We start from the raw sequence: 57,671 nt of genomic DNA, 5'->3' as shown, positions 1-57,671 counted from the left end.
AGGCATATGTTGTTAGTAAGGAGGCTTTAAAGACTGCGCCGGCAATGTATAGCATTGGGGGCGCCGGAGGAGATATCACCGCTCTGGAGAAAATACTTCTGAAAGAAGCTAATACCCTTCATATTTATGCGCAAGGCAATACCTTATATATTGAAACCGACAAACCTCGCCTAATCTCAATCTATGGAGCGGATGGAATCCGGGTTCGTTTGGTTAGTGCTCAGGAAGGTAAAAACGCAGTCAACAACCTTCCTACTGGTATCTATTTCCTTGAAGGCAAAAAAGTGATTATAGGCAATTAACTGGTAAATTTATGTTTGTTTTTTAATATCCTTGCCACCGTTTGGGAAAACATGTGGCAAGGAGTTTTTTTTATTATACAGCAACTTTGTTTCAGTGCATGAATTTACTTTTTGAGTTTAATATGTATACTGGAAAATTCACTCGCAGCTGTCCCCTTCCGTTCACTTCAAAATGATCCCCTAAAAACTTTTAAGAGGAAAATTTAAACAGACTTTTTAATTAGGTAAGTTCTTTCAAATGAAACCTTTCCATCGGTATTATTCTATATTTTATATAGTTTTACCGTAGAGGAAAGGTTTTTTCTTTTTTCTCGTCCTCCATTCATATTCTTCAATCCGATTCTGGCAAATACACTTTGCCGGTCCATATTAAGCCATTCTTATGATAGAAGCACATTGCTTATGAATGAGATTCTACAAAAAAACTTGTATTCTTTTTGTTTTTATAGAGAATATCCAACTTGTACGATGTTCCTATCCTTAGCAATATGCCTTTATATATATAAGCAATAGCTTCGATATGAGAATAACTCAAAGATAAAGAAACCACAACACCCGGATGTTGTTATAGAAAACATCCGGGTGTTGTGTATTAAAACATCCGGGTGTTTTTGGTAACAACATCCGGATGTTGTGAATATAAGGAAGGTGTATTGTCACTTGTATGATCTTGGCATTTAACGTGTTATATATGTATATTCATAGATAGTATAATATACTACTTATTTGCTGTAATTTACAGAGTGTATTTCTAAGTTAAGTTTTGTGCATATGAAAGCGGGGCTTAGCTACTTTGGACTTCTGAATTATCGGAGACGGGAGGTTCTAAATCGATGCCATTTAAAATAGATTGTTAGAGAATAATGCAAAAAGAGTATGCATTATTATTGAAAGGGTGATGCCTGTTCTCATTGGGATTTGCCATGCGTGAATATGTATTTGCTAATTTATTGCCCCTGGTATACGTACGCGCGTATATATTATAATGTGCCTCCTTTTTCCCTTCCTTTTTCTTCCTTTCATTTTTATGTTTTACAACACCTTTGCAAATCAGCGTCTTACAAAAAAGTTTCCTTTTTATTCCAAAATAATTCCTGATATATTTTGCTTATATTGTAAAAAGGTCTACTTTTGCATCCGCTTAGCCAGAGGAGCTAAGTTATTAAGCTTGACATGATTGAAAGCGCGGATTGCCGGCTAAGTTATTAAACAAAAAAACTTCCAAAAAGATTTGGTTTCAATGTTTAAAAGTTCTTATCTTTGCAGTCCGATTCGCAAATAAAAGGCGTTTTTTTCTTTGCAGGTTTTTTCTCCTTTCGCAAGAGAGCTGTTAGATAATCCTCGGAAAAAAAAAACTAAAAAAAACTTCCAGAAACATTTGGTAGTTATAAAAAAGTCCCTTACCTTTGCACCCGCTTTTGAAACGAAGCGATTTAAAAAACGAAGCGTTCTTTGAAAAATTGATAAACAATACAAGTAGTACAAGTCCAAGACAGTAAAATGTTTTGAGAAATTAGAACCGTCAATACTTATATATATAGGTATTTGAAATAAGGTCAATAAATAACGGTATCCTGAACAGAGCAACGACTTTGCTATTGTCTTTTGGTAATTTCAGTTGTAAATTGTCAATCGTCTAATAGTAAATCAACAATACTTTTACAATGAAGAGTTTGATCCTGGCTCAGGATGAACGCTAGCTACAGGCTTAACACATGCAAGTCGAGGGGCATCAGGATGTAGCAATACATTGCTGGCGACCGGCGCACGGGTGAGTAACACGTATCCAACCTGCCTTTTACTCGGGGATAGGCTTTCGAAAGAAAGATTAATACCCGATGGTATAATATTTCCGCATGGGATTATTATTAAAGAATTTCGGTAAAAGATGGGGATGCGTTCCATTAGGCAGTTGGCGGGGTAACGGCCCACCAAACCTTCGATGGATAGGGGTTCTGAGAGGAAGGTCCCCCACATTGGAACTGAGACACGGTCCAAACTCCTACGGGAGGCAGCAGTGAGGAATATTGGTCAATGGGCGAAAGCCTGAACCAGCCAAGTAGCGTGAAGGATGACTGCCCTATGGGTTGTAAACTTCTTTTATAGGGGAATAAAATGAGCCACGTGTGGCTTTTTGTATGTACCCTATGAATAAGGATCGGCTAACTCCGTGCCAGCAGCCGCGGTAATACGGAGGATCCGAGCGTTATCCGGATTTATTGGGTTTAAAGGGAGCGTAGGTGGACATGTAAGTCAGTTGTGAAAGTTTGCGGCTCAACCGTAAAATTGCAGTTGATACTGTGTGTCTTGAGTACAGTAGAGGTGGGCGGAATTCGTGGTGTAGCGGTGAAATGCTTAGATATCACGAAGAACTCCGATTGCGAAGGCAGCTCACTGGACTGTTACTGACACTGAGGCTCGAAAGTGTGGGTATCAAACAGGATTAGATACCCTGGTAGTCCACACAGTAAACGATGAATACTCGCTGTTTGCGATATACGGCAAGCGGCCAAGCGAAAGCATTAAGTATTCCACCTGGGGAGTACGCCGGCAACGGTGAAACTCAAAGGAATTGACGGGGGCCCGCACAAGCGGAGGAACATGTGGTTTAATTCGATGATACGCGAGGAACCTTACCCGGGCTTAAATTGCATTTGAATGTTGGGGAAACCCAACAGCCGTAAGGCAAATGTGAAGGTGCTGCATGGTTGTCGTCAGCTCGTGCCGTGAGGTGTCGGCTTAAGTGCCATAACGAGCGCAACCCTTATCTTTAGTTACTAACAGGTTATGCTGAGGACTCTAGAGAGACTGCCGTCGTAAGATGTGAGGAAGGTGGGGATGACGTCAAATCAGCACGGCCCTTACGTCCGGGGCTACACACGTGTTACAATGGGGGGTACAGAAGGCAGCTACCTGGTGACAGGATGCTAATCCCAAAAGCCTCTCTCAGTTCGGATCGAAGTCTGCAACCCGACTTCGTGAAGCTGGATTCGCTAGTAATCGCGCATCAGCCACGGCGCGGTGAATACGTTCCCGGGCCTTGTACACACCGCCCGTCAAGCCATGGGAGCCGGGGGTACCTGAAGTACGTAACCGCAAGGAGCGTCCTAGGGTAAAACTGGTGACTGGGGCTAAGTCGTAACAAGGTAGCCGTACCGGAAGGTGCGGCTGGAACACCTCCTTTCTGGAGCGATACCGCGATTTTAATTGACAGTTGACAATTGACAGTTGACAATTCAACTCTGATTGTTCATACAATTAAAGACATATGACTTTATTAAGGTTCTAACTGTACTACTGGTACTTGTTTATTTATAGATATAGATCAACCATCTATAGAAGTATAGATAGAGATAAACAAGAGAAAACAGAAGCCGGGTCTAATAATAGGCTCAGTTTGAACTAGTCCTATAGCTCAGTTGGTTAGAGCGCTACACTGATAATGTAGAGGTCGGCAGTTCAACTCTGCCTGGGACTACTTCTCGAATTGAAAGTTGAAAGTTGAAAATGATAAATCTTTGTGATTAAGTCGTTCTTGATTCTTTCTTCTCAATTCTTCGAAGGGGGATTAGCTCAGCTGGCTAGAGCATCTGCCTTGCACGCAGAGGGTCAACGGTTCGAATCCGTTATTCTCCACTCCGATCTTGATTTTTGGTTTGTAATTTCACTTGTAAATTGTAAACCTTCCAATCGTAGATCCCACGATCTTTGACATGTTGTACATAAAAAAAGTAAATTTAGTAAAGAGCTAAAAGTATATATCGAACCGTACGCTGTTGTTTTAACAGTATAAAGGCAAGATAATGAAAGTAAGAAAGGGCGCATGGCGGATGCCTTGGCTCTCGGAGGCGATGAAGGACGTGATAAGCTGCGATAAGCTGCGGGTAGGTGCAAATGACCTTTGATCCGCGGATTTCCGAATGGGACAACCCAATTGGTTGAAGACCAATTATACTGCACTGCAGTAGGCTAACGCAGGGAACTGAAACATCTTAGTACCTGCAGGAAAAGAAAATAAATAATGATTCCCCTAGTAGTGGCGAGCGAACGGGGAATAGCCCAAACCAATTATGTTACGGCATAATTGGGGTTGTAGGACCACGTTTTGGGACGAAAGTTGGTGAGTGGAATGATCTGGAAAGTTCAGTCATAGACGGTGATAACCCTGTACACGAAGCCATCTGAACCCTAGTGGTATCCTGAGTAGCGCGGAGCACGAGGAATTCTGCGTGAATCTGCCGGGACCATCCGGTAAGGCTAAATACTCCCGAGAGACCGATAGCGAACCAGTACTGTGAAGGAAAGGTGAAAAGCACTTCGAATAGAAGAGTGAAATAGTCCCTGAAACCGTGCGCCTACAAGCGGTCGGAGCAGCTTTTTGTTGTGACGGCGTGCCTTTTGCATAATGAACCTACGAGTTACTTTTTCCGGCAAGGTTAAGCGTCTGAAGACGTGCAGCCGAAGCGAAAGCGAGTCTGAACAGGGCGTTATAGTCGGAAGGAGTAGACGCGAAACCAAGTGATCTACCCTTGGGCAGGTTGAAGGTTAGGTAACACTAACTGGAGGACCGAACCGATAAGCGTTGAAAAGCTTCCGGATGACCTGAGGGTGGGGGTGAAAGGCTAATCAAACTTGGAGATAGCTCGTACTCCCCGAAATGCATTTAGGTGCAGCCTTGTGAATTACTAATGTGAGGTAGAGCGACTGATAAGATGCGAGGGCTTCGCCGCCTATCAAGTCTTGATAAACTCCGAATGCGCATTAGTTCAATCACAGGAGTGAGGGCATGGGTGCTAAGGTCCATGTCCGAAAGGAGAAGAATCCAGACCATCAGCTAAGGTCCCCAAATAAACACTAAGTTGAACTAACGAAGTCAGATTGCTAAGACAGCTAGGATGTTGGCTTGGAAGCAGCCATTCATTTAAAGAGTGCGTAACAGCTCACTAGTCGAGGAGTTTGGCGTGGATAATAATCGGGCATCAAGTGTTTTACCGAAGCTATGGGATCAGTAATGATCGGTAGGGGAGCATTCCACTCTGCGTTGAAGGTGTACCGTCAGGTATGCTGGAGCGTGTGGAAAAGCAAATGTAGGTATAAGTAACGATAAAGGGGGTGAGAAACCCCCTCGCCGAAAGACTAAGGTTTCCTGATCAACGCTAATCGGATCAGGGTTAGTCGGGTCCTAAGGCTCAGCCGAACGGTGATGCCGATGGCAGAACAGGTTAATATTCCTGTACTACCTTTAGGAGTGACGTGGAGACGGAGGCGTGACAGCGCCGCGAACTGACGGAATAGTTCGTTAAAGGGTGTAGATGTTGATTGCGGCAGGCAAATCCACCGCAAGAGTCGAACCTGATAGTATGGAGCGTTCTTCTGAACAATCCAATAGTGCGTGTAAACATACTCCCAAGAAAATCCGCTAAACTTAATCTTAAAGGTACCCGTACCGTAAACGGACACACGTAGTCGGGTTGAATATACTAAGGCGCTTGAGTGAATCACGGTTAAGGAACTAGGCAAATTGACCCTGTAACTTCGGGATAAAGGGTCCCCGTCAGTGATGGCGGGGCGCAGAGAATAGGTCCAGGCAACTGTTTAACAAAAACACAGGGCTGTGCAAAATTGAAAGATCACGTATACAGCCTGACACCTGCCCGGTGCTGGAAGGTTAAGAGGAGATGTCATCGCAAGAGAAGCATTGAATTGAAGCCCCAGTAAACGGCGGCCGTAACTATAACGGTCCTAAGGTAGCGAAATTCCTTGTCGGGTAAGTTCCGACCTGCACGAATGGTGTAATGATCTGGACACTGTCTCAACCGTGAGCTCAGTGAAATTGTAGTATCGGTGAAGATGCCGATTACCCGCGATGGGACGAAAAGACCCCGTGAACCTTTACTATAGCTTAACATTGAATTTGGGTAATTGATGTGTAGGATAGGCCGGAGACTTTGAAGCAGGTACGCCAGTATTTGTGGAGTCGCTGTTGAAATACGGCCCTTTGATTATTTGAGTTCTAACTCGTTGTTACGAGGACACTGTTTGGTGGGTAGTTTGACTGGGGTGGTCGCCTCCAAAAGTGTAACGGAGGCTTCTAAAGGTGCCCTCACGCCGATTGGTAACCGGCGGTAGAGTGTAATGGCATAAGGGCGCTTGACTGGGAGACTCACAAGTCGATCAGGTAGGAAACTAGAGCATAGTGATCCGGTGTTTCCGCATGGAAGGGACATCGCTCAAAGGATAAAAGGTACTCCGGGGATAACAGGCTGATCCCTCCCAAGAGCTCATATCGACGGAGGGGTTTGGCACCTCGATGTCGGCTCGTCACATCCTGGGGCTGGAGAAGGTCCCAAGGGTTGGGCTGTTCGCCCATTAAAGTGGCACGCGAGCTGGGTTCAGAACGTCGTGAGACAGTTCGGTCTCTATCTATCGTGGGCGTATGAAATTTGCGTGGCTCTGACACTAGTACGAGAGGACCGTGTTGGACTGACCGCTGGTTTACCAGTTGTGCCGCCAGGTGCATTGCTGGGTATCTAAGTCGGGATTGGATAAGTGCTGAAAGCATCTAAGTACGAAGCCAGCCACAAGATTAGATTTCTTAGGGTCGTCATAGACGATGACGTTGATAGGAGGCAGGTGTAAAGGTAGTAATATCATAGCCGAGCCTTACTAATTGCCCGTTGACTTTTGTTTTCTTTCCTTTTTGTATGGTTTATATATACGTTTAGTTCTTTTTGACTGAATTGCTTTTTGTACACATGTCTACCTTCTTCAGGTGACTATAGCATCAGGGTTCCACCTCTTCCCATTCCGAACAGAGAAGTTAAGCCTGATCACGCCGATGGTACTGCGTAACAGTGGGAGAGTAGGTAGTCGCCGTTTTTTGAATCCCCCTTTCGTCAAGATGATTGATGGAAGGGGGATTCTTTTGTTTTATTCACCGCTGAGTTTCACAGAGGAATAAGCCGTATTCTTATTTATCCTGTTTATGAAGGATAATCAATACTCTGTGTTTCTCTGTGAAACTCGGTGGTGAAAGTTTCTGTGCCCCTGTGAAACTCGGTGCCAATCTGTGGGGAACCAACGTAAACACAGCCTGGAGAACTTCCCAGTGCGGGAAATACAAGGAATCAATGGTTTTAATATGCATTAATCTGTGTTTATCTGCATTTTGTTGATAATGGTATCACAAGATATTAAATTATCGCTTGAATCAATTTAAGGCGTTTTCTGGTGTTTATGTTCTATTTGTGATACTATAAAGAAAACACTGAAAACAATTCACAGAAATTCTGAAAATCAAGAAGTAATATTGTATAAAACTCTATATTGAAACGCTATTAACTATTTATTATATCCTCCCTAAACGAGCTACTTTTAGAAGGAAACTTGATATATAATCAAGCTCTTTTTCGTGTAGATCACATATTTATTTAAAAGAAAGATTCTTTTAGTTAAAACAAAATTAAACTGAATTATGTTATTACTGTAGAGTTGGAATTCTTGATAATTAAAAGATGTAAATTATAGGCTTTATATCTGATTAGTTATTATTTTTGCGGCATATTTCAATTCATGATTTGAAACCTTTTTATAAAGTGTACAATGAAAACGTCTGTTAAATATCTACTAATGTTTATTCTGCTGCTATCATTTAGCATGCGGGGTAATGCATTGAATATAGACGATTCTTCTGTTGCTACCTGTCAGGTTTCAGAATCTGCAATGAATGCTGTTTCCGCTTCTTTAGACAGTGATGATGTCGCTTTCTACAATAGACTACATGCATTATCGATTTCGGATGTAGAGTTGGGTTTTAAACCAATTTCCGAGTCACATACTTCCTCCCATAATCAGCGTATGCGTCACAGCATGGAAATCTTCGATTCTTTGAAGGATATTATGCATAAGCTGTGTCTAAGAGAGAATTTATTAGTACTTGACAAAAGTAAATCCTACCATTCTGATAAGGATCCTTATTACGCTCAATCCAGCAGCGAATATTACATCTTCGCGCTAAGACGCATCCTTATTTAATTCCTTTTTATTTATTCTGCACGTTTGCTATGCGGCTTAGAATGTGATTCTTTGTCGTAGAGCCCGGGTGCGTTGCGCTCAATTGTACCTCTGAATTTTAAATTCAATCAAATTAATAAATTCTTTAAAACAAAAAAACTGATTATGGAAACTACTCAAAAAAAATCCTCGTTTAAAGGTATCAAATCTGCTGGATGGGTTATTGTATGCTGTTTTATACTGGCTATCTGCATTTATGAATTCTTGCTCGGAAACCCTGGAAACTTTGTGAACAACGACCCCAACAATCATCCATTGCCTGGAAACTTCTTAGGAACAATTTACAAAGGTGGTATTATCGTACCGGTTATTCAAACTTTATTACTGACAGTGCTTGCTCTTAGTGTAGAACGTTATTTTGCACTTCGTTCGGCTTTCGGTAAAGGAACTCTGGTGAAATTTGTAGAAAACATTAAAGGAGCACTTTCTGCAGGTGATTTGCAAAAGGCACAGGAAATCTGTGACAAACAACGTGGTTCTGTAGCTAACGTAGTTACTGCTACTCTGAAAAAGTATGATGAAATGGAAAAAGACAATACATTGTCTAAAGACCAGAAGTTGTTGGCTATTCAGAAAGAATTGGAAGAAGCTACTGCTCTCGAATTGCCTATGATGGAACAAAATCTTCCGATTATCGGTACTATTACTACCTTAGGTACTTTGATGGGACTACTCGGTACAGTTATCGGTATGATCCGTTCATTTGCTGCTTTGGCTGCTGGTGGTAGTGCTGACTCTATGGCTTTGTCACAAGGTATTTCTGAGGCTTTGATCAATACAGCTTTTGGTATTCTTACTGGTGCATTGGCTGTTATTTCTTACAACTACTACACTAATAAGATTGATAAACTGACTTATAGCCTTGACGAAGTCGGATTTTCTATTGTGCAGACATTTGCTGCAACTCATAAATAAGCGTGCGAACCCTTTAAAAAATAAAAATCATGGGTAGAGCAAAAATTAAAAAGAAAAGTACGTTCATTGATATGACGGCGATGAGTGACGTTACTGTGTTGCTGCTTACTTTTTTTATGTTGACATCTACATTCGTAAAAAAGGAGCCGGTACAAGTAACAACTCCAGCCTCAGTTTCCGAAATTAAAATTCCGGAAAGCAATATCCTTTCGATATTGGTCGATCCGAACGGAAAGATATTTATGAGTCTGGACAAACAATCGGATATGAGAGAAGTCCTGGAAAATATGGGAAAGGAGTATGGAGTAACATTTACACCGGAGCAGGAACAGAAGTTTGCTATCTCTTCTACCTTTGGTGTACCAATGAAAAGTATGAAAACTTTCCTGGATTTACCAGCGGATCAACAAGATGCTGTATTGAAGAATGAAGGAATTCCTTGTGATAGTATCGATAATCAGTTTAAGGCATGGGTACGTAATGCACGTGCAGTGAATTCAGATTTGCGTATTGCTATTAAGGCAGACCAGAATACTCCATATGCTGTGATTAAGAATGTTATGAACTCGCTTCAGGATCTCAGAGAAAACAGATACAATCTGATAACTTCTCTGAAAACTACTTCTGAAAACTAAAAACGAATAAAACTATGAGTGCTGAAGTACAAGAAAGCGGTAAAAAGAAAAAAGGCAGCAAACAGAAAAAGATGGCTGTGCGCGTAGACTTTACGCCGATGGTCGATATGAATATGCTGCTGATTACGTTCTTTATGCTTTGTACCTCTCTGAGCAAACCTCAGACGATGGAGATAAGCATGCCGAGCAATGATAAAAATATCACAGAAGAGCAACAGAGTAAGGTGAAGGCTTCACAGGCTATTACATTGTTGCTGGGAAGTGATAATAAATTATACTATTATGAAGGTGAACCTAACTATAAGGACTATACATCGTTGAAAGAGACGAGTTATAAGCCGGATGGACTAAGGGCCATACTTCTGAAAAAGAATGCGGCTGCTGTGCGTAAAGTGAATGAACTGAAACAACAGAAGCTTGAACTAAAGATATCAGAGGACGAATTTACAAAGCAACTTTCTGAGATAAAAGGTGGAAAGGATACTCCGACAGTGATTATTAAAGCTACGGATGATGCTTCGTATATGAATCTGATTGACGCTCTCGATGAAATGCAAATTTGCAATATTGGTAAGTATGTGATAACGAACATTGCCGAAGCAGACGAATTCCTGATTAAGAATTACGACTCTAAAGGTGAGCTCTCACAAAATATTGCCGAATAATTAAGTAACACCTAAAAGAAAAAGAACAATGGCAAAAATAGATTTGACCTCTTCAGCATGGTGTGATCTGATATTTAATGGCAAGAACAAGGCATATGGTGCCTATAAGATGCGTGAAGATTCACCCAAAAGACACAATATAGCGATGCTGTTTGTAGTAGTCGTTGCATTGATTGGATTTAGCATTCCGGCACTTATCAAGCTTGCTACGCCTAAACAAAAAGAGGTAATGACTGAGGTAACTACCCTGTCACAACTGGAAGAACCGGAAGTGAAACAGGATGAAATGAAGAAAGTGGAGCCGGTAGCTCCTCCGCCTCCTGCTTTAAAGAGCTCTATCAAATTTACGGCACCTGTCATCAAGAAAGATGAAGAGGTACACGAGGATGATGAGATTAAGAGCCAGCAGGAATTGACGGAAACAAAAGTTGCTATCTCCATTGCCGATGTAAAGGGTAACGATGAAGCAAATGGTAAAGATATTGCTGACTTGAAGCAGGTGGTAACACAGGCTGAACCAGAACCCGAAAAAATCTTTGATATGGTGGAACAGATGCCTACATTCCCTGGAGGAAATGCAGAGCTGATGTCTTTCCTTGCAAAGAATATTAAATATCCTACCATTGCACAGGAGAATGGAACACAGGGACGTGTAATAGTACAGTTTGTTGTAGAGAAAGATGGTTCTATTGCAGATGCACGCGTGGCACGTGGAGTAGACCCTTATCTGGACAAAGAGGCACTCCGTGTGATAAAATCCATGCCTCATTGGATTCCCGGAAAGCAAAATGGTAAGCCGGTGAGGGTGAAATATACTGTTCCGGTTATGTTTAAATTACAATAATGTGATGATGAAGAGACAATTCTGGTTAATTAGTTTTTGTGTTTTGGTTGCATTGACTTCATGTAACCGTAAACCTAAGGACGGATTTACAGATACATATACGTCAGGTGTTATCTCTATTGCTGCAGATGAAAGTTTTCAGCCTATTGTGCAGGAAGAGATAGATGTGTTTGAGGGAATATATCCTTTGGCCGGAATTGTCCCTCGTTATACTACTGAGGTTGATGCTGTCAATCTTCTTCTGAAAGATAGTGTGCGTCTGGCGATAACCACCCGTACATTGACCAAAGAAGAGATGAACTCATTTCATAGCCGTAAGTTTTTCCCTAGGGAGATTAAACTGGCTACGGATGGACTGGCTCTGATTGTAAATCGGCAAAATCGGGATTCACTGATTAGTGTACGGGATATTCGTCGGATACTAACCGGTGAGGTAACAAGTTGGAAGGATATTTATCCGGATTCACGTTTGAAGGATATCAGTGTGGTATTTGATAATCCTAATTCAAGTACAGTGCGTTTCGCAACTGATTCTATTTGTGGTGGAAAATCGCTTTCTACGACGAATGTAAAAGCTTTGCGAACCAATCGGCAAGTTATCAATTATGTGGCTCAAACACCGGATGCTATTGGAGTAATTGGTGTGAACTGGTTAGGTAACCGAAGCGATACAACTAATCTTTCTTTCCGTGATGAAGTCAGGGTGATGTCTGTCAGTGCTGAGGATATAGCTACACCGGAAAATAGTTACAAGCCTTATCAGGCCTATTTATATTATGGAGACTATCCATTGGCACGACCGATTTATATTTTATTGAACGATCCTCGTAGTACTTTGCCCTGGGGATTTGCTTCATTTTTGACTTCCGACAGAGGGCAGCGGATTATATTAAAGTCCGGATTGGTTCCGGCCACTCAACCAGTACGTATAGTGAGTGTAAAAGACGAATAATAACTAAAATTGATTACAATGAAACGATTTCAATTATTTTTAGCAGGGGCATTTATAGCAACCGGTTCTCTTTTTGCACAATCGGGAGATGCCGAATGGCAAGCTGGATTTGTCAAAATGAAAACTCTTATTCAGACCGATCTGAACCAGGCTTCGGAACAGGCTGATCAATTATTGAAAGGAAAAAATAAAAAGAATCCGGAATTAGTGATAGCTGTGGCACATGCATTTCTGGATGCTGGAAAACTGCCTGAAGCAGAAGAATATCTGACTTTGGCAAAGAAAATAGATAGAAAATCTGCTGATGTTTCTGTTCTGGAGGGAGACATTGCTTTTGCCCGGAAAGATGCCGGTACTGCTTGCCAGATGTATGAACAAGCTATCTATTTTAATCCGAAGAGTGAACAGGCCTACCTGAAACTGGCCGATATATACAAAGGAGCTAATCCACAACAGGCTATTGAGAAATTGGAACAGCTGAAAGCGGTTGATCCTTCAAGTGTACAGGCTGACAAAAAGCTGGCAGAAGTATACTATATGAACAATCGCTTTGATAAGGCTGCTGAAGCATATGCCCGTTTTATAGATACTCCTGAAGCCACGGAGAATGATTTAGTGAAATATGCATTTGCTCTTTTCCTGAATCATAAATTTGATAAGTCTTTGGAGATAGCCAATAAGGGATTGCAACGGAATGCCCGTCATGCTGCTTTCAATCGCTTGGCGATGTATAATTACACGGATATGAAACGTTATGACGAAGCTAAGAAAGCAGCCGATGCTTTTTTCGGTGCTTCTGATAATGCTGATTATTCTTATTTGGATTATATGTATTACGGACATCTGCTCAATGCTATAAAAATGTATGATGAAGCTATCATACAGTATCAGAAAGCTATTGAACTGGATGCAACGAAAACAGATTTATGGCGTGAGATTTCTAACGTTTATGAGCAGAAGAACGATTATACGAAGGCTATTGATGCCTATCAGAAGTACTATAAGTCATTGTCCGCTGATAAACAGACTTCTGACTTGCAGTTTCAGATAGGAAAACTTTATTACGGAAAAGGTACACAAGGCGATACCTTGACCGTTAGTCTTGATGAACGCAAGGCTGCTCTTGCTTCAGCTGATTCTGTTTTTGCAGTGATAGCACAGACTGCTCCGGATAGTTATTTGGGTAACTTCTGGCGTGCACGTGCTAATTCTGCGTTAGACCCGGAAACAACGCAAGGTCTAGCTAAACCTTATTATGAAGAGGTGGCTACATTGCTGGAAAGCAAAAATGACTCGCATTACAATTCCGCGCTTATCGAGTGTTACAGTTATCTGGGGTATTATTATCTGGTGGCTAATAAGCTGCCTGAATCCAAAGATTACTGGAACAAAATTCTGGCTATAGACCCCGCTAATGCTACTGCAAAAAGGGCATTGGATGGCATCAAATAGTAATAATTTTAGTTGTTTGTCGTGTGGGAGGAGTGGAGAGTGATCTTAGCTCCTCTCTTTTATTAACTACATCCTGTTTGTAAATGTAGTTGATGTTATTTTTAGTGAGTTTGTTTTATATTGGTCAAAAACAATCTCTATATCGACTTTTCGTTCAATCAATCTATCAATGAATTAATTTTTTTCTCTCTATCTATTGCAATATTAAAAAGAATATCTACTTTTGCAGTGTACTATTATACTAATACACTTATACATTATATTAAAAGACAAAAGGTATGATTGCAGTAGAACATCTTTCATTCGTTTACCGTAAGTCAAAGCGTGCCGTGTTGCACGACTTCTCCCTTTCGCTGAAGCAGGGGAGAGTTTACGGATTGCTTGGTAAAAATGGTGCGGGTAAATCCACACTTCTCTATTTGATGACTGGTCTGCTTACTCCTAAAAGCGGACGGGTTTTATATCATGATACAGACGTTCGCCGCCGTCTGCCGGTGACTTTACAAGATATGTTTCTTGTTCCCGAAGAGTTTGAATTACCGGCAGTCTCTTTGGTTAGTTATGTTGAACTGAACAGTCCGTTTTACCCTTGTTTCAGTAAGGAGGATATGGTGAAATACCTTCATTACTTTGACATGGACATGGATATCAATCTGGGGGCTCTTTCTATGGGGCAGAAAAAGAAAGTGTTCATGAGCTTTGCTCTTGCTACAAATACCTCTTTATTACTGATGGATGAACCGACCAATGGACTCGATATTCCGGGGAAGAGCCAGTTCCGTAAATTTATAGCTTCAGGTATGACGGATGATAAAACAATTATTATTTCCACACATCAGGTACGCGACATTGATAAAATTCTCGATCATGTTTTGATTATGGATAATAGCCGTGTATTGCTTGATGAGTCTACGGCAAACATCTGCGAGAAATTGTTATTTCTGGAGAGCGATAATCGTGAGTTGGCAGAAATGGCTCTATTTGCTTCACCCTCCATACAGGGCAATGTGATGATATTGCCTAACACAGAGGGAGAAGAGTCTGATATAAATCTCGAGTTGCTTTTTAATGCTACTTTATCTGTGCCACAGGAGATTGCAAAATTGTTTCATACAAAAACGAATGAGTTATGATAAAAGATACTTTTTTCAGTATGCCCCGCTTTGTGAATCTTTGCCGTAAAGATATGGTAGAGAATTGGAGATCAAATGTGCTTCGTATTGTGTTGATGTACGGAGTGATGGCGCTTATTATGATTTGGAACGGTTACTTTCAGTATCGGGGTGGAGGCTATGGAGACACTGATCCTGCCTGGAGATTTCTTCTGCCTCTTTTGATGTGGGGACTTTGGACGTTTGGCTGCCTGAGCGCTTCCTTTACCATGGAAAAGATGAAAACAAAGACAAGCCGCCTTTCTGTATTGATGACTCCTGCCACTCCTTTTGAAAAGTATATTTCACGTTGGCTGGTTTCTACTGTTGTCTTTTTGGTTGTCTTTCTTATTGCTTATAAATTGGCCGATTATACCAGAGTATTGGTTTACACACTGAAATATCCGGATATAGATACTATTGCACCGGTTCCGTTGTCACATTGTGTCGGAGGAAACGTTCCCTATTATACATTGACCCGTACGTTGAAAGATTTTATGTTGGTTATTGGAGGATATTTCTTTTTCCAGTCCTGTTTTGTGTTGGGTAGTTCTATCTGGCCCAAGAATGCTTTCTTAAAAACCTTTGTAGCCGGAGTGATCATAACCATTTTCTATGTATTAGTCACTATGGGAGTGGCCAATCTAATTCTTGAAAAGGATGGCGATTACTCTGGTATTTACAGAACGGAACGTACAGAGTATTTCATATTATCAGCTATAATAGTCTTCTTTACACTGATGAACTGGACACTTGCCTATTTCCGTTTTAAAGAGGCTGAAATTATTAATAGAATGTAACAAACTCCTAACTTATGAATTTTAAAGAAGCTAAAGCAATTTATCTACAGATAGCAGATAGAATCTGTGACGAGATACTTCTCGGACAGTACAAAGAGGAGGAACGTATTCCTTCCGTCAGAGAATATGCCGCTATTGTGGAGGTAAATGCCAATACGGCCATGCGTTCATTTGATTATCTCCAGTCACAGGAGGTGATTTACAATAAACGTGGTATTGGCTATTTTGTCTCTGTAGGTGCAAAGAAGAAGATTCTCTCTCTTCGGCGAAAAACATTTTTGAAAGAGGAGCTGGATTATTTCTTCAAACAACTTTATACACTTGGTATTTCGGCAGATGAGATAGCAGAAATGTACCGGGAGTACAGTAAACAACAATAAAAATAAAATCTGATTTATGAAACGTACAACTTATATACTTATAGGAATATTAGTATTGGGGCTGCTGGTATTATTAGCCTTTGTCTTTTATGCCTCAGTAGCCGGCAATAAGCCAAAGGAGGACAAAGAACTTTTCCCGGAATCCGTGTCGATGGATGCGACAGGCGTTCACACCGTAAAGTTTAGACTCGATAAGGAGAATGTGTACATCCCATTGTTGGGCAGATTGTGGGTAAAACCTGGACAGGGGGAGACTAAGACGTTCTCTTATCCCAAAGGAGCTTCCAAATACTTTACGGTTGAACGTGAAAAGGACACCTTGTTCGTCTCTTTCCGTTACGATGAAAAACTGTTTTCAGATAAAAAGGGCGAATATGAATTGCCCACCCGTGGATTGAAATTTAATCTGGAAGCAGATTCAACCTTGAAACTCATTTACAATCATGTGGGCGGATTGGGCGTTGCCCTCTCCAATTTAACATTGGACAGCCTTTCTGTCCGGACCATGTTTCAATCATTTTTAGTTGATTCCTGTAGATTTCGTGCATTGAATACAGAGGTCTTTTCAGGCTCCTTCGATGTATACCGGAGTACAATTCGGGATCTGCACATTAATCTAAATGGGATGAAAAATTGGAGAGTAGAGAAGAGTGATATTGATACGGAATACCTGAGCGGCGACTATAAGCATCGGTGTGAACTTCCCCGGGGAGAGTGTCGTCAGATGTTTTGGATTCCCCGAAATAAAGATGCAGAATTGAGAGTCACTTTAAAAACTGGAGCCCGTGTCTTGCTTCAGGAGTAATGAGGATAACATTGTATTTATTTTCTGAAAAGATGAGGCTGGTCCGAAAAAAAACGGATCAGCCTCATCTTTATATCGCTTCCGGGAAGTGATTCTCGGGTATAAAAAAAGAGAAGCAATTGCTTCTCTTTCTGTAAGTTGCGGAGATCCGACTCGAACGAATGACCTTTGGGTTATGAGCCCAACGAGCTACCAACTGCTCCACTCCGCGATGTTTTCTGAGTGCAAAGGTACGGCTTTTGATTGAATAAGCAAATTATTTCTGAATTATTTTTCTAAAAAAAATCCAATACACGTTTATTGTATTGATAATGAACAAGGTATATGAGAGATTTTTTCTTGGCATATATTAATATACAAATGTTAATAATCTCGTATTTTTCTTGTAGGGTAGAAAGAAAAGAATTACTTTTGCTCAAATTATTCAGCAATGTGCAATTATAACCTATGACCGTATCAAAAACGAAAGCCAGATTAGTAGACGTCGCCCGTCAGCTTTTTGCGAAGATGGGAGTGGAGAATACCACAATGAATGATATTGCCCTCGCTTCAAAAAAAGGCAGGAGAACCCTCTATACCTATTTTAAAAGTAAGGATGAAATTTATTTGGCTGTTGTTGAGTCTGAGTTGGATATACTCTCGGATATGATGAAACGTGTGGCAGAGAAGAATATTTCACCTGACAAGAAAATTATTGAGATGATTTATACACGGTTGGATGCGGTAAAAGAGGTGGTATATCGTAATGGAACACTGCGTGCAAACTTCTTTCGGGATATATGGAGAGTTGAAAAAGTGCGTAAGAAGTTTGATACAAAGGAGATGGTACTTTTCAAGGGGGTATTGCAGGAAGGTAAAGATAAAGGAGTTTTTCATATCGATGATGTTGATATGACTGCTTCATTGGTGCATTATTGTGTGAAAGGGATAGAAGTCCCTTATATCCGTGGGCATATAGGAGCCAATCTGGATATGGAAACCCGGAAAAAATACGTAGCCAACATTGTGTTTGGCGCACTTCATAGAACAGAAATTTAATTAAAATCAATTTAGTATGGGATTATTAGATGGAAAGACAGCCATTGTAACGGGTGCTGCTCGTGGTATTGGTAAGGCTATCGCTTTAAAATTCGCTTCAGAAGGAGCAAATATTGCATTCACTGATCTTGTGATTGACGAAAATGCTGAAAATACGGCCAAAGAAATAGAAGCAATGGGTGTGAAAGTTAAAGGATATGCTTCAAATGCTGCTAATTTTGAAGATACCGCCAAGGTAGTAGCAGATATTCATAAGGATTTCGGACGTATTGATATTCTGGTAAATAATGCAGGTATCACACGTGACGGTTTGATGATGCGTATGAGCGAACAGCAGTGGGATATGGTTATTAATGTCAATTTGAAATCTGCATTCAACTTTATCCATGCCTGTACACCGATTATGATGCGTCAGAAAGCTGGTAGCATTATCAATATGGCTTCTGTAGTGGGTGTTCACGGAAATGCAGGACAGGCTAACTATTCTGCTTCAAAAGCAGGTATGATTGGTTTGGCTAAGTCTATTGCACAGGAATTGGGCTCTCGCGGTATCCGTGCCAATGCCATTGCTCCGGGCTTTATTATTACAGACATGACTGCTGCTTTGTCTGAAGAGGTAAAGACAGAATGGGCAAAGAAGATTCCTTTGCGCCGTGGTGGTACGCCTGAAGATGTGGCTAACATTGCTACATTCCTGGCTTCTGATATGTCTGCTTATGTATCTGGTCAGGTGATCCAGGTAGATGGTGGTATGAATATGTAATTCTTCGGTATGACCGTCATATACGAAGACAATCACATTATAGTAGTCAATAAGGCCGCTTCCGAGATCGTTCAGGGAGATAAAACGGGTGATACGCCTCTTTCCGAAACTGTAAAGCAGTATTTGAAAGAGAAATATGCAAAGCCTGGCAATGTCTTCATCGGTGTTACTCACCGGCTGGACCGCCCCGTAAGCGGTCTTGTTATTTTCGCCAAGACCAGTAAGGCACTTCCCCGTTTGAATGAAATGTTCAAAAACAGTGAAGTGAAGAAAACTTATTGGGCTATTGTGAAAGATGCTCCGAAGGAAGCGGAAGGCGAATTAGTTCATTACCTGGTGCGTAATGAGAAGCAGAATAAGAGCTACGCCTATGAGAAGGAAGTACCTAATAGTAAGAAGGCGATTCTTCACTATCGGCTTATAGGCCGGTCACAGAATTATTTCCTTCTGGAGGTTGATCTTAAAACCGGACGTCATCATCAGATTCGTTGCCAGCTTGCTAAGATGGGGTGCCCCATAAAGGGGGATTTGAAATATGGTTCGCCACGTTCCAATCCCGATGGTAGTATTTGTCTGCATGCACGGCATGTGCAATTTATACATCCTGTGTCTAAGGAATTGATAGAGTTGGATGCTCCTGTTCCTGCAGGAAGTTTGTGGAATGGGTTTGAGATGTTCTGATAATCGTTTGTACGAATCCCTTCAATAGATTGCTACCTTTATCTTATTATTAACAGTACACTTTCGGGTAGCAAAGTAATAGCTTTCAACCAGAGATAATTCAAGGGTTTAATAGTAAAAACATCCCCATGTTCTTGCTGAAAACACCCGGGTGTTTTGATGTAGAACATCCGGGTGTTTTCTGTCAGAACATCCGGGTGTTTTTGTAGCAGATATAGGGCTTTATGATGTGTATAATGATGATATACAGTATCCTAAGCAAGTATACTTTGGTGTATAAAGAGTGTATACTTTGGGTATACAAAAAAGCCACCCCCGGAATAGACGAAGCAGGGATGGCTTTTTATGGTAGTGTGCTTACTATTATTCAGCAGACTGAGCAGGAGTTTCTGTTGAAGCGGGGGCGTCAGTAGCCGGAGCATTTTGGGCCGGTTCTTCTGCTTTAGGTTCTTCCTTTGCAGGCTCAGAAGTTGTTGTTTCCTCTGTGCTTTCTGTTTTTTCAGTTGCAGGCTGGGTCTTAACAGGATCCTGGGCCAATGCAAAGGCTGAACCACCACAAACAAACATAAACATTGCTACTACTAATACAAACTTTTTCATAATTTCTTTGCTTTAAAGAGATGATCTTTAATTAATTTCAATTCTCTCGTGTTAAGGTAGGTTAGGTTTTATATCTTATTCAGCAGCAGGAGCTTCTGTTGCCGGAGCATCCTGTGCAGGAGTTTCTGTGGCAGGTACATCTGTTTTGGGCTCTTCAGCTTTGGGTTCTTCCTTTGCAGGCTCGGAAGTTGTTGTTTCCTCTGTGCTTTCTGTTTTTTCAGTTGCGGGCTGAGTCTTAACAGGATCCTGAGCCATTGCAAAGATTGAACCACCACAAACAAACATAAACATTGCTACTACTAATACTAATTTTTTCATGACTATATATTTTTAAGTTATTTATATCGTTGGACTTTGTTATTGAACGCTTACGGTTATATAAGTTCAAAGGATGTGCCAAAAATATATATGTTCTTGTAAATGTCTTGTATATAGGAGTTTATTTGTTTATTCCGCCTTTTGACGTGTGTAGAGAAGTGTGGAAATGTGTGGAGGGTGTAGAAAAAAGGTGTGGAAATAATCCACACCTTTTTTCTATAAATCGATCCCGTAAAGTTTTAGTTTATTATAGAGTGTTTTTCTGTCAATGTCCAGCATTTGTGCTGCTTTACTTTTGTTATTACCTGTCTGTCTTAGTGCTTCGAGGATATGTTCTTTTTCTGTTTCTTCATTCTTTAAAGAAATATTAGACGGAGTAGAAGGCGTTTCAAGTAAATCTGCACCTAACTCAACAGGAGTAATGAAACTACCTTGTGCAAGTAAAGTTGCCCGCTTGATAATGTTTTTCATCTGCCGTAAATTACCCGGCCAATGATAATCGAGTAACATGCGTGAGGCTTTGGCATCGAATCCGATCAGTTGTTTATCTAACTCCTGGTTGGCCTGATCGAGAAAGAAATTGGCGAATAATAAAATATCTTCTCCACGTTCTTTAAGAGTTGGCATTCGTAACGTAAACTCATTGATACGATGGTATAGGTCCTGGCGAAAAGTTCCTTTTTCTATCGCTGATTCCAGATTTTCATTGGTGGCAGAAACGAGGCGGATATCTACTGTAACTTCCTGTGTAGATCCTAATGGGCGTATTCTGCGTTCCTGAAGAGCACGAAGCAACTGTATCTGTACCTCGTAGCTGAGGTTTCCTATCTCATCAAGGAAAATTGTACCGCTGTTGGCGGCTACGAAAGCACCGGTCTTGTCTGTTAGTGCACCGGTAAAAGAACCTTTTATATGACCAAAAAACTCCGAAGCTGCCAGTTCTTTGGGAATGGAACCGCAGTCAATGGCTATAAAAGGTTTATCAGCTCGTTTACTGAGTTGATGGATACGATGGGCTATATACTCCTTTCCCGTTCCGCTGGCACCATTAATAAGGACAGACATATTGGTTGGTGCCACCAGCCCCACATAATTATATAATTGTTTGGCGGCATCACTTTCACCTTCCAGGTAAGCATGCCTTTTGTCAGAAGTAACTGAGTGCTGTTTTTGAGCAGATGGTTGTTTGTCGGATACCGGTTTTCCGTTTTCTTTGCCTTGTAAGGCTTCGGACATTTTTTTGAGAAGTTCTTCCGGGTTTACCGGTTTGGCTATATAGTCTCGTGCACCCAGTTTGATGGCCTGGACTGCCGACTGTATATCTGCATATCCGGTCATGATAATCAATGGGATATCCATATGCTGTTCATTCATCCATTTTAATAAATGGATGCCGTCCTGATCGGGAAGACGGAGATCGGAGAGAATTAAGTCAGGCATTTGTGCTTCGATACATCTCTTTGCCCGGGCAATGTTACTTGTCGAGTCCACCTCAAATCCTTTTTTCCCTAACCAGGTTTTCAGCATCATGCCGAAGGTTATATCATCTTCAACTATTAATATGGATTTCATGATATTATCTTTAGCCATTTTGTGAGTTACAAAGGTAAGAGGTTTTATACGAAAATCGTATATTTGCAAACTTAAATTAATTGAAAGCGTTATGAAAAGGAATTTATTGATACTATTAACAATATTGGTTTGTGGAGCTGTAGCTTCTTGTAAACCAGGTCAAAAGAAAAATGTAGATATGGAAAATCAGAAAGAAACAATGTTGAAGATTGAAACTTCGCTTGGAGATATTAAGGTGAAACTTTACAATGAGACTCCGAAACACAGAGATAATTTTATTAAACTGGCTAAAGAAGGTATGTACAACGGTACACTGTTTCACCGTGTGATCAAAGATTTTATGGTGCAGGCCGGTGACCCGGATTCAAAGAATGCTCCGAAAGGTAAAATGCTGGGTGCCGGTGATGTTGGGTATACCATTCCGGCTGAGTTTGTTTATCCGAAATATTTCCATAAGAAAGGTGCTTTATCAGCAGCTCGTCAAGGGGACAATGTAAATCCGAATAAGGAGTCGTCCGGTTGTCAGTTCTATATTGTAACCGGAAAGGTTTACAATGATTCTACTTTACTGGGTATGGAGCAACAGATGAACGAAAACAAACTGACTAATATTTTTAATGCATTGGCGCAGAAACATATGAAAGAGATTTATAAGATGCGTAAAGCCAATGATGAGGATGGATTGTATGATTTGCAGGAAAAACTGTTTGCACAGGCTCAGGAAGAAGCTGCTAAGCAGCCGGAATTTCATTTTACTAAAGAACAGATAGAAGCTTATACTACTGTAGGTGGTACTCCTCATCTGGATGGAGAATACACTGTGTTTGGTGAAGTCGTTGACGGTATGGATATTGTAGACAAGATACAGAATGTGAAGACTGATCGTAGTGACCGTCCGGAAGATGATGTGAAAATTATTAAAGTATCTGTATTAGATTAAGATGTTAAAGATAAACAGGCATATTTTAGCCAATGGGCTGAGGCTGGTCCATTCACAGGATGATAGTACCCAGATGGTAGCTCTTGATATATTATATAATGTAGGAGCAAGGGACGAACATCCCGAACATACAGGGTTTGCTCATCTTTTTGAGCATCTTATGTTTGGTGGTTCAGTGAATATCCCCGATTATGATGCTCCGCTTCAACTTGCCGGCGGAGAAAATAATGCCTGGACAAATAATGACATCACTAATTATTATCTTACCGTTCCCCGCCAGAATGTAGAAATAGGTTTCTGGTTGGAATCTGACCGCATGTTGAGTCTTGATTTCAATGAACGTAGTCTGGAAGTTCAGCGGGGAGTGGTAATGGAGGAATTTAAACAACGTTGTCTCAATCAGCCTTACGGCGATGTGGGGCATCTGTTGCGTCCTCTTGCCTATAAAGAGCATCCTTATCAATGGCCTACTATCGGTAAAGAGTTGTCGCACATAGCTAATGCTACATTGGATGAGGTGAAAGATTTCTTTTTCCGATTCTATGCGCCTAATAATGCAGTGCTTGCCGTTACCGGGAATATCTCCTTTGAAGAGGCAGTGGCCCTTACAGAGAAGTGGTTTGGAACTATTCCGCGTAGGGATGTTCCGGTACGCCGATTGCCGCAGGAACCTGTACAAACAGAAGAGCGCCGTTTAACAGTAGAACGCAATGTTCCCCTCGATGCACTCTTTATGGCATTTCATATGTGTGAGCGCGCTCATCCTGACTATTATGCATTTGATATATTGTCGGATATTCTGAGTAATGGCCGTTCCAGTCGTCTGAATCAACATCTGGTACAGGAGAAGCAGTTGTTTTCTAGTATTGACGCATCTATTTCGGGCTCGATAGATGCCGGATTGTTTCACATATCCGGTAAACCTTCGGCGGGTGTGTCCTTGGAAGAGGCAGAAGCTGCTGTGCGTGAAGAGTTAAAGATCTTACAGAATGAAGCGATCGCTGCACAAGAGCTGGAAAAGGTAAAGAATAAATTTGAGTCTACTCAGATATTCGGTAATATCAATTATCTGAATGTCGCTACTAATCTTGCCTGGTTCGAGCTGAATGGAGCGGCTGAAGATATGGAAAAAGAGGTAGAGCGTTATCGGGCTGTGACTGCCGGACAATTACAAACTGTAGCACAAACAGCTTTTGACAAGGCGAACGGAGTGGTATTAAAAATTGTAAGTAGTGAGTAGTGAGTTAGTGATAAGTGAGTAGTGATGAGTGATTAGCGGGCTGCGCTATAGGTTCCTTTAATATCCATACTTTTTTCTACTCACTTATCACTCATCACTAACTACTCATCACTTATCACTAATCACTACTTTCATGAGATTAAGAAACTTCTATGAAACCTACAAGGGGCATTACAAAGCGTTGTTTCTCCTGGGATTGCCCATCGTCATCGGACAGCTGGGAGTTATTATCCTTGGATTTGCTGACACGCTGATGATCGGTCATCATAGCACCAGCGAATTGGGAGCTGCCTCTTTTGTAAATAATGTATTTAACCTGGCTATTATTTTCAGTACAGGTTTTTCCTATGGATTGACCCCCATTATAGGAAGTCTATATGGAAATAAGAAATTCGCACCTGTTGGTCAGGCTTTACGCTGTAGCCTGCTGGCAAATCTGCTTGTTGGCTTGTTGCTGACACTGATAATGGGGATTTTGTTTTTGAATGTAGAACGGTTGGGGCAGCCGGAAGAATTACTTCCACTGATTAAGCCCTATTACATAGTATTGCTCATTTCTCTTGTATTTGTATTGCTATTCAATGGCTTTAAGCAGTTTACGGATGGTATTACCGATACTAAAACCGCGATGTGGATATTGTTGGGTGGTAATGTTCTGAATATTATCGGGAACTATATCCTGATTAACGGGTTGATAGGTTTCCCGGAATTAGGATTATTAGGGGCAGGTATCAGCACTTTGTTTTCCCGTATTGTCATGGTGATTGTATTTGCTGTGATATTTTTCAATAGTCGTCGTTTCCTGCGCTATAAAGTAGGGTTCTTCCGTTTAGGGTGGTCACGGCCAATGTTTATCCGTCTCAATGCTTTGGGCTGGCCTGTTGCTTTTCAAATGGGAATGGAGACAGCCTCTTTTAGTTTAAGTGCGGTGATGATAGGTTGGCTGGGCACCATTGCGTTGGCTTCACATCAGATAATGTGTGCTATTTCTCAATTTACGTTTATGATGTTCTACGGCATGGGAGCTGCTGTTGCGGTACGTGTCAGCAATTTTAAGGGACAGGATGATATTGTTAATGTGCGTCGTTCTGCTTATGCCGGTTTTCAGTTGATTATGGTAATGGCGGTGGTATTGGGAAGCATTGTATTTCTATGCCGCAATTATCTGGGAGGATGGTTCACAGACAATGAAGAGGTGTCTGCTATGGTAGTAATGCTGATTATTCCAATGCTGGTTTATCAGCTTGGTGATGGCATGCAGATAAACTTTGCCAATGCTTTGCGTGGTATTTCGGATGTGAAACCGATGATGCTCATAGCTTTTATTGCCTATTTTGTGATATCTTTGCCGGTGGGTTATTTCTGTGGATTCGTTCTTAACTGGGGGATTACCGGGGTGTGGATGGCTTTTCCTTTTGGATTGACCAGTGCGGGTATCATGCTGTGGTGGCGATTCTACTATAAAACGAAAGAAAAGTTGTAAAGTTATAGGGTTATAAGGTTATAATGCTATAATGTTATATTTTGCGAGCTTGATAACCTAATCTAATAACATCGTATCCCTATACTCCATAACCTTACAACCTTATAACTTTACAACTCTATAACCTTATAACATTTTGCCTATGACTCCTTCACGTTTTACCAAAGTAAAGATTGCCATTGGATACTCTCTTCTGTTGGCGATATTACTCTTTTCTCTTGTGTTTGTTCACCGGGAGATGGAGACTCTTTCGGCTTCGGACGATCAACAAAGTCTGATGACAGATAGTTTGTTGGTGCTGTTGCGTGAAAAAGATCAGAATACGATCCGGATGCTTCGTGTGTTGAGTGAGGCTAATGATAGTCTTCTGTCCGCCAGGGAGATTGAAGAAATCATCGCTGAACAGGATTCGGTTGTTATTCAACAGCGTGTACAACATCGCGTAATTACCACCCGTGATTCTCTTATTACAAAACCTAAGAAGAAAGGTTTTTTTAAGAGGCTGGCCGAGGCTTTTGTTCCCTCCAAACAAGATACTGCTGTATTGGTAAACACCTCACAAGAGTTTGCTACCGATACGATTCTTGAAGCTTATAATCCTGCTGATTCATTGCATCAGAAGATTCGTACCGCCAGCGAGCAGAAGCGGGCAAAGAAGAAAACTACTATCCGGCGGAGAAATGTGCAATTCCGACGTCTTGATACACAACTGACGGCCCGTATTGATAGTCTGGTGAAAGAGTATGAACAAAATGTTGTGTTACGTGCACAACTCAATGCCCAGAAGGAGCAGGATATTCGTCAGCGTTCTGCCCGTACCATTGGAGGAATTGCTGTAGGTGCCGTGTTACTTTCTGCCTTTTTTCTTATATTGATCTGGAGAGATATAACTCGAAGTAATCGTTATCGGGCGGAGTTGGAAGACGCGAACCGTCGTGCCGAAGATCTGCTGGAGGCCCGTGAAAAATTAATGCTTGCTATTACCCACGATTTTAAGGCACCTCTTGGATCTATCATAGGCTATACTGATTTGCTGGTTCGTCTTACGGAAGATGAACGTCAGCGCTTCTATTTGGATAATATGAAGAGCTCTTCACAACATCTGTTGAAACTGGTCAGTGACTTGCTCGATTTCCATCGTCTCGACTTGAATAAAGCGGAAGTCAACCGCGTTACTTTCAATCCCTCACAGCTTTTTGAAGAAATTCGCATTAGCTTTGAACCTCTTACTGCAGCCAAAGGACTTGTGCTTCGTTGTAAGATAGCTCCGGAACTTGATGAGCATTTTATCAGTGATCCGCTTCGCATTCGTCAGATTGTGAACAACCTGCTTTCCAATGCTGTGAAGTTTACTTACAAAGGAGAGATCACGCTTTCGGTAAGTTATTCTTCGTCTCGTTTGCACATTGATGTAACGGATACCGGTAAGGGGATGGCTGCCAAAGACCGGGAACGTATTTTTCAGGAGTTTACCCGACTGCCCGGTGCTCAAGGTGAAGAAGGTTTTGGACTTGGACTTTCTATTGTGCACAAATTGGTTACTTTGCTTGAAGGTACAATTGATGTGCGGAGTGTAGTAGGTGAGGGGAGCACATTTACAGTGATTTTGCCATTATACCCGGTAGGTAAAGCTGTATCAGACTATAAAGACCAAAAGCAATCTGTAATAAATAATACGAATACTGTTCCTGCTGCCGAAGAGGATGAAGGAACACAGCTTCCGGTTCCTGTGGCAAATATTCTTCTTATCGATGATGATAAAATACAGTTGACACTCACTGCTGCCATGCTTGAGCAGCAGGGCATTCATGCTACTTGTTGCGAGCAACTTGACGAGTTGACAGAGCAACTTCGTGAGAATCATTTTGATGTATTGCTTACAGATGTCCAGATGCCTGCTATTAACGGTTTTGATCTGTTGAAACTACTTCGTGCTTCCAATATTCCCCAAGCAAAAACAATTCCGATTATAGCCGTTACGGCCCGCAGCGATATGAATAAAGCCGAGTTTCTGGAACATGGTTTTGCCGGCTGTCTGCATAAACCATTTACGGTGAAAGAGCTTATTCAATTGACAGTTGACAGTGGACAATTGACAGTTGACAGTGGACAATTGACAGTTGAGAGTGGACAGTTGAGAGTGGACAGTGAACAATTGACAGTGAAGGAGGAGCCATTAGTATGCAGTACAGTAGCGCAGCCCACTGTCAATTGTCAATTGTCAACTGTCAACTCTCTAACTGTCAATTCTCTGAATTTCAAAGCTCTTGCCGCCTTTACTGAATACGAACCGGAGGCTACACGTTCTATTATCTCTTCCTTTATAGAAGAAACAGAGAAAAATATTGGTCGGATGGAGAAGGCATTGGATGATGAAGATATGGCTGGTATTGCTGGTATGTCGCATAAATTGCTTCCGTTGCTGACTTTGATAGGGGCAGGAAATATACTGCCGTTATTGTCCTGGCTGGAAGCTCGGCGCGATGATAACATTTCTGATGAAGTGAAACAAGAAACAGAGGCTGTATTGCCTTTACTACGGTTGGTTGTAGAGGAAGCAAGGAAGTATTTATTGAACTCCTAAATCTTTTTCACGGATTTATTTGTTTACTTTGTATCTCTTTAAAGTATTGAAACACGCTTGATGAAACGAAAATGGATAAAATGGGTGAGTTGGGTTATACTCACTCCTATACTACTTTTTGTAGTACTAATGATACTGCTTTATGTGCCTCCCGTACAGAATTTTCTACGGAAGCAGGCCACTGCATATGCATCTCAGGCTACCGGTATGCAAATCAATGTCGGACGTATTGATCTCCGTTTCCCATTAAACTTGTTAGTACGGGATGTAGAGGTCGTACAGGCTCCGGACACGTTACTCACATTGGCCAGTCTTAATGTGCATGTGCAGGCTATGCCTTTGTTCAAAGGAAAAATAGAAGTGGATGATATCACTATTCAGCGCGTAGCTGTCAATTCGGCTAATCTGATAGAAGGTATGCAGATTCGTGGTGTATTGGGGCGCTTCTTTCTCGAAAGCCATGGGGTAGATCTTGGCAATGAGTTAGCTGTTATAAATCGTGCAGAGCTTTCCGATACCCATATCGGACTTATTCTTACAGATACCACTACTACGGAGAAGCCGGACACCGCTTCGGCTCCTGTCAACTGGAAAGTAAATCTTCATGCACTTAATCTGAAGAATGTCTCTTTCAGCATGCAACTTCCTGCTGATTCCATGCGTATGGCTGCCCATGTGGGTGAGGCAACTGTCAATGATGTGTCTGCCGACCTTAAACAGCAGTTTTATGGTTTGCGGTCCTTTCTGCTGACAGGAGCTTCGGTCAATTATGATACGGGGAATGCTTTGCCTGCCGAGGGTTTTGACCCTTCACACATTGCCTTGCGTGATATCCGTATCGGGATTGACTCTGTTCTCTATCAGGGACGTAATATGAACGCAGTCATTCGTGAATTCTCCATGAATGAGCGTTCCGGACTCAGTGTAACTTCTCTTACGGGACGCGTCTTTGCTGATAGTACACTGATCCGTGTGCCTTATTTCCGCTTACTTACTCCCCATTCGGAAATGAACCTGACTGCCCAGACATATTGGGAGCTGGTAAATATTCCTACTACAGGACGTCTGACTGCGCGTTTCAATGCTCTTATTGGTAAACAAGATGTGCTTTTGTTTGCCGGTGAACTTCCTGATGCATTCAAAGACGCCTATCCCTTCCGGCCCCTTGTTGTTCAGGCGGGCACAGAGGGAAACCTGAAATCAATGCAGATTTCCCGTTTTAAGATTGATCTGCCCGGTGCTTTCTCTCTGGATGGTGGTGGAGAGTTATATAATTTGATGGATAGTGTCACTCGTTCTGCTGCTATTGACCTGAAGATGCGAACCGGAAACCTTAACTTCCTGACAGCGCTGGCAGACATGAAGCCCGGAGCACCTTTGGTTATTCCGGACAGTATGTTACTTGATGCCCGCTTAGGCATGGAGGGAGCTAAATACGATGCCCGTTTGCAACTGAAAGAAAAAGAAGGCAGGTTGAATCTTACCGCCAATCTTAATACAAATACCGAAGTATACAGTGCCGATTTGAAGATTGAAGATCTGCAGGTGAATCATTTCCTTCCGCATGATTCTATTTATGAACTGACCACTTCCCTCTCTGCCCGTGGGCGTGGGCTCGACTTTACCTCTTATCGTTCGGTTGCTACAGTCAATGCATCTATTGATAAACTGCATTATGCCGATTATCGGATTTCCGGTATTGAACTTTCGGGAGCAGTTAAGAATGCAGTTGCTACGGCACAGTTGACCAGTGACAATGCCTTGTTGAAGATGAAAGCCGATGCGGAATATCATCTTGCCCACCGTTATCCGGATGGAAAAGTAGAACTGGATGTTACTTCGCTCGACACTGAAAAACTGGTGGGCGTCAGTTTAGGGAAGGAGAAAGTACTGGCTTTCCAGTTTACCGGAGAAGTTCGTAAAGAGCGTGTATTTACCCATCTTACTTCCGGCGACTTGAAGCTGAACCTTAGTGCCCGTGCCGGATTAGAACCTTTGATTCGCCAGTCTACCCACTTTGCCGATATACTGATGAGGCAACTGGATAATAAAGAACTGAATCATGCAGAGTTGCGTAAAGCATTGCCTACCGCAATCTTTTCTTTCTCGGCAGGACGCAATAATCCGATGGCATGGTATCTTGCCACACAGAAAATATCGTACCAAGATGCTTCTGTTAAAATAGGCTGTGCGCCCGATTGGGGAATTAATGGCAAGGCTTCTCTTCATGCACTCAAGATAGATACTTTGCAGCTTGATACTATTTTCCTCACTTTGAAGCAAGACACAAGCCGCATCAGTCTGCATGGTGGAGTAATCAATGGGCCAAAGAATCCGCAGATCTCTTTTAAATCGATTCTTACAGGAGAAATCCGTGATAAGGATGCCGAATTGACTGCACAGTATATTAATGATAAGGGAAAAACCGGATTACTTTTTGGAGTTAACGCCAAGCCTCTTTATGGTGGTCGTGGTAAGGGGAATGGAATTGCCCTGACCCTGATACCGGAAGAGCCTGTCATTGCTTTCCATAAGTTTCGCTTTGAGGAGCATCACAACTGGATTTATCTGCACAATAATATGCGTGTTTATGCCAATGTAGATATGCAGGATAATGAAGGGATGGGAATCCGGATGCAGTCTCTGCCAAGTGATACGGTTTCGTTGCAGAATATGGATGTCGAGTTGCGCCGTATCCGGTTGGATGAACTGTTTAGTATCTTGCCCTATATGCCCGATATTACCGGACTGCTTTCTGCCGAAGCCCACTATATACAAACGGAAAACTCTCTGGAGCTCTCTGCTGAAGCCAGCATTGATGAGCTGACTTACGAGCGCCAACGTATCGGTGATGTTTCTCTGGGAGCTACCTGGCTTCCGGGTGAGGCTGGCAAACAGTATGTGAATACGTACCTGACACATGAAGGTACGGAGATTATGGTTGCTGACGGAGCGTTGTATCCTACGATTTCCGGGAAAGACAGTATTGTGGTGAATTCCACGCTTGAGCATTTCCCGCTTACGATTGCTAATGTGTTTGTACCCGATCAGGTGGTAACTCTCTCCGGTGATATGGATGGTGATTTGCATATTACAGGATATACTGACACTCCGTTGATAAACGGCGGATTGTCACTGGATAGTGTTTCTGTCTATGCACGTCAGGCAGATGCCCGGTTTACATTTGATAACCGTCCGATACAAGTACAGAATAATCGCATCGTGTTTGATAAATTTGCTATTTATACCACCAGTAAAAATCCGTTCAGTATTGACGGTTATGTTGACTTTCGCGATATGAGTCGTCCGATGGCAAACCTGAAACTGTTTGCTGAGAACTATACATTGCTCAATGCCAAACGGACGAAGGAAAGTATGGTCTATGGTAAGGTCTTTGTTGACCTTGATGCCACGGTCCGCGGCCCGTTGGAAGCACTAATGATGCGTGGTAATGTGAATTTGCTGGGCAATACGGATGTTACCTATGTACTTACTGACTCTCCGCTCACCGTACAGGACCGGTTGAGTGATCTGGTGACTTTCACCTCGTTTGCAGATACCACTTCTTTAAATAAAGAAGAGGTGCCGACTCTTTCTTTGGGTGGACTGGATATGATTATGACTGTACACATCGATCCGGCTGTCCGCTTGAAGGCCGATTTGAGTGCAGACCGTAGCAGCCGTGTTGAGCTGGAAGGTGGAGGTGATTTGTCTTTGCAATATACACCACAAGGAGATCTGACCCTTACCGGGCGTTATACCCTTACCGGGGGAATGATGAAATATGCTCTTCCGGTTATTCCGTTGAAAGAGTTCCGGATACAGAACGGAAGCTATGTGGACTGGACGGGTAATCCGATGGATCCTTTACTGAACTTCCGGGCTACGGAGCGTATGCGGGCTTCTGTATCGCAGGAGGATGGTACGTCGCGAATGGTGAACTTTGACATTTCTATTGTTGTGAAGAATCGCCTCGACAATCTTTCATTGGCTTTTGAAATTGATGCACCCGATGATGCTTCGGTACAAAATCAATTGGCGGGAATGGGGCCGGACGAACGTAGTAAACAGGCCGTGGCAATGTTGGCTACAGGTATATTCCTTGCCGATTCGGGTAGTGGCGGTGGTATGAACCTGAATATGGGAGCTGCCCTGAACTCGGTACTTGCCAGCCAGATTAATGCTCTTACCGGAAATATGAAGAATGCCAGTCTGTCGTTCGGTGTCGAAGACCATGATGATTCGGATGCGGGCGGTAAGCGGACGGATTATAGTTTCCGTTACTCACAACGTCTCTTTAACGATCGTTTCCAGATTGTGCTGGGAGGTAAAGTCTCTACCGGAGCCAATGCTACCAATGATGTAGAATCGTTTATTGACAACATCTCTTTAGAGTATCGCCTGGATCAGTCGGGGACACGTTATATCCGTCTGTTCCACAACAAGAACTATGAAAGTGTCTTTGAAGGTGAGATTACTGAGACTGGCGTTGGCCTTGTGCTTCGTAAGAAGATGGACCGTCTGAGTGAATTGTTTATTTTTAAAAAGAAGAAGAAATGAAAATAGTAAGAATAACCGGCAAACGAGGAATATCTCTATTTTTTATTGGCATATTGGCATATTTCCTTATTGGCACATTATTCAGCTGTTCCACTACAAAACATTTGCCCGAAGGCGAAGTGCTGTATACGGGAAATAAAAATATCTTTAAAGATGCTTCTACCACTCCTGTGGGTGAAACGGCTATCAGTGAGGTTACGGCTGCATTGGATAAAAGTCCGTCAACGAAGTTATTTGGTATTCTGCCTATCCCCTTCGGCATGTGGGTGTATAATGACTTTGTGAAGTACGAGAAAGGTTTTGGTAAATGGATATTCAATCGTTTTGCGGCAAAACCTGTATTTATCTCTACTGTGAACCCGGATATTCGTGTTAAGGTAGCTACCAATTTGCTGCATGATTATGGCTATTTCAATGGGAAAGTGACGCAACAAACCATTGTCAATCCGAAGGATAGCCTCAAAGCAAGAGTGGAGTATACGGTGGAGATGCGTGATCCCTATTTTATTGATACGGTATATTATGGTCGCTTCACACCACAGACCCTTCGTATTATGGAGCGGGGGCGCCGCCGTTCATTACTTACTCCGGGTGAGCAGTTTAATGTAAGCGATCTGGACGAAGAGCGCAATCGTATCAGTACTTTGTTGCGTAATCTGGGATATTTCTATTTCCGTCCTGATTATATGACTTATCAGGCAGATACTACACTTGTGCCCGGGGGGCATGTCAGTTTACGGCTTATTCCTGTACCGGGTCTGCCTGCAGCTGCACAACGTCCGTATTATGTAGGAAATAAAACCGTCTACCTGATAGGCAAAAATGGGGAACAACCGAATGACAGTATGGACTACCGGGGCATGAAGATACATTATTATAAGAAGATGCAGGTACGTCCCAATATGCTTTACCGGTGGCTGAATTATCAGGCTTATGTGAAGAATGATTCTTTGCGCAAATTGCAGCGTAGCCGCCTTTACAGTCAGTACCGGCAGCAACGTGTACAAGAAAAACTGGCCCAGTTGGGAATTTTCCGCTACATGGATATACAATATACACCACGAGATACAACGGTGGCTTGTGATACACTGGATGTCAATCTGCAAGCTACGTTTGACAAACCGCTGGATGCGGAATTGGAACTGAATGTTACTACAAAGAGTAATGATCAGACAGGCCCGGGAGCTTCTTTTTCCGTCACCCGTAACAATGTGTTTGGGGGTGGTGAAACCTGGAATGTAAAATTGAAAGGTGCCTATGAATGGCAAACCGGAGGAGGCAAAGGTTCTTCTTTATTGAACAGCTGGGAGATGGGAGCTTCAACTTCCCTTATGTTTCCGCGTGTAGTGTTCCCCCGGTTTGGCGGTCGTGAGTATGACTTCCCGGCTTCTACTACCTTTAAGTTGTATGCCGATCAGATGAACCGGGCGAAGTATTACAAGTTACTCTCTTTTGGTGGAAACGCGACGTATGATTTTCAACCGACCCCTACCAACCGGCATTCGTTGACTCCTTTCCGCCTGACGTTTAATGTGTTGCAACACCGTACTGCGGCTTTTGAGGAAGTTGCAGAAAAGAATAAGGCATTGTTACTCAGTTTGCAGGATCAGTTTGTTCCGGCTATGGAGTACACCTACACATATGATAACTCTTCGGTTCGCAGTGTACGCAACCCTGTCTGGTGGCAGACCACTTTTACTTCTGCCGGTAATATTACCTCTGGTATCTATCGTATATTCGGCCAGCCGTTTAGTGAGAAGAATAAGAAGCTGTTAGGTGCACCGTTTGCCCAGTTTCTTAAACTGAATACAGACTATCGTTATCTCTGGAAGTTAGACCGTAATAATGCCATTGCTGCCCGCATAGCCGGAGGGGTTCTCTGGACTTATGGTAACTCAACAGTAGCTCCTTATAATGAACAGTTCTATGTGGGTGGTGCCAATAGTATCCGTGCCTTTACCGTGCGTAGCATCGGTCCTGGTGGTTATCATCCTGAGAAGAGTGAATTCTCTTATCTTGACCAGACCGGGGATATACGTCTCGAAGCAAATATCGAATATCGCTTCCGCATTTATAAAGACCTGCATGGTGCTGTCTTTTTGGATGCCGGAAATGTGTGGCTGATGCGTTATGACCCTGAACGACCTGATGCACAACTTCGTCTCAAAACATTTCCGAAGCAGGTAGCTCTCGGCACAGGTGCCGGATTGCGTTATGACCTTGATTTTCTGATCTTCCGCCTTGATTGCGGAGTCCCTCTACATGATCCGTATGATACCGGGAAATCCGGATATTACAATGTCAGAGGTGCATTCTGGAAACAGTTGGGGCTGCACTTTGCAATCGGATACCCGTTTTAGAAGGGAGAGGGGAGAATGGAGAGGGGAGAAGTACTGTGCAGCGTGATAGCGCAGCCAACTGTCAACTGTCAATTGTCAACTGTCAACTAAATAAGCTTTCAATTTTCAATTTTCAACTAAAAAAGTCTTACCTTTGCACCGTTATCACAACATTGACATTACTAACCTTTAATATTACACAGTTATGAAACCAACTTTATTTGTACTCGCTGCCGGTATGGGTAGTCGTTATGGGGGATTGAAACAACTTGACGGACTGGGCCCTAACGGCGAAACTATTATGGATTATTCTATCTACGATGCTATCCGTGGTGGATTTGGCAAGGTTGTTTTCGTCATCCGCAAAGATTTCGAAAAAGACTTCCGCGATAAAATTCTGAGTAAATATGAGAACCATATTCCGGTAGAACTGGTATTCCAGGCACTGGACAATCTGCCCGAGGGCTTTACTTGCCCTGCCGATCGTGTGAAACCATGGGGAACAAACCATGCCGTACTGATGGGTAAAGATGTGATCAAGGAGCCATTTGCCGTTATCAATGCTGACGATTTCTACGGTCGTGACAGCTTTGCTGTACTGGGTGCTGCACTGAGCGAGATGGACGGAAAGAAAGATGACTATTGCATGGTAGGCTATCGTGTAGGTAATACGCTGAGTGAAAGTGGTTCTGTTGCTCGTGGTGTATGCGAGACAAATGCAGACGGTTACCTGACTACGGTAGTTGAACGTACTGCTATCGAGCGTATAGATGGCAAAGTATCTTTCAAAGATGAAAACGGTGTGATGCAAACGATTGCCGACAATACTCCGGTTTCTATGAACATGTGGGGCTTCACTCCCGATTATTTTGAATATTCTGAAGAGTTCTTCAAAGATTTCCTCAAAGAGAATATGGGCAACCTGAAGTCGGAATACTTTATTCCGTTGATGGTGAATAAGCTGATTAACGATGGAACTGCACGTGTGAAAGTATTGGACACTACCAGCAAATGGTTTGGTGTGACATATGCTGACGACCGTCAGGGTGTTGTAGACAAAATTCAGGCTTTGGTAGATGCCGGCGAATATCCTGCAAAACTATTCTAATCGATAGAAAATAACAGAAATAGGAAAGGGGAGAGCAGTAGCTTTCCCTTTTTTTGTACCTTTGCCCCTTGTACATTCCAAACTAAAAGAAAGGTAGTTATGATTAAGTTTTCCGCATATTGCCGGGTGTGTCTGTTGCTGGGGCTCCTGTGCGCGCTCTCTTCTTGTGAAAAGGATGATGATAAAAGCGATAAAGCTGTCAATCAATGGATCGACGCCACTATGCGTAGCTGGTATCTTTGGTATAGTGATATCCCCGATAAAAAGCAGCTGAATTTTAATGCTGAGCCGGAAACATTCTTTCGTTCTCTTTTGTCAAAAGAAGATGGGAAGAATAATCCGCAGGTATCTGGCGGGCATTATTACTATTCTACGATAAAAAAGAAAACCGCTTCCACAACGACACGGTCTTATATGGGCGGGGAACCTGCTTTGGGCTTTGAGTTTCAGAATTGGCAATTAGACAATACAGGCACAAAGTTTGCCGCCAATGTACTTTATGTATTACCTGGTTCTCCGGCAGAGAAAAAGGGATTGAAACGTGGTGACTGGATACATAAGATAAACGGAACGTGGACTAATAATAGTAACATATATGATTTGCTGGGTGATAAAACGGTTGTTCTGGCTGTTTCTGATGGTTGGAATAATCCGGTGACGCATTCTATGGAACTGGTTCCGGCCCTGATAGAAGACAATCCGGTTTTGCTGACAGAGGTTTATCAGGATGAGTCTACCGGAAATAAGAAAGTGGGGTATATGGTATACAATCATTTTACATCCGGACCCGATGGCGATAAAGATACAACCTATGACAAACAACTTCGTCAGCGGTTTGCAGAGTTTAAGGCAGAGGGAGTGGAAGAGTTTATTCTTGATCTTCGTTACAATGGTGGTGGTTTGGTGACGTCTGCCCAACTGTTGGCCGAATTACTTGCTCCAAAGTCTGCTTTGGGAGAAATATTCTGTAACCTGAAGTATAACGATAAGCAGGATAAAACGGTTACTTACCGATTGGACAAGACGGATGAAAATCTGGACTTGCCCCGTCTGTTTATACTTACCGGTAGTAGAACCGCCTCCGCTTCCGAAGCTGTGATTAACGGGCTTCGTCCTTTCTATAAAGTATATTTGCTGGGAGAGCAGACTGAGGGTAAGAATGTGGGATCTATTACGTTGACAAGTGATAAGTATGACTATGAACTGCATCCCATTGTTTGTAAAATATCTAACGCAGAGGGAAATTCGGAATATAAAGATGGTTTTATTCCTGACTGGAAACTGGAGGGTAATGACCGTATGATACTTGGGCATATTGAGTTGGGAGATAAAGACAATGATAAGTTACTGAATGTTGCTGTCGGCATGATTTCGGGACGGGCTACCACGATGAACAAAGATATCCGTTCATCATCAGTATCGTTCAATGCCATCCCCGGTTATAGTTCTTTGGATAGAAAGGCGATGAATGGAGTGCAAATTCCCTTCACATCAGAGGATGTGGAGTGGTAGTGTGATAGCTCAAATGAACCGAAAGAGTGAAGATGATCGTTTTCTGGGTGGAACTGACAGATGTCAGCAATTTACGGCCTAAACCCTTATTGGTTAAGGGATAATTTTCTATCTTTGTAGCCCAATATCAATTATTCATTAACAAAGTGATATCAGTAGAAGGACTTACCGTAGAATTTAATGCCACGCCCTTGTTTTCGGACGTGTCCTATGTTATAAATAAAAAGAACCGTATAGCCCTGGTGGGTAAGAACGGTGTCGGCAAATCGACCATGCTTAAGATTCTGGCTGGTTTACAAAGCCCTACATCGGGTGTAATTGCCATTCCTAAAGAAGTTACGATCGGCTATCTGCCTCAGGTGATGATACTTTCTGACAAGCATACTGTAATGGAAGAAGCTGAACAGGCTTTTGAACATATTTTTCAGTTGCAGGCAGATCTGGAACGAATGAATCAGGAGCTGGCAGACCGTACGGACTATGAATCAGAAGAATATCATAAGTTGATAGACCGGTTTACGCATGAGAATGACCGCTTTCTGATGATGGGCGGAACGAATTTTCGTGCCGAGATAGAGCGTACACTGTTGGGACTTGGTTTCTGCCGGGAAGATTTTGACCGTTCCACATCGGAGTTTTCCGGAGGTTGGCGTATGCGTATCGAGTTGGCCAAACTTCTGCTTCGTCGTCCGGATGTATTGCTATTGGATGAGCCAACCAACCACCTTGATATCGAGAGTATCCAATGGCTGGAAAACTTCCTGTCTACACGTGCCAATGCCGTAGTGCTGGTCAGCCATGACCGGGCTTTCCTCAATAATGTCACTACCCGTACCATTGAGATCACCTGCGGACAGATCTACGATTATAAAGTGAAATACGACGAGTTTGTCGTATTGCGTAAAGAACGCCGTGAACAGCAGCTCCGTGCCTATGAGAATCAACAGAAACAGATACAGGACACCGAAGATTTTATCGAACGTTTCCGCTATAAAGCAACTAAAGCCGTACAGGTACAGAGCCGTATCAAGCAGCTGGAGAAAATAGAGCGCATAGAGGTAGATGAAGAAGATAATTCCGCCCTTCGTCTCAAATTTGTCTGTTCCAGCCGTAGTGGTAATTATCCCGTTATCTGTGAGGATGTCAGGAAAGCATACGGTGCTCATGTTGTTTTTCACGATGTCAACCTCACCATCAATCGGGGGGAGAAGGTGGCATTCGTAGGAAAGAATGGTGAAGGAAAATCTACCCTGGTAAAGTGTATTATGGGAGCAATTACCGATTATGAAGGTAAACTCACCATTGGACACAACGTGCAGATCGGTTATTTTGCTCAGAACCAGGCACAGATGTTGGATGAGAATCTGACGGTATTCGATACGATAGACCGTGTGGCAACCGGAGATATTCGCCTTAAAATCCGCGATATTCTCGGCGCCTTTATGTTTGGCGGCGAAGCTTCGGACAAGAAGGTGAAAGTGCTTTCGGGTGGTGAACGTACGCGTCTTGCCATGATCAAGCTATTGCTTGAACCGGTAAATTTCCTGATTCTCGATGAGCCGACGAACCACCTGGATATGCGTTCAAAGGATGTGTTGAAAGAAGCGATTCGTGAGTTTGACGGTACGGTGATACTCGTCAGCCATGACCGTGACTTTTTAGATGGACTGGCAACTAAAGTCTATGAGTTTGGAGGTGGCCTTGTAAAAGAGCATATCGGAGGTATTTACGACTTCTTGCAGAAGAAAAAGATGGAAAGCCTGAATGAGCTGCAAAAGGGGCCGGCACTTTCAACGTCGCCTACCGGAGTAAAAAGAGATAGCATTTCCGAAGAAGAAGCACCTTCGGACAATAAACTTTCTTATGAGGCTCAGAAGGAACTGAATAAAAAGATAAAGAAGCTCGAACGCCAGGTAGCCGATTGTGAAGAGACGATAGAACAGACAGAGTCTGCCATTGCTATTCTCGAAGAGAAGATGACTACACCGGAAGGAGCTGCAAATATGGCTCTTTATGAACAACATCAGAAGCTTAAACAACAACTTGACCGTACAGTGGAAGAGTGGGAGAAAGTTTCGATGGAACTGGAAGAGGTTATAAAGTTATAATAAGATGATGATGTACGATATATGATTCCTACCCATTCTATAATTTCTACCTCCAATCCCATCACTCTTAATCCTACAACCCTATAACCCTATAACATTATATATAATATGAGAGTAAAGTATTTACCAATTCTTGCAATCTGCATGATGACTACAGGATGCAACAGCAGCAAGCAACAGGCCGCCCTTACGTCCGGCATAGATCTTGCCAACCTTGACACGATGGCTCTTCCGGGAACCGACTTTTATCAGTATGCCTGCGGCGGTTGGATGAAAAATCATCCGCTTACAGACGAGTATTCACGTTTTGGCTCATTTGATATGCTTGCCGAGAACAATCGCAAGCAACTTCATGAGGTTATTGAGGAACTGGCGTCTGCTCAGCACGAGGCAGGTAGTATCGCTCAGAAAGTAGGGGACCTTTACAACATTGCCATGGACAGTGTAAAACTGAACCGTGAAGGGGCTGCTCCTATTAAAGCAGAGCTGGAAAAGATAGCTGCTCTGAAAGATAAATCGGAGATTTATCCGATGATAGCAGAAATGCATAGAAATGGCATTCATCCTTACTTCATTGTTTATGTGAGTGCTGATGATATGAACAGCTCAATGAACATGGTACAGACCTATCAGGGTGGTTTAGGTATGGGGGAACGCGACTATTATCTTGAAAATGATGATAAGACTAAAGAGATACGCGATGCCTATCAGAAGCATATCGTTAAGATGTTCCGGTTGGCTGGATCTGATGAAGCTGCTGCACAGAAAGCGATGAAAGCTGTTATGAACATCGAAACCCGTCTGGCTAAATCAGCACGCTCTATGGTAGAGTTGCGTGATCCGCACGCCAACTATAACAAGAAAACGATGGCTGATGTGAAGAAGGAATATGCTCCTTTTGCATGGGATGTATTCTTTTCTACTCTTGGGGTGAATAACCTGGAAGAGGTGAACATTGGCCAGCCCGCTTCACTGAAAGAAGTAAATGACATCATTGATACGGTTGCGTTGGAAGATCAGATTGCCTATTTACAATGGAATCTTATAAACAGTGCTGCCAACTACCTGAGCGATGATTTTGTAGCACAGAACTTTGATTTCTACGGAAAGACGATGTCTGGTAGAAAAGAGATGAAGCCACGTTGGAAATCTGCTGTAAGTGCGGTTGACGGTTCTTTAGGTGAGGCAGTGGGACAGATGTATGTAGAGAAATATTTCCCTGCTGCAGCCAAAGAACGTATGGTAGGGCTGGTGAAAAACTTGCAGACTTCTTTGGGTGAACGTATCAAAGAGCTTACCTGGATGAGTGATGAGACCAAAGAAAAAGCACTGGAAAAACTGGCTACCTTCCATGTAAAGATCGGCTACCCGGACAAATGGAAAGATTATTCTTCTCTTGAAATTAAAGACGATTCCTATTGGGCTAACATAGAACGTGCCAACCAGTGGGAGCATGCAGAGATGATAGCTAAAGCCGGTAAGCCGGTGGATAAAGATGAGTGGCTGATGACTCCGCAAACGGTAAATGCCTATTATAATCCAACTACCAACGAGATTTGCTTCCCGGCGGGTATCCTTCAATATCCTTTCTTTGATATGAATGCCGATGATGCTTTCAACTATGGTGCTATCGGCGTAGTGATCGGTCATGAGATGACACATGGATTTGACGACCAGGGCCGGCAGTATGACAAAGAGGGTAACCTGAAAGATTGGTGGACTGAAGAAGATGCCAAAAATTTTGAAGAGCGTGCACAGGTGATGGTTAACTTTTTTGACAGTATAGAGGTTGCTCCGGGTGTGTATGCCAACGGACAATTGACATTGGGTGAGAATATCGCTGACCATGGCGGTTTGCAGGTGTCTTTCCAGGCATTTAAGAATGCAACAGCCCAAACACCTCTGAAAGATGAAAACGGTTTTACACCCGAACAACGCTTCTTCCTTGCCTATGCCAATGTGTGGGCCGGTAATATCCGCCCTGAAGAAATTCTTCGTCTGACCAAACTGGATGTGCATTCATTAGGCAAATGGCGTGTGAATGGTGCATTGCCTCAGATAGGTGCATGGTACGATGCATTCGGTATAACAGAGGAAAATCCGATGTTCCTTCCGGTTGACAAAAGGGTCTCTATTTGGTAATAGATTTGTATAAACAATAGCATATACAACAAAGCGCTGACTTCTAATCTTTTAAGTCGGCGCTTTTTTATTATTAATTCACACCTTGTTTATTACGCGCGATAAACAATATTTCGTAACTTTGCGCATCAAATACTTAATAAGTAAACCATGTCTGAGTCAAAAAGAATAAAAACCGCATTGGTATCGGTTTATCATAAGGAAGGTTTGGATGAAATTATCACCAAACTGTATGAAGAGGGAGTAGAGTTTCTGTCAACTGGTGGAACTCGTCAGTTTATCGAATCATTGGGATATCCTTGCAAGGCTGTAGAAGATCTTACTTCTTATCCTTCTATCCTCGGAGGCCGTGTGAAGACACTTCACCCGAAAATCTTCGGAGGAATCCTTTGCCGTCGTGGACTGGAACAAGATATCCAGCAGATTGAGAAATATGAAATACCGGAAATAGACCTCGTGATTGTAGATCTATATCCGTTTGAAGCAACCGTAGCATCGGGTGCTGATGAGGCTTCAATCATCGAAAAGATTGATATAGGTGGAATCTCACTGATTCGTGCCGCTGCTAAAAACTACAATGATGTAGTGATCGTTGCTTCTCAGGCGCAGTACAAACCATTGCTCGATATGTTGATGGAGCATGGGGCTACTTCTTCACTCGAAGAACGCCGCTGGATGGCCAAAGAGGCTTTTGCTGTTTCTTCACACTATGATTCGGCCATCTTCAATTACTTTGATGCAGAAGAAGGTTCGGCTTTCCGTCAGTCTGCCAATGATCAGAAGATGCTCCGTTATGGTGAAAACCCACATCAGAAGGGATATTTCTATGGAAACCTGGACGCTATGTTCGACCAGATTCACGGAAAGGAAATCTCTTATAACAATCTGTTGGATATCAATGCAGCTGTTGAACTGATTGATGAATTTGAAGATGTTACTTTTGCTATCTTGAAACATAATAATGCCTGCGGGTTAGCTTCACGTCCTACTGTGCTCGATGCATGGAAAGATGCGTTGGCTGGTGATCCGGTTTCTGCCTTTGGCGGAGTCTTGATTACGAATGCTGTGATCGATAAAGAAACTGCAGAGGAGATTAACAAAATATTCTTTGAAGTAGTGATTGCCCCGGATTATGATGTAGATGCGCTTGAAATTCTGGGACAGAAGAAGAACCGTATTATTTTGGTTCGCAAGGAAGCTAAGTTGCCCAAGAAGCAGTTCCGCTCATTGCTGAACGGCGTGTTGGTACAGGAGAGAGACCTGAACATCGAAACCGTGGCCGACTTAAAGACCGTGACTGATAAAGCACCTGCTCCCGAAGAGGTAGAGGACATGCTGTTTGCTAATAAAATAGTGAAGAACAGCAAATCCAATGCTATCGTACTGGCTAAAAACAAACAGTTGCTGGCAAGTGGTGTAGGACAGACTTCACGCGTTGACGCTCTCAAACAAGCTATCGAGAAAGCTAAATCATTCGGATTCGATCTGAATGGGGCAGTGATGGCTTCGGATGCATTCTTTCCTTTCCCCGATTGTGTTGAAATTGCGGGTAATGAGGGAGTAACAGCAGTTATCCAGCCGGGTGGCTCTGTAAAAGATGAATTAACGTTCGAGTATTGCAATGAACATGGTATTGCAATGGTGACAACGGGAATTCGTCACTTTAAACACTAAAAAGATTTATGATTTGACGATTTACGATTTACAATTGAAGCTTGCTTCTTGTAAATCATAAATCTGAGAATTGTAATAAGGAGTAATATCAATCGTAAATTGTAAATAGTTAAATCGTAAATATACATGGGATTATTCTCTTTTACACAAGAAATAGCGATGGACCTGGGAACTGCCAATACCATCATCATTACCAATGGTAAGATTGTGGTGGACGAACCGTCAGTGGTAGCTTTGGACCGTCGTACTGATAAGATGATTGCCGTGGGTGAGAAGGCAAAGATGATGCATGAGAAAACTCACGAAAATATACGTACCATCCGTCCGCTCCGTGACGGTGTAATTGCTGATTTCTATGCTTGTGAACAGATGATGCGTGGCCTTATCAAACAGGTGAATACCCGTAGTCATTTGTTCTCTCCTTCTCTCCGTATGGTTATCGGAGTGCCTTCGGGTAGTACGGAGGTTGAGCTTCGTGCTGTTCGTGACTCTGCAGAGCATGCCGGAGGACGCGATGTCTATTTGGTATTCGAGCCTATGGCGGCAGCTATCGGTATTGGTATCGATGTAGAGGCGCCCGAAGGAAATATGATTGTTGATATAGGTGGTGGTTCTACTGAGATTGCTGTTATCTCATTGGGAGGTATTGTTTCTAATAATTCTATCCGCATTGCCGGTGATGATCTTACTGCTGATATTCAGGAATACATGAGCCGCCAGCATAACGTGAAGGTGAGTGAGCGTATGGCAGAACGTATTAAGATTAATGTAGGTGCTGCCCTTACTGAATTGGGTGATGATGCTCCTGAAGATTATATCGTTCACGGACCGAATCGTATTACAGCACTTCCGATGGAGGTACCTGTATGCTATCAGGAAGTGGCTCACTGTCTGGAGAAATCAATCTCTAAGATTGAAACTGCCGTGTTGAGCGCATTGGAAAATACACCTCCCGAATTGTATGCCGATATTGTTCACAGCGGAATCTATCTGGCAGGTGGTGGTGCATTGCTCCGTGGCCTTGACAAACGTCTGACAGACAAAATCAATATTCCTTTCCACATAGCCGAAGATCCTCTTCATGCAGTGGCAAAAGGAACAGGAGTGGCGTTGAAGAATATTGACCGCTTCTCGTTCTTAATGAGATAAATAATGTAATAATGTGCCAATATGCCAATGTGCCAATTACCATGCGGTATTATAGCGCAACCAATTGGCACATTGGCATATTAGCATATTGACACATTATTAATAATTATGCGGAATTTACTGAACTTCCTTCTTAAGTACAATTACTGGTTTCTCTTCATTTTGCTGGAGGTGATCTGTTTTGTTCTATTATTTCGCTTTAATAACTATCAGCAGAGTGTTTACTTCACTTCTGCCAATGTTGTTACCGGCAAGGTTTATGAGGTTTCCGGAAGTGTCTCTTCTTATTTTCATTTGAAGTCAGTAAACGAAGATTTGCTTGATCGTAATATGTTGCTTGAGCAGCAGATAGCCAATCTGGAGAATGCATTGAGAGAGCGCCAGGTAGATTCGGTTATTGTAAACAGTATCCGGAATCTTGATAATAAGGACTATCAGATATTCAAAGCACATGTCATTCGGAATAGTTTGAATCAGGCAGATAACTACATTACATTGGATAAAGGTTCCTCTTCCGGTATTCGACCCGAGATGGGAGTGGTGGATGGAAACGGGGTTGTAGGTATTGTATATAAGACATCTCCCAACTATTCACTTGTTATTTCTGTATTGAACAGTAAATCGAGTATAAGTTGTAAAATTGTAGGTAGTGAGTATTTCGGTTATCTGAAATGGGAGCATGGTGACTCACGTTACGCCTATTTGAAAGATCTGCCCCGTCATGCCGAATTTAATTTAGGAGATACGGTAGTGACCAGCGGGTATTCCACTGTTTTTCCGGCAGGTGTTATGGTAGGTACAGTAGACGATATGTCCGATTCCAATGACGGACTTTCTTATTTACTAAAGATTAAACTGGCTACGGACTTCGGAAAACTGGGTGATGTGAGAGTGATTGCCCGGACCGGGCAAATGGAACAGCAGGAACTTGAAAATATGAGTACGAAGCAATGATGATACACTATATACACAGGATGGGATGGTTTGTAGGATTAGTCCTTCTTCAGGTACTGATTCTAAATAATGTTCATATTGCAGGCTATGCCACTCCTTTCTTATATGTCTATTTCATCTTGAAATTTGCTTCCGGCACTTCCCGGAACGAATTGATGTTATGGGCTTTCTTCTTAGGACTAACCATAGATATATTTTCCAATACTCCGGGGATGAATGCGGCGGCAACTGTATTTCTGGCTTTTGTGCGTCCCACATTTCTGCGGTTGTTTACTCCGCGTGATACATTAGACAGCATCATACCTTCTATCCGGACGATGGGGATTGCTTCTTTTCTGAAGTTTACGGTGACAAGTGTTTTTGTGCATCATCTGATCCTGCTCACTATCGAGTTCTTTTCATTTTCCAGCATACCGCTGTTGTTGCTAAGGGTAGTCGCATGTACCCTGCTGACTGTTACGTGTATTATGGCTGTTGAAGGGATAAGGAGATAGGCATGGCAAAAGATTATGTATTAGAGAAACGAAAATTTGTTATCGCAGGAACTGCTATTTGTATTGTGTTTATCTATATAGTACGGCTTTTCTTTTTGCAGATATCCACCGATGATTATAAAAAGAATGCTGATAGTAATGCTTTTCTGAATAAGATACAGTATCCTTCGCGTGGGGCAATGTATGATCGTAACGGTAAATTGCTTGTTTTCAATCAGCCGGCATATGACATAACGATTGTTCCCAAAGAAATTGAAAATCTGGATACACTTGATCTATGCCGGACATTGAATATCACGCGGGAGCAGTTTCTGAAAATAATGTCCGACATGAAAGACCGCCGGAGAAATCCGGGCTATTCAAGATATACCAATCAAGTATTCATGTCCCAGTTATCTGCTGAAGAGTGTGGGGTATTCCAAGAAAAGCTGTTTAAGTTTCAGGGATTTTATATACAGCGGCGTACCATCCGGCAGTATACCTATAATTCTGCTGCTCATGCTTTGGGAGATATTGGCGAGGTATCAATGCGTGATATTGAAAATGATGATTATTACATCCGTGGAGATTATATCGGTAAGCAGGGAGTAGAAAAATCCTATGAGAAATACCTTCGTGGCGAGAAGGGGGTTGAAGTTTTGCTTCGCGATGCTCACGGACGTATTCAGGGGCATTATATGGATGGTCAGTTCGATCGTCCTTCTATACCGGGTAAGAATCTCACTTTAGGACTGGATATTGATCTGCAGATGCTGGGCGAACGCTTGCTGAAGAATAAAATCGGAAGTATTGTTGCCATTGAGCCCGAGACAGGAGAAATTCTATGTCTGGTTTCCTCCCCTGATTTTGATCCGCATCTGATGATCGGGCGGCAGCGGGGTAAGAATCACTTGATGTTACAGCGGGACAAGCGTAAGCCTCTGTTGAATCGTGCTTTGATGGGAGCTTATCCTCCGGGATCAACTTTTAAAGCTGCTCAGGCATTAACTTTCTTACAAGAAGGGATTATTCAGGAAAATACTCCGGCATTCCCATGCTATCATGGATTTATATATGGGAGCTTGAAAGTGGGATGTCATGCTCATGGCTCTCCATTACCACTGGTGCCGGCGTTGGCCACTTCCTGTAACTCTTATTTCTGTTGGGGATTGTTTCGTATGTTTGGCGACCGTAAGTACGGTTCGCCGCAAAATGCTATAACTGTCTGGAAAGATCATATGGTATCTCAAGGCTTCGGCTATAAGTTGGGTGTGGATTTGCCCAGTGAAGGACGAGGGTTGATACCCAATGCTGCATTTTATGATAAACCTTACAAGGGGCGCTGGAACGGATTGACTGTGATCAGTATTGCTATCGGGCAGGGGGAGATTCTGGCCACTCCTTTGCAAATCGCAAATTTGAGTGCGACGATTGCCAACCGCGGACATTTTATCACTCCACATATTGTGAAAGAGATTCAGGATAATCAGCTTGACAGTATTTACCGGACTCCCCGTGTGCCCACCATTGACCGCATACATTATGAAGAGGTAGTAAAGGGAATGCGTGCCGCTGTAACGGGAGGAACCTGTAGAGTAGCCGGTTATATGTTTCCCGAAGGTGAGATATGCGGTAAAACGGGTACGGCACAGAATCGTGGGCATGACCACTCTGCCTTTATGGGATTTGCTCCGATGAATAATCCCAAGATAGCCATTGCAGTCTATGTGGAGAATGGAGGGTTTGGTGCAACCTATGGTGTACCTATTGGTACTTTGATGATAGAACAATATTTGAATGGAAAACTTTCTCCGGCCAGTGAAGCAAAGGCAGCAGAGTTTAGCGATAGAATTATAATGTATGGTGACGAGGAACGATAGTTTATGGAAAACGCTGGATTGGGTAACAATTGCTATTTACCTGCTCCTTATTATTGCCGGATGGTTCAGTGTTTGCGGAGCCAGTTATGACTATGGCGACCGGGACTTCCTTGATTTTTCTACCCGTGCCGGTAAGCAGTTTATGTGGATTATCTGCTCATTTGGTCTGGGATTTATCTTACTGATGCTCGAAGACAGGATGTACGATATGTTTTCCTACATTATATATATAGGAATGATGCTTCTGCTCGTGGCTACCATATTTATAGGTAGTGATATTAAAGGTTCCAATTCATGGATCAAACTTGGGCCTGTAAATCTTCAACCGGCAGAGTTTGCTAAGTTTGCCACTGCCCTGGTGTTAGCCAAATATATCAACTCCTATTCCTTTAATATCAGGAAAGGGAAGTGTTTTCTGGCACTGCTCGCCTTTATCATGCTTCCTATGATACTGATTATTCTGCAAAAGGAAACGGGATCTGCACTGGTATATCTGGCCTTTTTTCTGGTGCTTTATCGTGAAGGTATGCCGGGAGTCGTACTCTTTTCCGGTGTGTGTGCTGTAGTCTATTTTGTTGTTGGTATACGTTTTGATCAGGTATTTATAGCCGATACGCCTACTCCCATCGGAGAATTTTCAGTTCTGTCTATGGTGTTGTTGTTTGCCGGTGGCATGGTGTGGGTTTATAGAAAGAAGTGGAAGCCGATGCGGAATATCATTGCAGGTAGCTTGGTTGTGATGCTTCTTGCTTTCCTCATCTCGGAATATATTGTACCTTTTAATCTGGTATGGGTACAATGGGTACTTTGTGTTGCTGTGGTTGGGTATCTGATGTTTCTCTCTTTGAGTGAACGTCAGAAATCTTATATGCTCATCGGATTGTTTGCTATTGGATCTGTCGGTTTTCTCTATTCAAGCGATTATGTTTTCGATAATATCCTCGAGCCACATCAGCAGATTCGTATTAAAGTTGTACTGGGTATGGAAGAAGACCTGACCGGTGCCGGCTATAATGTAAATCAATCAAAAATTGCTATTGGTTCCGGTGGCCTTACAGGGAAAGGATTCCTGAATGGTACACAGACAAAGTTGAAGTATGTTCCCGAACAGGACACTGATTTTATCTTTTGTACGGTAGGTGAAGAGCAGGGCTTTGTTGGATCATCTATTGTGCTGCTGCTGTTTTTGGCACTGATATTACGGCTTATTGCAGTGTCTGAACGGCAACCTTCTGCTTTTGGGCGTGTATATGGGTATTCGGTAGTTAGTATATTCCTTTTCCATATCTTTATTAATATTGGTATGGTACTTGGATTGACACCTGTGATTGGCATTCCATTGCCTTTCTTTAGTTATGGAGGTTCTTCTCTGTGGGGATTTACAATTTTACTTTTTATTTTCCTGCGGATTGATGCAGGGCGCGGAAGGAGACTGTAAAGAAGGGAGAGGGGAGAATTGAGAAGGGAGAAGTACTATGCAGCGTGATAGCGCAGCCCACTTCTCCCTTCTCAATTCTCCCCTCTCCCTTCAATTTTGACCCCTACGTCATTGATACCTTTCAGTAGTTCATCCTGCATTCCGTGTGTTATTTTAAAGGTATAATTTCCCGGGTGCCGGACAATGGCAGAGCCGATAGGCAAAGTTGATTGAAATAAACTTCCCCAGCCGGTACCATTCCACTTGCCTTCTTTGTCTGCGAGGATAAGCAGTAATGTATCTGTTTTCCATACCGTACTGTTTTCAAGATTGTGACTAACAGTTAAGTAGATATTCCGGTAAGCGTAATTACTTTCATTACGTATTTCTGCAGATAGCTGGAGTAGGGCTAACGAATCTTTGATCGGGACATTGAAAAAGAGTGTATCACTCTTCTTCCATCCTTCTGTAGGTATGGATTGGTAAGAGTGATACACAGTGTTTTCGTTGCAAGCGGCTGTCAGACAGGTAGCTAACAGAATCCATATGCTATTCCTGAGTAGGTTTTTCATTTCTCTCTTTAGCTGGCTTCTCGTTGTTTTGTGGTCTTTCTCCATTCTGCGGTTTTTCTCCGTTTTGTGGCCTTTCTCCACGTCTGTCATTATTATTACGTGGACGATTGTTGTTTTTCGAACGATCGTTACGTGGACGTTGTTGCTCACCATCATTATTGGATTGTGGCGTTTGTTGCTGTCCTTCTGCATTATTCTGTTGCGGACGATTAGGGCGTGGTCCGTTTTCCCGTTGTACCGGTCGTTCCGGGCGAGTGTTGGCTTCCTGTTGTGAACGTCCCGGACGATTGCCATTATCTTGTTGTGGACGTCCTGTTCTTCCTTCAGCTTCTTGCTGCGGACGATTCGCATTGTTCTTTTTCTTCTTTCTGTTACGGTTTCCACCTTCGGCTCCTTCTTTTCCTTCCTTTCGGCGACGATCACGGTCAAAGCGAGTCAAACTTTCCTGTTCTACCAGATCAACCGGTTTTTTAGGTTCTTGTTTGTGCTCTTCTTCCAGTAAACTTTCCGGTTTAGCACCTCTTTTGTTCATTCCGATGACTTCAAAAGCCCTTTTACCACTAATAGTTACCAAATTAGCGGGGAAGTTTTTATCGGTAGAGTAGGAGATCTGATTACTTAAAATATCCGCTTTGAAGAAATAGAACGTTCCGTCTTTTGTTTCTAATTCAATTTCTTTAGAAGGCAGACGCTTCTGTGCCTCTACATAGCAATCTACTTCGTAGTTCAGGCAACATTTCAGCTTGGCACATTGTCCGGCAAGTTTCTGTGGGTTAAGGGAAATGTCCTGATAGCGGGCTGCACTTGTAGATACGGATACGAAACTGGTCATCCAGGTAGCACAGCATAACTCACGTCCACAAGGACCGATACCACCGATACGTCCGGCTTCCTGACGTGCACCAATCTGCTTCATTTCGATACGGACACGAAATGCTTCTGCCAGTACTTTGATCAATTGGCGGAAGTCTACCCGTTCGTCCGCAATATAGTAGAAAATGGCTTTATTACCATCTCCCTGATATTCAACGTCTCCTATTTTCATATCCAGATTCAGGCTGGACGCTATTTGGCGTGAGCGAATCATTGTTGCGTGCTCTTTAGCTTTTGCTTCATCAAACTTCTCCATATCTACCGGTTTGGCTTTGCGGTAGATACGTTTAATTTCTACATCTGGCTTAATGTTTGCTTTTCGCATTTGCAACGGAACGAGGCGTCCCGTCAGTGTTACTACACCGATATCATGTCCGGGTGTTGCTTCAACAGCTACTACATCACCCTTTTCTAACTTAATTTTATTACTGTTTCGATAGTATCCTTTGCGGGTATTCTTGAATTGAACCTCCACCATGTCACTCTCCTCAGCATTGCCTGGTATATCTGCCAGCCAATCGTAGGTGTTCAGTTTATTATCTTGTCGGGAGCAACTTTTGCAGCAAAGGCTACCGCTCCCATTATGTAACTTAAAATCCATCTATATATTTATAATTTTACAATTTACTATTTACTGAATTAACTCTTCCTTTTCTCCTCTCTCTCTTTTTTAACTTTTCAACAGTACAATCATTTTTAACGAGAAGTCGAAGAACACCATTTTGGCATTCACATTCTGCTCGATATGTTGTTGCGCTTCACTCAACTCATTCATGATGCCTATCACATTTCTCTCATTGACGAATGGTGCAAAGCGGGTTGAAAAATTCTGTTCATCGGGCGTCATATAGACTAACTCTTTTTGATGCAGGTTGTATATGAAGTTTTCTCTTATCATTCGCTGGCAGTAAGATAAGAAATTCTTCTGACGTTCGCGCCCCAGAGCAGCCACTTGTTCACTCCATAGTTTCATTTCCCGTATTTTCCGTTGGTAGGAGAGTCGCATCAGGTTGACAAAGAGCTCAAAGAATAACTGGCTCTCTTCATTCAGATGAATTGTTTCGAGGGCTTTGATAAAATTCCCGTTTGCCAGATGGGCGATAGTTACACTGGTTGCCTGCTGTACACCATATTTCTGTTGAAGCACTTGCGCTATGCTTGCTTCATCTATCTTGCGGATGTTAAAACGTTGTGTTCGGCTTAATATAGTTGGCAGAATAAGGTCTGGTGCCTCGGAAACCAAGAGGAAAACTGTTTTTTCGGGTGGCTCTTCTAAAAGTTTCAGTAGCTTGTTGGAGCAAGCTAATTGCATCTTCTCCGGCAGCCAGATTATTGTGATTTTAAATCCACCTTCGCTTGATTTCAAGCTGAGTTTCTTCATTATCTCATCACTTTCCTTGGTATAGATGACGGCTTGTGCATTTTCTGCATTAATCTCATTCAACCAATGATTGAGATTGAAATACGGATTATTTAATACCATCCGCCGCCATTCTACTATATAATCGTCACTTCGCCCGGATTTCACAACAGGAAATACAAAATGCACATCCGGGTGTACCAGTTTACTGAACTTCACGCATGACGGACAAACTCCACAAGCATCCGTTGCACCACGATTGGTACAGCTGATATAGCGTGCATATGCCAAAGCCAGAGGTAGTTTACCCACTCCTTCCGGCCCACAAATAAGTTGTGCATGTGGAATACGACCTTCATTCACTTCCTGAATGAGTCGCTGCTTTGTTTCTTCTTGTCCGATTACGTCTTTAAAAAACACAATTCTATTTATTATTTAATCGTTCACAAATTATGAATCACAATTCATGATTCAATAAATCTCTTTAGCAACCTCTTTAATGCTGTCTACGGCACCAATAGAGTAGAAATGTATACTTGATACTCCATGTGCCATCAGTTCCCGGCATTGCTTAACACACCATTCTACACCTACTTGCTGTACCTCTGCCTCATTTTTACATTTCAGTGCTTCCTTCACCAGATCATCCGGAAGATCCACTTTGAAGGTTTTGGGTATCATGCTTAGTTGCGAAGCTTTTTTGAAAGGTTTTATTCCCGGAATAATAGGAATATTGATACCTTCCTGTCTGGCTTTCTCTACAAAGTCGAAGTATTTCTGGTTGTCATAGAAGAGTTGGGTTACAGCATATTCAGCTCCGGCCTCTACTTTTTTCTTCAGCCAGTAGATGTCCGAATCCATGTTAGGAGCTTCTTCATGTTTCTCGGGATAGCAAGCCACACCATATGAAAATGGAGTATTGGTGACTTTCATTTCCGATCCGTCAACAAAGATACCTTTATTGAAATTATTGATCTGTTCCTGTAATTCGATAGCATGATAATAACCGTCTCCTTCGGGAGTAAACACCGATTCGTGTTTAGCCTTGTCTCCACGGAGTACCAATAGGTCAGTTATACCTAAAAATTGGAGGTCAAGCAGTACATATTCTGTCTCTTCACGGGTAAAGCCACTACATAAAAGGTGTGGGACTACCGTGATATTGTATTTATTCTGAATGGCAGCGGCTACGGCTACTGTTCCCGGACGTCTTCTAAGTTTGTTACGCTGAAACAATCCGTTACCCAGATCTTTGTACACATATTCACTCCGGTGTGTTGTTATATTGATATATTTAGGGTCGAATTCACGCAATGTATCAATATCCCGGCATAATTTCTCAATCCCTGTACCTTTCAGAGGGGGGAGGATTTCAAAAGAAAAAGCTGTTTTCTCGTTGCTATGTATGAGGTCTATTACTTTCATTTATTCAGTTATTCTTCTTGGCTTCTGCGTAGAAGCGTGCATATTGGGACAAAAATACGAAAAAAGAAAGATTTTCTTTCGTTTGAGCTGAAATAGTTTCGTATTTCTCTATATGGAGGGATATAAAAATGGGGAATACGGACATAACTTTCTTTTTATAAGATGTTTTGTACTGTCTGTGGATTATAAAAGTATAGAGTAATCTATTTATATTTTCCTTTCTTCATTTTCACTTTACAAGTATTCTTGTTGATTTCTTTTTCGGATCATTTTTTCTTTTTCATATATTCTTTCATAACTGTTTTTTCAGTTTGAAGATGTATGTCTTTTAAATTGACTGTCGAATATGAAGTTATTTTTCTTTTTGTTCGGCTTCACTTTTATAACTTAAATAGTTGTGCTTTTGTGAGATTACTATAATTGTTTTAAAAAAGAGAAATAGAGAGGCGTTGTATATAGATGGTATTAATATGGCTTATTCTGTTTATATTCTAATTTTGTTAATATATGTCTTTATTTTTCATTTTTGTTTCTTTTTGTTTTCCTCCCTTTCCTCTTGTTTCTTAATAAAATAAGTGTACAATCTTGTGTTTTGTAATTATCTGGTTTTCAATCAATTATCTTTTTGTTTTTTCCTCTACGAGAAACGCCCCGTTTCTCTACGGAGATCGCCCCGTTTCTCTACGATGATCTGCCTGTTTCTCTACAAGTCTCTCTCCGCTTGTTTCCAATATTTTACATCCCCTTTCTCTCTCCCTGCCTCTTCCTTCCTGTTTTGTCAAAATCTCTCCCGTTTCATCTTAAGTATCTCCTTCTTCCTCTTTCCTTTTTATCCTTCTTTGTTTTTTTCTCTCTCGCGCATTCATATGCGCGCGTATATATTATAATGTGTTCCTCTTTTTCTCTTTCTTTCCCTGTTTCTTTTTTTATGTTTTACAACACCTTTGCAAATCAGCGTCTTACAAAAAAGATTTCTTTTTATTCTAAAATAATTCCTGATATATTTTGCTTATATTGTAAAAAGGTCTACTTTTGCATCCGCTTAGCCAGAGGAGCTAAGCCTTTTAAGATTGACATATTGAAAGCGCGGATTACCGGATAATGAATAAACAAAAAAAACTTCTGAAAAGATTTGGTTTTAAAGTTTAAAAGTTCTTATCTTTGCAGTCCGATTCGCAAATGAAAAGGCGTTTTTTCTTTGTAGGTTTTTTCTCCTTTCGCAAGAGAGCTGTTAGAGAATCCTCGGAAAAAAAAACTAAAAAAACTTCCCAAAACATTTGGTAGTTATAAAAAAGTCCTTTACCTTTGCACCCGCTTTTGAAACGAAGCGATTTTAAAAACGAAGCGTTCTTTGAAAAATTGATAAACAATACAAGTAGTACAAGTCCAAAACAATAAAATGTTTTGAGAAATTAGAACCGTCAATACTTATATATATAGGTATTTGAAATAAGGTCAATAAATAACGGTATCCTGAACAGAGCAACGACTTTGCTATTGTCTTTTGGTAATTTCAGTTGTAAATTGTCAATCGTCTAATAGTAAATCAACAATACTTTTACAATGAAGAGTTTGATCCTGGCTCAGGATGAACGCTAGCTACAGGCTTAACACATGCAAGTCGAGGGGCATCAGGATGTAGCAATACATTGCTGGCGACCGGCGCACGGGTGAGTAACACGTATCCAACCTGCCTTTTACTCGGGGATAGGCTTTCGAAAGAAAGATTAATACCCGATGGCATAATATTTCCGCATGGGATTATTATTAAAGAATTTCGGTAAAAGATGGGGATGCGTTCCATTAGGCAGTTGGCGGGGTAACGGCCCACCAAACCTTCGATGGATAGGGGTTCTGAGAGGAAGGTCCCCCACATTGGAACTGAGACACGGTCCAAACTCCTACGGGAGGCAGCAGTGAGGAATATTGGTCAATGGGCGAGAGCCTGAACCAGCCAAGTAGCGTGAAGGATGACTGCCCTATGGGTTGTAAACTTCTTTTATAGGGGAATAAAGTGAGCCACGTGTGGCTTTTTGTATGTACCCTATGAATAAGGATCGGCTAACTCCGTGCCAGCAGCCGCGGTAATACGGAGGATCCGAGCGTTATCCGGATTTATTGGGTTTAAAGGGAGCGTAGGTGGACATGTAAGTCAGTTGTGAAAGTTTGCGGCTCAACCGTAAAATTGCAGTTGATACTGTGTGTCTTGAGTACAGTAGAGGTGGGCGGAATTCGTGGTGTAGCGGTGAAATGCTTAGATATCACGAAGAACTCCGATTGCGAAGGCAGCTCACTGGACTGTTACTGACACTGAGGCTCGAAAGTGTGGGTATCAAACAGGATTAGATACCCTGGTAGTCCACACAGTAAACGATGAATACTCGCTGTTTGCGATATACAGCAAGCGGCCAAGCGAAAGCATTAAGTATTCCACCTGGGGAGTACGCCGGCAACGGTGAAACTCAAAGGAATTGACGGGGGCCCGCACAAGCGGAGGAACATGTGGTTTAATTCGATGATACGCGAGGAACCTTACCCGGGCTTAAATTGCATTTGAATGTTGGGGAAACCCAACAGCCGTAAGGCAAATGTGAAGGTGCTGCATGGTTGTCGTCAGCTCGTGCCGTGAGGTGTCGGCTTAAGTGCCATAACGAGCGCAACCCTTATCTTTAGTTACTAACAGGTCATGCTGAGGACTCTAGAGAGACTGCCGTCGTAAGATGTGAGGAAGGTGGGGATGACGTCAAATCAGCACGGCCCTTACGTCCGGGGCTACACACGTGTTACAATGGGGGGTACAGAAGGCAGCTACACGGCGACGTGATGCTAATCCCAAAAGCCTCTCTCAGTTCGGATCGAAGTCTGCAACCCGACTTCGTGAAGCTGGATTCGCTAGTAATCGCGCATCAGCCACGGCGCGGTGAATACGTTCCCGGGCCTTGTACACACCGCCCGTCAAGCCATGGGAGCCGGGGGTACCTGAAGTACGTAACCGCAAGGAGCGTCCTAGGGTAAAACTGGTGACTGGGGCTAAGTCGTAACAAGGTAGCCGTACCGGAAGGTGCGGCTGGAACACCTCCTTTCTGGAGCGATACCGCGATTTTAATTGACAGTTGACAATTGACAGTTGACAATTCAACTCTGATTGTTCATACAATTAAAGACATATGACTTTATTAAGGTTCTAACTGTACTACTGGTACTTGTTTATTTATAGATATAGATCAACCATCTATAGAAGTATAGATAGAGATAAACAAGAGAAAACAGAAGCCGGGTCTAATAATAGGCTCAGTTTGAACTAGTCCTATAGCTCAGTTGGTTAGAGCGCTACACTGATAATGTAGAGGTCGGCAGTTCAACTCTGCCTGGGACTACTTCTCGAATTGACAATTGAAAGTTGAAAATGATAAATCCTTGTGATTAAGTCGTTCTTGATTCTTTCTTCTCAATTCTTCGAAGGGGGATTAGCTCAGCTGGCTAGAGCATCTGCCTTGCACGCAGAGGGTCAACGGTTCGAATCCGTTATTCTCCACTCTCTTTAGGTTTTTGAGTTTATATGTTTCTGAGTTGGTAAGTTTTAAAACTTACGACCTAATGAACAGACAAACTGACAAACTAAAAAGAAACGATCTTTGACATGTTGTACATAAAAAAAGTAAATTTAGTAAAGAGCTAAAAGTATATATCGAACCGTACGCTGTTGTTTTAACAGTATAAAGGCAAGATAATGAAAGTAAGAAAGGGCGCATGGCGGATGCCTTGGCTCTCGGAGGCGATGAAGGACGTGATAAGCTGCGATAAGCTGCGGGTAGGTGCAAATGACCTTTGATCCGCGGATTTCCGAATGGGACAACCCAATTGGTTGAAGACCAATTATACTGCACTGCAGTAGGCTAACGCAGGGAACTGAAACATCTTAGTACCTGCAG

Annotated in this window: 38 protein-coding genes, 5 tRNA genes and 5 rRNA genes (2 of these 48 cut by a window edge); 40 read left to right on the top strand and 8 right to left on the bottom strand. The window is 42.4% G+C overall.

Going from position 1 to position 57,671, the window contains the following annotated elements:
• The 17 genes from K8P02_RS15530 to K8P02_RS15450 form a co-directional block, all read left to right on the top strand.
• Window positions 1–302, top strand: partial view of a leucine-rich repeat domain-containing protein gene (locus tag K8P02_RS15530; protein ID WP_025866985.1) — the final stretch only. The gene continues 2,695 nt to the left of window position 1, outside the view; the window shows 302 of its 2,997 coding nt (coding positions 2,696–2,997); the start codon falls outside the window, past its left edge; it ends in the stop codon at window positions 300–302.
• Window positions 303–1,963: 1,661 nt separating this feature from the next.
• A 16S ribosomal RNA gene (locus K8P02_RS15525) occupies window positions 1,964–3,486 on the top strand.
• A gap of 220 nt (window positions 3,487–3,706) precedes the next feature.
• Window positions 3,707–3,780 (top strand) — tRNA-Ile (locus K8P02_RS15520).
• 84 nt (window positions 3,781–3,864) lie between these two features.
• A tRNA-Ala gene (locus K8P02_RS15515) sits at window positions 3,865–3,938 on the top strand.
• A gap of 167 nt (window positions 3,939–4,105) precedes the next feature.
• Window positions 4,106–6,992: ribosomal RNA gene (locus tag K8P02_RS15510) — 23S ribosomal RNA — on the top strand.
• Between the two features lie 78 nt (window positions 6,993–7,070).
• A 5S ribosomal RNA gene (gene rrf / locus K8P02_RS15505) occupies window positions 7,071–7,181 on the top strand.
• The 16S, 23S and 5S rRNA genes sit together here with 2 tRNA genes alongside, the layout of an rRNA operon.
• A gap of 723 nt (window positions 7,182–7,904) precedes the next feature.
• The gene (locus K8P02_RS15500) at window positions 7,905–8,336 is read left to right on the top strand and encodes a hypothetical protein (RefSeq protein ID WP_025867955.1); all 432 of its coding nucleotides are present in this window, start codon (window positions 7,905–7,907) and stop codon (window positions 8,334–8,336) included.
• Between the two features lie 144 nt (window positions 8,337–8,480).
• The gene (locus K8P02_RS15495) at window positions 8,481–9,290 is read left to right on the top strand and encodes a MotA/TolQ/ExbB proton channel family protein (protein WP_002562772.1); all 810 of its coding nucleotides are present in this window, start codon (window positions 8,481–8,483) and stop codon (window positions 9,288–9,290) included.
• Window positions 9,291–9,319: 29 nt separating this feature from the next.
• The gene (locus K8P02_RS15490) at window positions 9,320–9,925 is read left to right on the top strand and encodes an ExbD/TolR family protein (protein ID WP_002562771.1); all 606 of its coding nucleotides are present in this window, start codon (window positions 9,320–9,322) and stop codon (window positions 9,923–9,925) included.
• 14 nt (window positions 9,926–9,939) lie between these two features.
• On the top strand, window positions 9,940–10,590 hold the full coding sequence (locus K8P02_RS15485; protein WP_002562770.1) for an ExbD/TolR family protein: 651 nt from the start codon (window positions 9,940–9,942) through the stop codon (window positions 10,588–10,590).
• 28 nt (window positions 10,591–10,618) lie between these two features.
• Entirely contained in the window at window positions 10,619–11,434 is an 816-nt protein-coding gene (locus K8P02_RS15480; RefSeq protein ID WP_002562769.1) for an energy transducer TonB, read from the top strand.
• 4 nt (window positions 11,435–11,438) lie between these two features.
• Window positions 11,439–12,386, top strand: a complete 948-nt coding sequence (locus K8P02_RS15475) for a PstS family phosphate ABC transporter substrate-binding protein (protein WP_002562768.1) — start codon at window positions 11,439–11,441, stop codon at window positions 12,384–12,386.
• 18 nt (window positions 12,387–12,404) lie between these two features.
• Complete coding sequence (locus K8P02_RS15470; protein ID WP_002562767.1) at window positions 12,405–13,838, top strand: tetratricopeptide repeat protein; 1,434 nt, start codon at window positions 12,405–12,407, stop codon at window positions 13,836–13,838.
• A 278-nt stretch (window positions 13,839–14,116) separates the two neighbouring features.
• Window positions 14,117–14,971 carry an ABC transporter ATP-binding protein gene (locus K8P02_RS15465; RefSeq protein WP_002562766.1) on the top strand — a complete coding sequence of 285 codons (855 nt, stop codon included), beginning with the start codon at window positions 14,117–14,119 and terminating at the stop codon, window positions 14,969–14,971.
• On the top strand, window positions 14,968–15,789 hold the full coding sequence (locus K8P02_RS15460) for a hypothetical protein (protein ID WP_002562765.1): 822 nt from the start codon (window positions 14,968–14,970) through the stop codon (window positions 15,787–15,789). Before K8P02_RS15465 ends, K8P02_RS15460 begins: the two co-directional genes overlap by 4 nt.
• A gap of 14 nt (window positions 15,790–15,803) precedes the next feature.
• On the top strand, window positions 15,804–16,169 hold the full coding sequence (locus tag K8P02_RS15455) for a GntR family transcriptional regulator (RefSeq protein WP_002562764.1): 366 nt from the start codon (window positions 15,804–15,806) through the stop codon (window positions 16,167–16,169).
• A gap of 16 nt (window positions 16,170–16,185) precedes the next feature.
• Window positions 16,186–16,974, top strand: a complete 789-nt coding sequence (locus tag K8P02_RS15450; protein ID WP_002562763.1) for a hypothetical protein — start codon at window positions 16,186–16,188, stop codon at window positions 16,972–16,974.
• 138 nt (window positions 16,975–17,112) lie between these two features.
• On the opposite strand, the gene K8P02_RS15445 is transcribed toward K8P02_RS15450, so the two are convergent.
• Window positions 17,113–17,185: transfer RNA gene (locus K8P02_RS15445), tRNA-Met, on the bottom strand.
• A 236-nt stretch (window positions 17,186–17,421) separates the two neighbouring features.
• Between K8P02_RS15445 and K8P02_RS15440 the strand changes: the two genes are divergently transcribed.
• Genes K8P02_RS15440 through K8P02_RS15430 form a run of 3 tightly spaced genes read left to right on the top strand, consistent with a single transcriptional unit; the run spans window position 17,422 to window position 19,456 of the window.
• Complete coding sequence (locus K8P02_RS15440) at window positions 17,422–18,012, top strand: TetR/AcrR family transcriptional regulator (protein WP_002562713.1); 591 nt, start codon at window positions 17,422–17,424, stop codon at window positions 18,010–18,012.
• A 16-nt stretch (window positions 18,013–18,028) separates the two neighbouring features.
• Complete coding sequence (gene fabG, locus K8P02_RS15435; protein WP_002562712.1) at window positions 18,029–18,775, top strand: 3-oxoacyl-[acyl-carrier-protein] reductase; 747 nt, start codon at window positions 18,029–18,031, stop codon at window positions 18,773–18,775.
• Between the two features lie 9 nt (window positions 18,776–18,784).
• Window positions 18,785–19,456, top strand: a complete 672-nt coding sequence (locus K8P02_RS15430) for an RluA family pseudouridine synthase (protein ID WP_002562711.1) — start codon at window positions 18,785–18,787, stop codon at window positions 19,454–19,456.
• Between the two features lie 363 nt (window positions 19,457–19,819).
• Here the strand turns inward: K8P02_RS15430 and K8P02_RS15425 are convergent, their stop codons facing one another.
• The 3 genes from K8P02_RS15425 to K8P02_RS15415 all read right to left on the bottom strand — a co-directional run bounded on the left by K8P02_RS15425 (window position 19,820) and on the right by K8P02_RS15415 (window position 21,946).
• The gene (locus tag K8P02_RS15425; RefSeq protein WP_025867956.1) at window positions 19,820–20,056 is read right to left on the bottom strand and encodes a hypothetical protein; all 237 of its coding nucleotides are present in this window, start codon (window positions 20,054–20,056) and stop codon (window positions 19,820–19,822) included.
• A 75-nt stretch (window positions 20,057–20,131) separates the two neighbouring features.
• Window positions 20,132–20,374, bottom strand: a complete 243-nt coding sequence (locus K8P02_RS15420; RefSeq protein WP_002562709.1) for a hypothetical protein — start codon at window positions 20,372–20,374, stop codon at window positions 20,132–20,134.
• 216 nt (window positions 20,375–20,590) lie between these two features.
• A complete protein-coding gene (locus K8P02_RS15415; RefSeq protein ID WP_223381505.1) occupies window positions 20,591–21,946 on the bottom strand; it encodes a sigma-54-dependent transcriptional regulator in 1,356 nt (451 codons plus the stop codon).
• 91 nt (window positions 21,947–22,037) lie between these two features.
• Here K8P02_RS15415 and K8P02_RS15410 point away from each other — a divergent pair, with 91 nt between their 5' ends.
• The 16 genes from K8P02_RS15410 to rodA all read left to right on the top strand — a co-directional run bounded on the left by K8P02_RS15410 (window position 22,038) and on the right by rodA (window position 49,530).
• Window positions 22,038–22,886, top strand: coding sequence for a peptidylprolyl isomerase (locus tag K8P02_RS15410; protein WP_007487691.1), 849 nt, complete (start codon window positions 22,038–22,040; stop codon window positions 22,884–22,886).
• A gap of 1 nt (window position 22,887) precedes the next feature.
• Window positions 22,888–24,126 carry a M16 family metallopeptidase gene (locus K8P02_RS15405; RefSeq protein WP_025867957.1) on the top strand — a complete coding sequence of 413 codons (1,239 nt, stop codon included), beginning with the start codon at window positions 22,888–22,890 and terminating at the stop codon, window positions 24,124–24,126.
• 133 nt (window positions 24,127–24,259) lie between these two features.
• Window positions 24,260–25,609, top strand: a complete 1,350-nt coding sequence (locus tag K8P02_RS15400; protein WP_025867958.1) for an MATE family efflux transporter — start codon at window positions 24,260–24,262, stop codon at window positions 25,607–25,609.
• Between the two features lie 142 nt (window positions 25,610–25,751).
• Window positions 25,752–28,193 carry an ATP-binding response regulator gene (locus K8P02_RS15395; RefSeq protein WP_025867959.1) on the top strand — a complete coding sequence of 814 codons (2,442 nt, stop codon included), beginning with the start codon at window positions 25,752–25,754 and terminating at the stop codon, window positions 28,191–28,193.
• A 60-nt stretch (window positions 28,194–28,253) separates the two neighbouring features.
• Window positions 28,254–32,753 carry a translocation/assembly module TamB domain-containing protein gene (locus tag K8P02_RS15390; RefSeq protein ID WP_223381503.1) on the top strand — a complete coding sequence of 1,500 codons (4,500 nt, stop codon included), beginning with the start codon at window positions 28,254–28,256 and terminating at the stop codon, window positions 32,751–32,753.
• On the top strand, window positions 32,750–35,113 hold the full coding sequence (tamL, locus tag K8P02_RS15385; RefSeq protein ID WP_044158497.1) for a translocation and assembly module lipoprotein TamL: 2,364 nt from the start codon (window positions 32,750–32,752) through the stop codon (window positions 35,111–35,113). Before K8P02_RS15390 ends, tamL begins: the two co-directional genes overlap by 4 nt.
• 184 nt (window positions 35,114–35,297) lie before the next feature.
• Window positions 35,298–36,200 (top strand): glycosyltransferase family protein, encoded by a 903-nt coding sequence (locus tag K8P02_RS15380; RefSeq protein WP_002562701.1) that lies wholly within the window; start codon window positions 35,298–35,300, stop codon window positions 36,198–36,200.
• Window positions 36,201–36,299: 99 nt separating this feature from the next.
• On the top strand, window positions 36,300–37,712 hold the full coding sequence (locus K8P02_RS15375; RefSeq protein WP_025867961.1) for a S41 family peptidase: 1,413 nt from the start codon (window positions 36,300–36,302) through the stop codon (window positions 37,710–37,712).
• A 146-nt stretch (window positions 37,713–37,858) separates the two neighbouring features.
• On the top strand, window positions 37,859–39,820 hold the full coding sequence (locus K8P02_RS15370; RefSeq protein ID WP_223381501.1) for an ABC-F family ATP-binding cassette domain-containing protein: 1,962 nt from the start codon (window positions 37,859–37,861) through the stop codon (window positions 39,818–39,820).
• Between the two features lie 108 nt (window positions 39,821–39,928).
• The gene (locus tag K8P02_RS15365; RefSeq protein ID WP_025867962.1) at window positions 39,929–41,962 is read left to right on the top strand and encodes a M13 family metallopeptidase; all 2,034 of its coding nucleotides are present in this window, start codon (window positions 39,929–39,931) and stop codon (window positions 41,960–41,962) included.
• A gap of 150 nt (window positions 41,963–42,112) precedes the next feature.
• Window positions 42,113–43,636, top strand: coding sequence for a bifunctional phosphoribosylaminoimidazolecarboxamide formyltransferase/IMP cyclohydrolase (purH, locus tag K8P02_RS15360; protein WP_007487679.1), 1,524 nt, complete (start codon window positions 42,113–42,115; stop codon window positions 43,634–43,636).
• Between the two features lie 126 nt (window positions 43,637–43,762).
• Window positions 43,763–44,785, top strand: a complete 1,023-nt coding sequence (locus K8P02_RS15355) for a rod shape-determining protein (protein WP_025867963.1) — start codon at window positions 43,763–43,765, stop codon at window positions 44,783–44,785.
• Between the two features lie 108 nt (window positions 44,786–44,893).
• Window positions 44,894–45,739, top strand: coding sequence for a rod shape-determining protein MreC (gene mreC / locus K8P02_RS15350; protein ID WP_002562695.1), 846 nt, complete (start codon window positions 44,894–44,896; stop codon window positions 45,737–45,739).
• Window positions 45,736–46,233 carry a rod shape-determining protein MreD gene (gene mreD / locus K8P02_RS15345; protein ID WP_002562694.1) on the top strand — a complete coding sequence of 166 codons (498 nt, stop codon included), beginning with the start codon at window positions 45,736–45,738 and terminating at the stop codon, window positions 46,231–46,233. The genes mreC and mreD overlap by 4 nt, the downstream gene beginning before the upstream one ends.
• 2 nt (window positions 46,234–46,235) lie before the next feature.
• Window positions 46,236–48,092 carry a penicillin-binding transpeptidase domain-containing protein gene (locus K8P02_RS15340; protein WP_025867964.1) on the top strand — a complete coding sequence of 619 codons (1,857 nt, stop codon included), beginning with the start codon at window positions 46,236–46,238 and terminating at the stop codon, window positions 48,090–48,092.
• Complete coding sequence (rodA, locus tag K8P02_RS15335; protein WP_025867965.1) at window positions 48,073–49,530, top strand: rod shape-determining protein RodA; 1,458 nt, start codon at window positions 48,073–48,075, stop codon at window positions 49,528–49,530. The genes K8P02_RS15340 and rodA overlap by 20 nt, the downstream gene beginning before the upstream one ends.
• Window positions 49,531–49,601: 71 nt before the next feature.
• On the opposite strand, the gene gldH is transcribed toward rodA, so the two are convergent.
• The 4 genes from gldH to metF all read right to left on the bottom strand — a co-directional run bounded on the left by gldH (window position 49,602) and on the right by metF (window position 53,739).
• Window positions 49,602–50,081: a gliding motility lipoprotein GldH gene (gene gldH / locus K8P02_RS15330; protein WP_002562691.1), complete on the bottom strand. Its 480-nt coding sequence runs from the start codon at window positions 50,079–50,081 to the stop codon at window positions 49,602–49,604.
• Window positions 50,059–51,555, bottom strand: a complete 1,497-nt coding sequence (ricT, locus tag K8P02_RS15325; RefSeq protein ID WP_025867966.1) for a regulatory iron-sulfur-containing complex subunit RicT — start codon at window positions 51,553–51,555, stop codon at window positions 50,059–50,061. Before ricT ends, gldH begins: the two co-directional genes overlap by 23 nt.
• Before the next feature lie 69 nt (window positions 51,556–51,624).
• A complete protein-coding gene (locus K8P02_RS15320) occupies window positions 51,625–52,734 on the bottom strand; it encodes a DNA polymerase III subunit (RefSeq protein WP_002562689.1) in 1,110 nt (369 codons plus the stop codon).
• 51 nt (window positions 52,735–52,785) lie between these two features.
• Window positions 52,786–53,739 carry a methylenetetrahydrofolate reductase [NAD(P)H] gene (gene metF, locus K8P02_RS15315; RefSeq protein ID WP_002562688.1) on the bottom strand — a complete coding sequence of 318 codons (954 nt, stop codon included), beginning with the start codon at window positions 53,737–53,739 and terminating at the stop codon, window positions 52,786–52,788.
• A gap of 1,560 nt (window positions 53,740–55,299) precedes the next feature.
• On the opposite strand from metF, the gene K8P02_RS15310 reads away from it, so the two are divergent.
• From K8P02_RS15310 to K8P02_RS15295, 4 genes are all read left to right on the top strand, one after another.
• Window positions 55,300–56,822, top strand: a 16S ribosomal RNA gene (locus K8P02_RS15310).
• A gap of 220 nt (window positions 56,823–57,042) precedes the next feature.
• A tRNA-Ile gene (locus tag K8P02_RS15305) sits at window positions 57,043–57,116 on the top strand.
• An 84-nt stretch (window positions 57,117–57,200) separates the two neighbouring features.
• Window positions 57,201–57,274 (top strand) — tRNA-Ala (locus tag K8P02_RS15300).
• Window positions 57,275–57,469: 195 nt separating this feature from the next.
• Window positions 57,470–57,671: ribosomal RNA gene (locus K8P02_RS15295) — 23S ribosomal RNA — on the top strand; it runs 2,685 nt beyond the window's last position.

Source organism: Bacteroides nordii (assembly GCF_019930665.1).
Classification (GTDB): domain Bacteria; phylum Bacteroidota; class Bacteroidia; order Bacteroidales; family Bacteroidaceae; genus Bacteroides; species Bacteroides nordii.
Note: the sequence above shows the minus strand (reverse complement) of the source record. Positions and strands in the feature narration are given on the sequence as shown.

Bases quoted from the DNA above. Each gene is read 5' to 3' on its own strand.
- K8P02_RS15340 (WP_025867964.1), top strand. From the start codon at position 46,236: ATGGCAAAAGATTATGTATTAGAGAAACGAAAATTTGTTATCGCAGGA.
- K8P02_RS15420 (WP_002562709.1), bottom strand. From the start codon at position 20,374: ATGAAAAAATTAGTATTAGTAGTAGCAATGTTTATGTTTGTTTGTGGT.
- K8P02_RS15380 (WP_002562701.1), top strand. From the start codon at position 35,298: ATGAAACCAACTTTATTTGTACTCGCTGCCGGTATGGGTAGTCGTTAT.
- K8P02_RS15465 (WP_002562766.1), top strand. From the start codon at position 14,117: ATGATTGCAGTAGAACATCTTTCATTCGTTTACCGTAAGTCAAAGCGT.
- K8P02_RS15425 (WP_025867956.1), bottom strand. From the start codon at position 20,056: ATGAAAAAGTTTGTATTAGTAGTAGCAATGTTTATGTTTGTTTGTGGT.
- K8P02_RS15455 (WP_002562764.1), top strand. From the start codon at position 15,804: ATGAATTTTAAAGAAGCTAAAGCAATTTATCTACAGATAGCAGATAGA.
- K8P02_RS15355 (WP_025867963.1), top strand. From the start codon at position 43,763: ATGGGATTATTCTCTTTTACACAAGAAATAGCGATGGACCTGGGAACT.
- K8P02_RS15375 (WP_025867961.1), top strand. From the start codon at position 36,300: ATGATTAAGTTTTCCGCATATTGCCGGGTGTGTCTGTTGCTGGGGCTC.
- K8P02_RS15480 (WP_002562769.1), top strand. From the start codon at position 10,619: ATGGCAAAAATAGATTTGACCTCTTCAGCATGGTGTGATCTGATATTT.
- K8P02_RS15475 (WP_002562768.1), top strand. From the start codon at position 11,439: ATGATGAAGAGACAATTCTGGTTAATTAGTTTTTGTGTTTTGGTTGCA.
- purH (WP_007487679.1), top strand. From the start codon at position 42,113: ATGTCTGAGTCAAAAAGAATAAAAACCGCATTGGTATCGGTTTATCAT.
- K8P02_RS15490 (WP_002562771.1), top strand. From the start codon at position 9,320: ATGGGTAGAGCAAAAATTAAAAAGAAAAGTACGTTCATTGATATGACG.
- K8P02_RS15495 (WP_002562772.1), top strand. From the start codon at position 8,481: ATGGAAACTACTCAAAAAAAATCCTCGTTTAAAGGTATCAAATCTGCT.
- K8P02_RS15390 (WP_223381503.1), top strand. From the start codon at position 28,254: ATGAAACGAAAATGGATAAAATGGGTGAGTTGGGTTATACTCACTCCT.
- K8P02_RS15440 (WP_002562713.1), top strand. From the start codon at position 17,422: ATGACCGTATCAAAAACGAAAGCCAGATTAGTAGACGTCGCCCGTCAG.
- K8P02_RS15470 (WP_002562767.1), top strand. From the start codon at position 12,405: ATGAAACGATTTCAATTATTTTTAGCAGGGGCATTTATAGCAACCGGT.
- K8P02_RS15415 (WP_223381505.1), bottom strand. From the start codon at position 21,946: ATGAAATCCATATTAATAGTTGAAGATGATATAACCTTCGGCATGATG.
- K8P02_RS15460 (WP_002562765.1), top strand. From the start codon at position 14,968: ATGATAAAAGATACTTTTTTCAGTATGCCCCGCTTTGTGAATCTTTGC.
- K8P02_RS15430 (WP_002562711.1), top strand. From the start codon at position 18,785: ATGACCGTCATATACGAAGACAATCACATTATAGTAGTCAATAAGGCC.
- ricT (WP_025867966.1), bottom strand. From the start codon at position 51,555: ATGGATTTTAAGTTACATAATGGGAGCGGTAGCCTTTGCTGCAAAAGT.
- metF (WP_002562688.1), bottom strand. From the start codon at position 53,739: ATGAAAGTAATAGACCTCATACATAGCAACGAGAAAACAGCTTTTTCT.
- K8P02_RS15395 (WP_025867959.1), top strand. From the start codon at position 25,752: ATGACTCCTTCACGTTTTACCAAAGTAAAGATTGCCATTGGATACTCT.
- K8P02_RS15400 (WP_025867958.1), top strand. From the start codon at position 24,260: ATGAGATTAAGAAACTTCTATGAAACCTACAAGGGGCATTACAAAGCG.
- K8P02_RS15405 (WP_025867957.1), top strand. From the start codon at position 22,888: ATGTTAAAGATAAACAGGCATATTTTAGCCAATGGGCTGAGGCTGGTC.
- gldH (WP_002562691.1), bottom strand. From the start codon at position 50,081: ATGAAAAACCTACTCAGGAATAGCATATGGATTCTGTTAGCTACCTGT.
- K8P02_RS15365 (WP_025867962.1), top strand. From the start codon at position 39,929: ATGAGAGTAAAGTATTTACCAATTCTTGCAATCTGCATGATGACTACA.
- fabG (WP_002562712.1), top strand. From the start codon at position 18,029: ATGGGATTATTAGATGGAAAGACAGCCATTGTAACGGGTGCTGCTCGT.
- mreD (WP_002562694.1), top strand. From the start codon at position 45,736: ATGATGATACACTATATACACAGGATGGGATGGTTTGTAGGATTAGTC.
- K8P02_RS15410 (WP_007487691.1), top strand. From the start codon at position 22,038: ATGAAAAGGAATTTATTGATACTATTAACAATATTGGTTTGTGGAGCT.
- mreC (WP_002562695.1), top strand. From the start codon at position 44,894: ATGCGGAATTTACTGAACTTCCTTCTTAAGTACAATTACTGGTTTCTC.
- tamL (WP_044158497.1), top strand. From the start codon at position 32,750: ATGAAAATAGTAAGAATAACCGGCAAACGAGGAATATCTCTATTTTTT.
- K8P02_RS15450 (WP_002562763.1), top strand. From the start codon at position 16,186: ATGAAACGTACAACTTATATACTTATAGGAATATTAGTATTGGGGCTG.
- rodA (WP_025867965.1), top strand. From the start codon at position 48,073: ATGGTGACGAGGAACGATAGTTTATGGAAAACGCTGGATTGGGTAACA.
- K8P02_RS15485 (WP_002562770.1), top strand. From the start codon at position 9,940: ATGAGTGCTGAAGTACAAGAAAGCGGTAAAAAGAAAAAAGGCAGCAAA.
- K8P02_RS15500 (WP_025867955.1), top strand. From the start codon at position 7,905: ATGAAAACGTCTGTTAAATATCTACTAATGTTTATTCTGCTGCTATCA.